Raw genomic sequence first — 57,671 nt, forward strand, 5'->3', positions numbered from 1 at the left:
GCCCGGCGGCAAGATCGACCATCCGCTTCAGCGTGTTGCGCGGCGCCTGCTCGACCGGCTTGTCCTCCATCACGCAATCGCCTGCAACCCAGGCCACGTCCTTCCGCCAGGGAAGCTGAATCACCGTCGAGGCGTCCGGTACGGCGAACAGATCCGGGTGGGCCGGCGTCATGTCGAGCCAGGCGGCGAAGCCTGCGAAGCCCGCGCCCTCTTTCTGCATGCCGGCAATCGCCTGGGCGGGCACCAGCTTGGCGCGCTGGGCGCCGAACAGGTCGGTGAAGGAGATCATGAAATACTTGACCCCCGTCTCTTTCGCGAAAGCCGCGAGATCCTTCGTCATGAAACCTCCAATGTCCCCTGTCATCTCCCTCGGCGCGCGCCGCGTTGACCGCAGCGTCTTTGCCTGTTGTCTAGCCTACAGGCCGGTCTTGCCCGGTATCCAGTCCGTCCCGGCCAGCGGCACCCCCGCCATGGCCGAGGCCTCGATGCTGAGCGCACACAGGTCTTCCGGCTCGAGATTATGCACATGGTTCTTGCCGCAGGCGCGGGCGATGGTCTGCGCCTCCAGCGTCATCACCTTCAGATAATTCGCCAACCGGCGCCCGGCCGCAACCGGGTCGACCCGCTTCATCAGATCCGGGTCCTGGGTGGAAATGCCAGCGGGGTCGCGGCCCTCGTGCCAGTCGTCATAGGCACCGGCTGTCGTGCCGAGGGCGCGGTATTCCTCTTCCCAGCGCGGATCGTTGTCACCGATGGCAACCAGCGCCGCCGTGCCGATGGAAACCGCATCCGCGCCCAGCGCCAGCGCCTTGGCGACATCGGCGCCGTTCCGAACCCCACCGGAAATGACGAGCTGGACCTTGCGGTGCATGCCGAGATCCTGCAGCGCCTGCACGGCGGGCCGGATACAGGCCAGCGTCGGCAGGCCGACATTCTCGATAAAGACTTCCTGGGTCGCCGCCGTGCCGCCCTGCATGCCGTCCAGCACGACCACATCGGCGCCGGACTTCACCGCCAGCGCGGTGTCGTAATAGGGCCGGGCGCCGCCGACCTTCACATAGATCGGCTTTTCCCAGTCGGTGATCTCGCGCAGCTCCTGGATCTTGATCTCCAGATCGTCCGGCCCGGTCCAGTCCGGATGCCGGCAGGCGGAGCGCTGGTCGATGCCCGGCGGCAGGGTGCGCATCGCCGCCACCCGGTCGGAGATCTTCTGGCCGAGCAGCATGCCGCCGCCGCCCGGCTTGGCGCCCTGCCCGACCACCACCTCGATGGCGTCGGCCCGGCGCAGATCCTTCGGGTTCATGCCATAGCGGGACGGCAGGTATTGGTAGACGAGGATCTCGGAATGCCCGCGTTCCTCCTCAGTCATGCCGCCGTCACCGGTGGTGGTGGAGGTCCCGGCGAGCGTCGCGCCGCGCCCCAGCGCTTCCTTGGCCGGACCGGAGAGGGAGCCGAAGCTCATCCCGGCGATTGTGATCGGGATCTTCAGCTCGATCGGCTTCTTCGCATGCCGCGCCCCGAGCACCACGTTAGTGCCGCACGCCTCACGGTATCCTTCCAGCGGATAGCGGGAGATCGAGGCGCCAAGGAACAGCAGATCGTCGAAATGCGGCACCTTGCGCTTCGCACCGGCGCCCCGGATGTCATAGATGCCCGTCGCGGCGGCGCGGCGAATTTCCGACAGGGTGTAATCGTCGAAGGTGGCGGACTGGCGCGGCGTGGTCGGGGGATTTTTGTAGCTCATCTGTCCGGCCTCAATACGCGTCGACATTGTCGATGTTGAAATTGTAGAGCGTGCGGGCGGAGCCGTAACGGGTGAACTCCTCCGGCTTTACGTCCGTGATCCCCGCTTTCGCCAGCAGGTCCGCGAGCAGCGCCAGATGCTTCGGCCGCATCTTCTTCTTCACGCAATCGGCGCCAAGGCTCTTCACCTCGCCACGCACGAAAAGTTTCGCCTCATAGAGCGAGTCGCCCAGCGCATCGCCCGAGTCGCCCAGCACGACGAGGTTTCCGGCCTGGGCCATGAAGGCGGACATGTGCCCGATATTGCCTTTCACGACGATATCGATGCCTTTCATGGAAATACCGCAGCGCGAGGAGGCATTGCCCTCGATCACCAGCAGGCCGCCATGCCCCGTGGCACCGGCATACTGGCTGGCATCCCCCTTCACCACGACGGTGCCGGACATCATGTTCTCCGCCACCCCCGGGCCCACGCTGCCATGCACGGTGACGGTCGCCTCTGCATTCATCCCGGCGCAGTAGTAACCAACGCTGCCGCGCACATCGACGCGCACCGGCGCATCGATCCCCACAGCCACAGCATGGGCGCCGCGCGGATTGATCACCTCGAAACCGGTCTCGTTCGCGCCTGCCCCGACGGCATGCAGTGCCTGGTTCAGGTCCCGCAGCGGAACCGACGCCAGATCAAAGGTCGGCATCGTTCAATGCTCCCAGAAATAGACGGTTGCGGGCTCGGGCTCCCAGACCCGGGCGGTTTCGATGCCCGGCAGGTTGACCAGCGCCCGGTATTCGGACCCGAAGGCGACATACTCGTCCGTCTCGGCCATCACAGCCGGCTTGCAGGCGATCGGATCACGCAGCACGCCGAAGCCGGACTTGGTGCCGACCACGAAGGTGTAGAAGCCATCCAGATCGCTCAACCCGCTTTCCAGCGCCGCGCCCAGATTGCTGCCGGTCGCGAGCTTGTGGGAGAGATACGCGGCGGCAACCTCCGTATCATTCTCGGTCTCGAAACGGAGGCCATTGCGGACCAACTCCCGCCGCAGATTATTGTGGTTGGAGAGCGAGCCGTTATGGACCAGACACTGGTCCGGCCCGGTGGAGAACGGATGCGCGCCGAAGGTGGTCACGGCGGATTCGGTCGCCATCCTGGTGTGTCCGATGCCGTGCGTGCCGCCCATTGCGCCGATCTTGAAGCGTTCCGCCACATCCTTCGGCAGACCGACTTCCTTGTAGATCTCGACACTCTCACCGCTCCCCATCACCGTGACGCCCGGGCGGAGCTCCTTCAAGGCTGTGCGTGTCTCGTCCAGCTTCGCGACATCAACCGCGATAACGGCATGAGTCGCCCGCACCGTCACCGAGACGGCAACGCCCAGCCTCTTAGCAAGCGCAGCCTTGAGGCCCTTGAAGTCCGCGGCCGGATCGGCGGACTGCACCGTGATCTTTCCGGCACCCGCTTCGCTCGGGCCATAGATCGCGATGCCGGCACTGTCCGGACCGCGATCCGTCATGGTGATCAGCATATCCGACAGCAGCGCGCCGAGCCGTGGCTCCAGCGCCTTGTCCTTCAGGAACAATCCAACGATGCCGCACATGGCCGGCAACCCTCCGCGTCAAGTTCTGATGGAGGTTAGCAGCCCACTTTCCGGAACTCAATTACGAAGAATAATAGTTTCCCCTGAGGAATATTTCGTTCAATCCGGCGTGCCGCGCTGGGGATAGGAGATGATCGAGAGATAGCGGATCGGCCGGGTGATCAGCTCTTCCGGCCCGTGCGGCGCATCGGCGTCAAAAAACAGGCTGTCCCCCGGCAGCATCCGGTATGTCTCGTCCCCATGCCGGTACAGCAGCTCGCCCTCCAGCATGTAGATCAGCTCGGTGCCCTGATGCTGGAAGGCCGGGAAGATGTCGGAATCCTCGGTCAGGCTGATCACGTAGGGCTCGACCAGAACGCCGCTGGTATTGCCTTCAAGATAGCCGAGCAGATTGTACTGGTGCCCGGCCCGGGTGCCCCTTCGCTCGACCTGCACCCCCTCGCCCGCTTTCACGAAGACCGCGTTGCGCGGCTCCTCGAACCGCTTGAACAGATCGGTGATCGGCACGCCGAGTGCGCGGGCGACGGCCTGCAGCGTGGTCAGGGACGGAGAGATCGCCCCGTTCTCGATCTTCGACAGCATGCCGATGGAAAGACCGGTGGCTGTGGCAAGATCGGCAACGGTGATGCCGAGCGCCTTGCGGAACTCCCGCACCTCCCGGCCGATCGCCTGCTCCAGATTGTTTTCCTTCGGCTCCTTGACCGCATGCGGGTCCTGGGCCAGTGCAGGCCTGCCGCTGGTGGTCGCCCCTCTGGCGGCCTTTGGCTTTCCGGAAGACATCAGGAATAACGGGCAAGACGGTCGAGCAGGCGGGCGAGAAACGCGTCCGCATCGACATCCAGCATCACGGTCGCGTTCGGCACCCCGTCCCCCGCATCGCGGACGATGCTGCGCCCCGCCTCATCGCCCTCGGTGACGATATCGACACGGCGTGCCTCGCCGGAGAAAAGCTCCGGCCAGAGCAGATAGCCGACCGTCAGCACGTCGTGCAGCGCCGGGTCGTTGTCGGAATCGTAAAAGGTCAGCATCCCGGCCGTCGTATGGCCGACCGTCGTCTCCAGCGCCCGCAATGCCTGGATCCAGTCCGGTTTCGCCCGCACCTGGTGGGTGACGTTCAGGCCGTGCATGACAATCGGCGCCCCGCTCTCGAACACGATGTGGGCGGCGTGCGGGTCGACATGAAAATTGAACTCGGCATGGGGCGTGACGTTGCCCGGACCGGTCGAGCCGCCCATGACCACGATATTCGAAACTTCCTGCGCGAATTCCGGCCGCGCCGCCAGGGCATGCGCGACATTTGTCAGCGGCCCCACCGGCAGCAGCGTGATGCCGCCCGGCGCGGCGGAAATTTCCCGGCGCAGCACGTCGGCGCCATGCCCCGGCGCCAAAGCGGATAAAGCGTCGGGAAGATCACTGCCATCGAGCCCGGTCTTGCCGTGAATCTCGTCCGCCGTCTTCAGCGCCCTGATCAGGGGACGCGGGCAGCCGGCATGGACCGGAACCTCGCCGCGCCCGGCAAGATCGCGGATACGCCGGGCATTGGCCTCCGTCCGGTGCAGCGGCACATTGCCCGCAACCGTGGTGACGGCCTTGATATCGAGCTCTTCCGGGCTGGCGAAGGCGAGCAGCAGGGCCACCGCATCGTCAATTCCCGGATCGCAGTCAATAATGATAGTCTCGCGCTTGGTCATCAGCGGAAGATAGGCGGCGGGGGAAAACTGCGGCAAGCTGTTTTACCGGAACGCCTTGAACCATCGGCAGGGTTCCGCTATTCCCGTCCGCTCAATCGAACAAGGGGGACACCCGTGCAAAAGAGCGAAATCGAAAAAGTTCAGCGCTACCTGCGCCAGACCTTCGGCAACCACGGCATCAGCATCGAAGGCCGTCCGAACAAAGACGATTCGGCCGAAGTCTCCCTGGATGGGGAATTCATCGGCGTCATCTTCAAGGATGATGAAGAAGGCGATGTTTCCTATGATTTCCATATGACTATCCTGGAAATGGACCTCGACTGAGGGGTCCATTCGCGCGAGCGAAAAACTCCACAAAACCGAAACACAGGATGTGTCACTCTGTACCAGAACCTGGAACGGAGAGTGGCACATGCGTCTTGATGACATTGTTACGGTGACCTGCACCGATACGGACAAGACGGAACAGGGCAAGGTGGTCCGTCTCGGACGCGACCGCGCCGACATCATGATCGGCCCGGCGGTGATCCCGTTCCGGATGACAAAACCCGGTTTCTATATCGGCAACCTGCACGGGCTCGAGTTCACCATGAAGGCGGGATGACGGCTCCGTAAGTGCAGCCACCGACTTCGCTCCCGGATCGAAGATTAGGTCCAGAGATCGGCCCGCTGCAGGCGGTGGAACCGCATGCATTACCTATGAGTAGAATTATATTATCCCACAAAAACTCCCCCTAAAGGCGAAATTCACGTGATTTCCGTCATTTATTTAGATAACGTTCGTTCAAATATCGATATTACGTGTAATGAGTCGGCCGGGGCGTTAGAAAAGACGGGTACTTCGAGTATATCTGCCGATCGCAAAAGCGATGAAATCAGGTCGGTTCGTTGAGACGAGAAATGGCGAAGGGGGAGTGCCATGGATCATTCTCGGCATCCGGGAAGAGTGCGCCGTAAAACAGCCGTCATCACCACCTATATTACAGCAGCCACGTTTTTCCTTGCGGGCTGCGTCGATAGTGTTCCCGCCACGCGCGTGCGGGAAGGCGTTCATCCACAGCATATCGACGATATGGTCCGCTTCCGAACCACCTATTACTTCAGGGTGTTCGATGCATGCGAGGTGAATGAAACAAACGACATCGATGCACTATATGATCGTGCCGGCGGCATCTTCCTGCGAAAGAAACGGGACAAGAAGCTCAAGCTCCTGAAGGATTCCCTCTACCGCTTTACGATGACCGGCAAGGCGCCAGCCTATACGTCCAACGTACATTTCGAGGCCGGTACCCTCAAATCCTGGCAGATAGATCCCTTCGGCGCGATCGTCGACTATGACGACCAGAACAAACGTTTCTACTTCAAGTCGCAGTCCGAATCCCGGCAAGAAGCGCGCCTTTCTGAGCTGACTCGATCATTGCGGCAACTAAAGGAACTAAGAGAAGAATTTGCAGACACTGACGAGGCGAAGGAGGTTGTCGACCAGATCATTCTCTCCCGCCTGCGGGACACGGACACAGCGACCTCCGAAAAAGTTCGCCGTTCACTTGTTCAGGACCAGCTTTACCTTCTGGCCATCGAGGCCGAAAAGCTCGTCGGATCGGCTAATGCCGCAGTGAAGAAGGCAAGCACGACCGCCAGTCGAGCGGCGGATCCCGATCTTGGAGACGGGGACACTGCGGCGGTTCAAAAAGCTGCACTCCGGCCAACAGCGGATAAAGAAAAAGAGCTGAATGCCGCTCGAACAGCGGCAAACACACAGCTTGCCAAAATTGCGAAGCCTCTGGGAGCCGCCCTGTCGGAGCTCACCGCTGCGGAAAAATCACTCGCAGCATCCCTTACCCGGGCCGAAGCTGCGGTCGCCGTCTGGAAGACAGAAAGTGCCGCGGCCGGAACGGGAGAGAACAAAATCGGTTTTCTTGCACGCTCCGAAAACACGTTGCGCATGTTCGCGCCATCCGTCTCAACGCACACAAACCCGGGGGACACTCAGCAGCTGACCCTTACGGCAGATAATCCAGAGTTCATATCCGCCACACCGATGGAATACAGGTTGGATCTGTCTGACGAGATCAGCATGCCTCACAAGATCAAACTGCTCCTCAGACAGACTTCCGGCTCGCACCCCCGTCCGGAAACAGAGGTCATGGTTGATATTCCGCCCAACACGGAACCGGCAGACGCAATCAAGAAGATCGAGGACGCCATAAAGAAAGCTGTCGGCGACAAAGCCAAATCGACATTGGACATCGAGGTCATAGAAACCACTGCGAAGAGTTTGACCATCAAGGGCAAGGAACTAAGCGCCCCTTACGAAGTGCAGGTAACGGAATACCGCCATACCTTCTCGATAGGCAAAACAGGCGAAAAAACTCCAGATGAAGACAAGGCTCTGGCGGAGCTAAAGATTTTGGGGCCTCTTGGCCCACAGTCCGTCCAGCTACGACTGGATATTGCCGAGCTGAAACTGCCCGCCAAGCCAGGTACGGAAACAGGTTCGGACGGTACCGCGAGCAAGCCAGCAACCAAGACCATCGAAGTACAACGGACGTTCAGGGGCACCAAAGAACTCGCCGATGCACCGAAAACGGCTCAAGCCCTGCTACCTGCGCTCAACGACTGGTTCAATGACTTGGGATATACCAGCGAGCAGCTTTCAGCCCGCCTAACCAGCGGCTCGGATGGCGTTCTGATTTTGGCGGGAGCGAAATCGATCAACCTGTCTATCCTCGAAGCCAAGCCGCTATACCAAACAAAAGAATCCCGATTATCATCCACGGAGCGCAAGCATAAGATTTTGAACTATACCGTTGAGGCCGCAGGAACAATTGAAGCCGGCGACTCATTCAGCCTCAAGCTTCCGATAAAAACAACAGATAGCAGCAACAAGGAAATATCATACGAAAGCAAAGACCTGCTCCATACAGCCAAGTTCACCGATGATGCACTTACACCGGAATTCGTTATCGCGGAGCTGGTACGGCAGGCATCTGAAATCGATGGCTGGAGCAAGGCTGGAGACGACAAAAAAGCTCTCTTCACATACCAAGTCGATCCGGCGAAGAAGAGCCAACTGAAACTCCGGCTGGATCTCGGCACGAAATGGTCGACCGAACCCGCTCCCGTCGCCGAAAGCAGTGATCGAGGCGGTCCCGCCAACCGCCCGGGACCGGCCCCAAGCGTGACTGTCACGCCAAAAGACTGGGCCGCACAGAAAGGCCTCTCCGGTACAATCACCCTCAACGGTCACTGGGAGAAGGATGACGAGATCAAGATCACCGCCCTCCCGCGGCTTGCAATCGCCGAGGCCACATATGATGCCGGAAACAAAACCAAAACCCTCCCGGTTATTTTTACCGGTCCTTTCGTCGCAAACGACACCATCCGCATTTCCGTCAACGGGTCCGAAAAATCAGTCCCTGTAGTGGCGGGAAGCACTTCCGCAAAGCTTGTCGCGGATGCTGTCAAGACGGCACTCGGCACTCCCCCGGATACGCAGGCAATTACCACAGCAAACGGCTCCTCGGCTGAGGAAGCATTTCTCTACGTCCCCGGGCTAGCGGACGGTCCAGCACCAAAAGTAGAACTTAGGATCGAAGGAGGTGTGGCATACGTGACAAACCCGGCGCGTGCCGTGCTGGCAACCCACAAGATACAGGAACACCCTGAAAACGGGGCCGCGCATCGCGCCAAAGCTGCAAAAGAGCTAGCGGCAAAACTTGCAGAAAGTGCAGACCAAAGCGGAATAAGCATGACCTTCTGGTATTCGGCCGAAGACCAGACGCTCACAGCCAATCTAGCGAACGCGGAAGCACAGAGTGCCGCCATACGATCGGACCTCGCCAATACCCGTTCAGCCCTTGAAAGAGTGAAACAGCTCAAGGCACAGGCAGAGCAACTCTACAGTCTTTCCGAAGAACCAGCGCGGCCCTCGGCGGCTGTTCAAGCCAGCAAACCGGCCGGGGCCGAAGGCTGTTCGGAAAACGCCGAGCTTCGGCGTGGCTTCCAGATCCTTGGTCCAGAAGGTGTTGCAACCTTCAACCAAGACGATCGGCTGATCATGGCGATGTCGTCAAGCGCCCGACCTCTGCTGTCAGCCTTGCAGGATATCTCAGGCCGGGTCCTGAACCAGAAGGCCAGCGAACAGGACCGCCTGCTGCCACTCGCCCGAGAGCGTGTAAGAATCCTCCAGGCTGAAAAACAGATCGCTCCGATTGAAACGCCGGATCAGGCGGCCGGCATGATCCGGGATGTTATCCAGGCTCTGCAAAATCCGGGTACGGGAGCAGCACAATGAAGACTTTGGCCAGAACCCTGACCCCTCGCCGGTTTGCCATGGCGACCATTTTCGCCGTCAGCCTTGCCGGCTGTGACGCAAACAACCGCGCGTTCTTCACCGGCGATGCCTCCATGCGTATCGATGTCGAGGTCTACAAAGGCCCGATTGCACAGGAACCGGATATCCAGTGGGGAAAGCTACACGGATATATCTCCGAAACGGAGCAGAGCCTGGAACAACTCGCAGTCGGAATAAGAGCCCAAATTATTGGCAAAATCTTACCTACTGCCAAATTAGCCACTATGACGAACCCATTCGCCCTAACAGAAAGTGCTAAAAAGAAAGATCAGGCGCGTATCGCACTGATAAAAGATCTACTGAAGCATCTAGTCAAAGAGAATGAGTTAACAGCGACAGAATTTCTGTCTGGAAAATTACCAAAATTTTTTGACCTAAATGTATCATTGGGCACAGCTTGTAAAGATCCGTTCCTTGACCAAACTGCCGATGCGGCAGCCAGATACATGCTGACAGAAAGCAATATTGAAAACAATATATTGCAAAATATTCCATCATCCGAAAAGTTTAGCGCAGACGAAGGACTCCGCGATGTTTTCATACTGAACGGTGTTCTGCGCGATACCTGCCGAATGCATGAAATTGCTTTTGATCTAAAAGAATCTGCTGACGACTGGGGCATCGAGTACAAAAAGCTCACTAAAAGCCTCAACGATTCGACCAGCGATACACCTCTAGAAAACTCAGAAGCATTGACCCGCCGTTCGATAGCCCTTCGGCGACAACTTCGCAGCGTACTTCAACAAGCCGCATCAGATGCGGGACGCTTCAAGGTAAAGTCTGCATTTTGGGCTTTCACCGGAACACTGAACACATCAACCGATAAAAAAATCAGACAAATACCCGTTTCCTTGCAACTTATCGGTGGAGAATATGAGCGCCGCATCACCTCTGCGGCCAACGCGCTCCTGGCACAAATGGACTACGCAGACCGCCGGGAAGTTCCGATCAGCACCTTGCTTGCGGACAGCAATCCGACTGCATTCATAAATCAGATCCTCTGGTATGACGTTGCCGGGACACGCCTGAACAACGACGAACTTTTCTCGGATAGTTACTCACAGGACAGGGTCCGGGCACTGGAAGCGATCTATACAGACGATACCTGGTCGCGCATCAACACCGTCCATGCCAGTGGTGCCGGTGACGTGAGCATGGCCCTGATCAAGGACGAAATCGGTAACTGGAACCTGAAGAATTTCGATCAGGACACGACGCAACTGGTGAGCACCTACAAGGGTGTCGGTCTTGCCGCGCTCAGAACCGCGACAACCCTGATGTCCGGTGGCGCCACAACGGCTGCAAGCAATGTTTCCAACGTACAGAAACTGGTCGGACTTGCGAACCAGGTGGCCTTGGGATCCGGTGGAGCCGGAGCGGCAGCCGGGAATGCGCAGCTTGAGGCGCTGCGGAGCAACCTGATCCGGCAGCTGGAAGATCTGGCACAGGAGGCCGACCGTGACCTTGTCAAACTCGCTGTCGAAGTGGCTGAGCTGAACAGCCGGGCGGAGGACGCCGTCGCAGAACGTGACCGGCTGCGCGCCGAAGCCGCCGAACTGCGACGCGCAGTGGGGGCGGATCTTGCGGCGGGTATCCTCGACACCGATGCGGCAGAAAAAGAGGCTGAGCGGCAAATCGGGCGGGCTGCCTTGAGGCGAGAGCTTGGCAACGAAAAGCTGGCCAGTGATGCCGAAGCCAAGGCCAAGCAGCTGACCGCCCTTGGGCAGAAGATCAAATCCCTGAACAGCGTGACGGAACTTGCCGAGGAACTGGAAGCCCGCGCCGAAAAGACTTTTCGAGCCTATGCAAACTTGCCCGCGCGGATCGAGGGACAGGTCCGTGTCCTGCTCGACAATTACCGCCGTATGGTGGACTCCCTTGAAATTGGCAGCGCCGGAGTGAAGACCGGCATGAACGGGAACGGGGTTCCGGAAGACAGTTCCGTTTCCGGCAGCGCAACCGGCAACCCGACCGGGAGTGCATCGGATGATGACCTGCTGAATGCCTCTTCTTCCGCAATCCTCCAAAAGCTGACGAATGGCGAGCTGGATATCGAATCTCTGCTGCGCGCGAAATATAAGGAAACTCGGGAGAAGGCGCAGGAATCGCGTAAAGGTTTAAGCGATTCATTCGCCAATAAATTTCGGAAGGAGCTCGAAGCAGGGCTGCTTGATGGTAAAGGCGCCATTGCGTCATTGGAGGAAAGCCGCGCAAGTGCGGTCGCAAAGGTGCGCGCTCAGCTCTCCAAGAGGCGATCGGAAGCACTCGACCTTGCCAACAAACTCGAACTGGTCCGTTCCGGTACCAATCTCGGTTTCGGCAAAGCCAATGACCTGCTCAACACACTCGACCGCAAGTCAGCCGCCTTTCTGGTCGAGCTGAAAAAGCGCGATTTCACCCGCAACTTGTCTCCAAATACTTTAAACGCTTTATCAGGGCTCGGGGCTTCCGGTTCCGATTTCCCTGGTCCCTTCAATTTCGAACAACTGTCCCCGGAATTCTTCGGCACATTCACGCATAATTTTTTTCAGCGTTGAGACAATGTAACTATCAATTCTGAAATACCCGTATTTGATTATCGTTGTGTAGCGTACTGACGACGAGCCACCTGTCTATGGACTCACGACCGACGGGATAAAACAATGTGCACGCAGAATGCAGCCCGGCCGGGGGAACGAAGCGCATTTACTTTCTGGCGCAGTCAGAACTCTTAGTCACGCCAGAAAATCAGCCTAGAACAGAGAGAAGTATTCCCTCTCTTCCCATTCCGAAACAGCCTGGGCGTAGCGATCCCATTCCGCCTGTTTGATGTGGCTGTAATACTCCACATAGGAATCGCCCAGTGCTTCCCGGAAGAAGCGGCTTCGCCGGAACAGCCCGATGGCGTGCTCCAGGCTCGACGGCAGTTTATCCGCATCGCTGTCATAGGGCCGTTCGACCGGCGGTGGCGCCGTGAGGCCGCGCTCGATCCCGTCGAGGCCCGCCAGGACCTGCGACGCCATATAGAGATAGGGGTTCGCCGTCGGCTCACCGACCCGGTTCTCCACACGGCTCGCCTTGTCGCCAGGCTTCGCCAGGGCCCGGATCATGGCGCCCTTGTTGTCCCGGCCCCACTGCACGCGGTCGGGCGCCAGCGTGAAAGGCCGGTAGCGCTTGTAGCCGTTTACCGTCGGCGTCGAGAGCAGGCAGCTTTCGGCTGCGTGTTCCAACAAGCCCGCGATCCAGTTGCCGCAGAGCGCCGAGAGGGTTTCCCCCTCTTCCGGCACGAACAGATTTTCGCCGCTCTCCAGATCGACAAGAGACTGATGCAGATGCCAGCCGCTGGCCATCGCGTCCTTGAATTTCGGCCGGCACATGAAAGTCGCGTGCAGCCCGGCGCGGCGGCAGACCTGCTTCACCATGGAGCGGAACAGGATCATGTTGTCCGCATGCGCCATGGCGGGTGCCGGATGGAATGTCACCTCGCACTGGCTCGGCCCGAATTCCGCCTCGAAGGACCGCACCGGCAAACCGAGGGACACCGCGTTACGCCGGACCAGATCGAAGACCTCTTCCAGTTGGTCGTACCGGTCCTCGGTCAGATATTGATAGCCGTGAGAGACCAGCGCGGTCTCCGGAACCGTTTCCGGCTGCCCGGTATCAGCATGGCCGAGCTTCGGATCGGTTACTTCCAGGACATGGAACTCGACCTCGAGACCGGTGATCAGATCGTAGCCCTGCGCGTTCAACCGCTCGACCGCGCGACGCAGAATGCCGCGTGAGCAGACTTCAAGCGGCGCCCCGTCGGTATCCGTCAGATCCGCCTGCATCCAGCCGGAATGCGCGGACCAGGGCAGCACCTTGAAGGTTGCCGGGTCGGGTCGCATCAGCACATCCCCCGCCCCTGTCAGGCGCCCGACCCCAAAGCCTGCGTCTTCCTGCCAGACCGGGAAGACGGTCCGGTGCGAGGTGTCCTTCAGCAGCAGGGTTGAGGTCATGGCGATGCCGGAACGGAAAGCGCTTTCCAGATCCGCCGCCATCACCGTCTTGCCGCGCAAAATCCCATGCTGGTCGGCAAAGGAAATGCGAACGACTTCAAGCCCCTTTTCCGCCACCCGCGCCAGTACGGTGTCAATGGCGGCTTGATCTACATTAGAGTCACTCACGAGAGGGCCGCGTCCCAAGAGCAGGAGGCACGCCGGCCGGCATCCCGGTCGGTCCAGACGGACTCCCATTCATCGGTCGGCCCGATGGCATCGATTGAGATCGGCCCCTGAATGTCTTTCGCGGCAGCTTCGTCGATCACCAGCGGCAGCTCCCCCTCGCCCAGCTTCACGCTCTTGATCGCGGCCCGCAGCATCCGCCTATAGCGGACGATGGCAGCGTCGGAAGAGGCCAGATGTTCCCTTGTGCGATCCTGGATCAGCCCCATGGATTCCACCGCCCACTGGTCATGCACATTGATGTCCAGCCCCATACCCGTATAGGTCAGCGTCTTCTGTTCTTCCGGGTCGTAGCCGTACTCGTTCGACTTGTTGCGGAGCGGCGCATAATCCGGCAGCCGGTGCTCCTTCAGGCGCTGTTCACGCATCTTTTCCTTGTCAACCGGCGCGCCGAAGCTGGTGAACATCGAGTACCAGTAGCAGTGGGTGTCATCCACTGGCACGTGCCACTGGGTGATGGTCATCTCGTTCGACATCGGAATGGTGATGGCGCAGGGGAAAACCTGATTGGTCACCCGGACATGGCGCTGACCATTGCCGAGATCGCGCAGTGCGATGATCCGCAGCCCGTAATCGGTTTCCTCGACCTTCAGTTCCGGATTGTCGAACTCGCGCAGCACCTTGGTCATCGGCATGTCGCTCTGGGCGGCCTTGTCCCGGAACTGCTTGCCGTAGCCGTCCGCCGGATCCTCGTCCTGCAGGAAGCGGTGCAGGAAGGAGGCGTGCGCGGGATCGATGCCGATCTCCAGCGCCTGCAGCCAGTTGCATTCCCACAGTCCCTTGAAGGCGAAGACATGGGTGTCGGGTGCGCGAAAACAGTCCAGCGCCGGGAAGGCCGGCGGCTTACCCGGCCCCATATAGGCCCAGATCACGCCGTTCTTCTCCACCGCCGGATAGCTGGAAATCTTAATCCGTTCATGCATGCGGGAGCCGTCCGGTTCCGCCGGCTGCTCCGTGCATTGTCCTGTCTGGTCGAAATGCCAGCCATGGAAGGAACAGCGGATACCGCCGCCCTCAAGCCGGCCGTAGCAGAGATCGACCCCGCGATGCGGACAGAACCGGCTCATCAGGCCGAGCGTGCTGTCCTCGCGCCGGAATAACACCAGATCCTCACCCATCAGCCGGACCGGAGCGACCGGGCGCGGGCCGTCAAGTTCTACCGCGAGCGCCGCCGGCATCCAGTAATGCCGTAGCAATTGTCCCGCCGGCTGATCGGCACCGACCAGCGTGATTTCGTCGTTCTTCTCCTGGCTCATCATGGCTGGGGATTCCTTCGCGTTTGAACGCTTCGAGCTGGTATCGCTATGTTGGTTTCCTCAGTACTGACGATCCGGGATCTGAATCCTGATCCCGTCCATTTCAGGCGTGAGTTTGATCTGACAAGACAGACGGCTTGTCGAGCGGACTTCGGCAGCCGCGTCCTCCAGCATGACCGTCTCTTCCTCCTCGGCTTCGGGCAAAAGGCTGGAGACCGCGTCGTCGAAATAGACATGACAGGTCGCGCACATGCAGCTTCCGCCGCATTCCGCCTCGATCCCCTCAACGTCATTGAAAACTGCGGCTTGCATGACGGATTCCCCCGTCTCCGCCTCAACGGTCTCGACCGATCCTTCCGGCCGGACGAAATGCACGGTGATCTTGCTTCCCAAAGCACGTCTCTCCTTGCCAACGCTCGTCAACATGGACGAGATCGACATATGATTTGACCGATTATCGAACATTCGGTCTATTATTGATCAAGTTCAAAAATACACCGCAAACCGATGGTGCGGTCAAGACCCGGGAGCTCCATGATCGGCGACAAGGATATCTCGCTCACCTTCATGAAGGGCATGGAAGTGCTTGAAGCGTTTGAGCATGCGGCATCCCCCCTGACGATCCCGGAGCTCTCACGGGCAACCGGCATCAACCGTTCGGTCACGCGGCGGCTTGTCCTGACGCTGGTCCAGCTCGGCTACCTCCTGGAGGCGAAACGGGCCTATACGCCGAGCCCGCGCGTGCTCCGGCTGGCCAGCGGCTATCTGAAGGAGCGGCAACTCGGGCGCACCGTACAGCCGGTGATGGCCTCCTATTCAAAGCGCCTCGGCGATGCGATCTCGCTCGCCGTCAGGGACGGTGTGGACGCAATCTATGTCGCCTATTCCCCCGGCGATCCGGCGCTCATCACCTCCGGCTTCAACATCGGCTCAAGACTGCCTCTGACCGCGACGGCGATTGGTCGCGTATTGCTGGCGTTTGAGGATCCGGCCGAAGTGGACCGCATCCTCGCCGAGCCGTCCGCTGTCTTTACCCCCGCAACCAAAACAGCCCCGGCCGCCATCCTGAAAGATCTTGCGGAGATTCGCGGGCGCGGGTTCGCGCATGTCACGGAGGAATATGAGCCCGGGGTCGCCTCCATCGCGGTTGCCGTCCCGGGACCGGGCAACATCGCCAAAGCCGCCCTTGGCATCGTCGGACCGGCTGCACGTTTCGAGAGGATGGAAACCTGTGTCGAGAAAGCCAAACTGCTCTCGGAATGCGCGGACACGCTGGCGGATTTCGTTTAACGGGATTTCAGACCGGCACGGATCACGGGAGAGCTAGGATGCTGCGGACCGGAGACAGAGCCCCGGCCCGCCGCCCTGAGCCGATCCCAGATGGCCGCAGGTAAATCTATTAGCATCTCGTGACTGACTGTCACTGCAACGCATCAGCCAATAGCGATAGTTTTTGGATGTGTAGTCGAGCACCGAGTCAAATCATACATCAGTATGTTTTGATCAAGCAAGAGTTTAGCCACAGCACTCTCGGCAATCGCGAAAGCCGCCAAAACAAAACCAATTCATCGGGATAAAAAACTAATATTTATAATAAATTTGGCGATATATATGAAGATCAGACCATTTACTGACAACACCAAACAAGAACCTTCAATCGCCTCAACGCGGCAAACACAAACCCTAAGTCACCTTTAACTTAAAAACCAAAAACCGGCTTTCAACACTGCCCAGAAAGCATTTGGCAGTTAATCCTTTAGAGAACTACCCGAACCCGCAGATTTACATTTTTTCGATTTTCCGAAGCACCACCCTGTCCCGCTTTCGATGCTCAAGAACGTCGATGTGCAAGAAGGCGAAAGACGACATTCCCCGTAAGCTTTGATGACAGTCCACGCATAGGTGAAATCGTTATGTGGGGCCCGTTTGCGCGCCCGCATTTGCCTGTCACCGCTTCAATAGCCCTGGACAAAGGCAGAACACACCTCACATTGACTCATTGCAACCAAGAGAAACCGACCGTCCCGACCGGAAATGTTCAGTTGAGCGCCTGTTTTCTTCGCCAACACCTAAAGATCATGCCTGAGGCTCGTCAGCCCGATACCGGTAGCCTCGAACCCGCCATCGACGGCAAGATACTGGCCGTTGATATAACTCGCATTGTCGCTGCAAAGGAAGAAGATGGCATCGGCCAGTTCGGACTCCAGCCCGTAACGGTTCAACGGGATGTTGTTGTGATAGTCGGCGCGGATTTCCGGCGTGTGCACCTTCTTCGCCATCGCCGTATCAACCGGCCCGGGACAGACCGCATTGACCCGGATGCCGATATTGCCGAGTTCGACCGCCTGCTGCTTGGTCAGATGCAGGACCCCGGCCTTGCTGGTGCCGTAGGCGACGCGGAGCGTGCTTGCCCGGAACCCGGAAATGGACGCGATATTCACCACCGCGCCGCCGCCGGTCTTCAGCATGACAGGCGCCGCCGCATTGGTGCAGAGGAACGGGCCATTGAGATTGGTCGCCATGATCTCGGACCATTCCTCGAAGCTGGTCTCCAGCACCGGCTTGAAATTCGCGATCCCGGCATTGTTGACCAGCGCATCGAGACGCCCGAACGCGGTTTCGGTTTCCGCCACCGCGCGCTGCACCTGCTCGGGGTCTGAGACGTCCGCGAAGACCGGCATGGCGCCATTGCGCTGCCCGAGATCTTCCATCGCCCGGGTCAGCGTCTCCCGGTCCCGGTCAAGCAGCGCAACACGCCAGCCTTCGTCCAAAAACTTGCAGGCTGTTGCGAGCCCGATGCCGCGGGCGGCTCCGGTGATGAGGGCGACTTTCGTGGCGGTCATTGATGCTGTCCCGGCTGTTGCGGCAAAGTACGACGTGACTTTGTATCAGGATTATCGCCGCTCGAAAGCATTCCGTCCCACCCCCGTGCAAAGAACGACCGAACCGTATCGTATGCCAGTCGTCGGGAAACACCGCCCATGCACCGGGCAGCGTTCAGGCCGCCGGCTCCGTGAAACATCCAGTTATTTCAGCTTCTTCGAAGATTCGCCAATTTGCTTGCGGAAACCTGCGATTTTCCGATAGCCGGCGGCCACATCTTCCAGTTCTTCCGGTGTGATCAGGTCCTCAATCCGGTCATTCGGGCCTTTCACCCGGGCGGCAGCAATATCGAGCACCTTCTCGGGTCCTGCCCCCCGGTTGCTCAGAACCACCTCCGTGGTTGCCGGACGCCGCTGCGCCTCGTAGGCAAGCAGTCCCGCCGGCCCCGGCTGTTCGGCCAGTCTATCGGCCAGACTCCGGGCATCGATTATCGCCTGGGACGCGCCGTTGGCACCGATCGGATACATCGGGTGGGCGGCATCGCCGAGAAGCGTCACCCGTCCGACCGTCCAGAAAGCAACCGGGTCCCGATCGATCATCGGGAACTCGGTGATCGTCCCGGTCTTCTCCATGAGCCCGGCAACATCCATATCCTCCAGCACGAAGTCCCGGAACGCGTCGATGAATTCCCGCGAACTCTGCCGGGTCCAGTCCGCGTCCTGGATGTGACGGGGCCGGTCGCGGCGAAGTTCGGCAACCCAGTTCGTCAAAGCCCCTCCCGCCCGGCGCGCCTGTTCGCTGATCGGATAGGTGACAAACTTCACGTCGTGATCGCCGGCGATCACCATGGTCCGGCCATCGCCGATGGGAGGTGTGGCCACGGCCCCACGCCACATCATCGTCCCTTCGTAGTGCAACGGTCCTTCATCCGGATGAATTTGCGCCCGAACCGCCGAATGCAGGCCATCCGCTCCGATAAGCACATCGCATTCCACACATTCGCCATCCGTGAAACGGACAGTCACCACGCGTTCATCCTGCTCGAACCGCGCGACGGCTTTGCCGGATACCATCGCGTCGACGCCGAGACGATCCCGCACCTCTTTCAAAAGCAGAGACTGCAACTCACCGCGGTGAATGGAATATTGCGGCGCGGAGAAGCCCGCATCCACATTGCGCGGGTCGGACTGGATCAGATGACCGTATTTCGTGCGATACTCGATACAGCGGGTTCGCACGGCAATTTCGTCCAGCGCATTCGCCAGGCCCAATCCATGCAGGACCGCAGAGGCATGGGGCATCACGTTGATACCAACCCCGAGGGGTCTGATTTCAGCCACCGCCTCGAAAACCCGGACGGGGAACCCGCGCTCATGCAGACAGAGCGCTGCCGTCAGGCCGCCGATACCGGCCCCGGCAATGACAACAGGTGTCATCTCACTTTCCCGCCCAGCTTGTGTTTCTTCAGTCAATCAGTGCCGGGTATTCCGCCGGCACGCAAAGCAGCCTCTACCGCTTGGCCCCGTTTCCAACCAGCGACAGGTCGAACGGCGTCGTCTGGTAGATCTGGTTGATCCAGTTGGCGAACAGCAGGTGGGCATGGCTCCGCCAGTGGTTCTGCGGCGGCTTTTCCGGATCGTCGTCCGGGAAGTAATCATGCGGCAGCGCTGTGCCGAGCCCCCGCTGGCGGTCCCGGAAATACTCGTCACTGAGGGAGTCCGAATCATATTCTATATGATTGAACATGAAGAGCATGCGATGCGCCGGGTCCTCGAGCAGACAGGGACCCATTTCCGCCGACTCCATCAGCATCGTGATGCCGGATTCCGCCGGAACATCATCCGCCCTGACCTCCGTCCAGCGGGACACCGGGATGGAAAAATCATCGGAAAAGCCGCGAAGATACGGTGACGCCGGCGCCATGTTGCGGTGCCGGTAAACGCCGAATGCCTTTTGCGGCAATGCGTGCTTCGGGACGCCATAGAAATGGTAGAGCGCGGCCTGCGCGCCCCAGCAGACCGTAAGACAGGAATGCACATTCGTCCGCGTCCAGTCGAAGATCCGGCACAGTTCCGGCCAGTAGCCGACTTCCTCGAATTCCATCCTCTCAACCGGAGCGCCCGTGATCACAAGCCCGTCGAACTTTTCGTCCTGCACGTCCTCCCACGGCCGATAGAAGGAAATCATGTGCTCTGCCGGGACGTTGCGGGACACGTGATCTGTCATCTTGATCAGGGACAGCTCGACCTGCAGCGGTCCGGCGCCGAGAAGGCGGGCGATCTGGGTTTCCGTGCGGACCTTGTCCGGCATCAGATTCAACAAGCCGATCTTCAACGGCCGCACATCCTGGCGGATGGCATCGGCCTCGCGCATGACCATGACGCCTTCTGCTTCAAGCGCGGCAAAGGCTGGAAGATCGTTCGGAATCTTGATCGGCATGTAAACGTCCCCTGATGTTCCGGCGCATCGAGCAGAGCAGACGTTATGGCGAGACCCGTTTTGTTGCCGGTTCGGCCACATCTTCCAGAAGCGGAGCGCCACCTTGCCCGGGGGGCAGGTTGGCGTTGAGCGTCGGCTCAACTCTTGATGCAGTCTGCTTTTTAAGCGAAGAAGGCGGGAAGAGCCAAGACTTATCTTGTCATACAAATCCGCTCAGAGGGTCCGCCGATCGGCGAGCGGGCCGCAGTCCCGCACGATGTTAAGCCGGTAAAGCACAAAGATCTGTCGGGCCAGATCATGCCCCGGCTCTCTGCCGACAGCTATGAGGGGCTGTTCGACACAAGAAGAAAATATCCGGATTGAAGCGGGTCGCGGTAAGCAGAGGCCCCACTCTGGGTGCAGGTTTCTTTCGACGGCACTGGCACGGAGCGGGAAGCCGCGGCCGTCACGTGGGCGCAGGAATCCGTGCCGGACGGCGCAGCGCAATCACGAGGCCGAGCGTGGCAAACGCCAGTCCCGTCCACTGAACAACGCTCGGCAATTCTCCAAGCACGGGTATGGCAATCATGATTGCCATGGACGGCGCCATGGCCGGAAAGAACGAGGCCCTGCCCGGACCAAGATGATGAACAGCGCGGGCGAAGGCATAGAGAGCGACGACAGCGGATAGAATACCCTGCACGATGACTTGCTCAAGGATGGCCGGGAGCGGCGCCGCGAGCAGGCGCTCCGGCCCCCAGACCAGAAGATAGAACGGCCCGAAGAGAAAGCCGGAGAGACCGGAAACAATGGCCGTCGAGGTCCAAGCCCCGACGCGCCACCGGCGCACCAGAATCGTGAAAGCGGCGAACATCGTGCCTGCGATGGCGAACAGGATATCGCCCTTCCATGCCTCCGACTGCCCCGACAGAATCCCTGGCCCGGCAATCGCCACCAGTCCGGCGACGAGGAGTGCGAGCCCTGTCATTTTTGCCAGGGTGAGCCGTTCTCCGAACAGGATGGCGGCGAAGCAGACACTCGTCAGCGTCATGCCACCGGGCTGGATCACCGCCGCATGCGCCGCCGGCGCAAAATAGAAACCGCTGGCACCGACGACCAGAAAAAGCGGTCCCGCCAGCGCGGCGAGTATCAATGGCTTGAGCCAGCCGAGCTGCCGCAGTTCACCCCGCCCAGGCTGACGCAGCAGGAGCGGGAGCATCAGCACAGCCGCGGGCACATAGCGGAGAAACGCGATATCCACCGCTTCCAGGCCGAGCACAACGCCATGCCGGGACACCACAAGGAAACCGCCCCAGATGACGGCAGCAAGCAGGCCGAAAGCGATGCCGGCACGGGGAGATTCGGCGTCGCCCGCAGGTTTGACGATGGTTGTTGACATGATGCACTCGATGCTCCGGTCATGATCGGATCATGACGTGCCGGGCTCTCGTTGGAAGGGGAGATCGCTGAACGAACAATATCGAAGAGCGCTCCATATAGCGTTGGCACATCCTGAAGCACCAACGCCATTGCCTGCGGCTCATCGAATTCTGATCGGCCGCAGGACGAACCGGCGGTCAGCCCACAGACGAAACGCGCACCGCGTCATCCGGCGGCATCGTCCATGAGCCAGTCCATCGCGGAATCTTCCGTGTCGAAAATCTCGAAACTTCTGCCCTCGATATTCTTGTCTGCCATCAGCACATCATACATGCGCAACAGTGAGCGTTTCGGCCCCGGCTCGACCACAAAAGCCATTCTGTAACGGGCTTGACGCAGCGTCGGCATCTTCTCGACGGCCGCGACGATCATTTGGGCGTCCGGTAGTTGCAGTTCCGAAAGATCCGCTTCCAGAAAATTCCACATAATGCGATTCCACCGCATGATGTCCGGTGGGTCCATCGCCTGGGCCAAGATCATGTCCCCGGTAATCGTGCCGGTCAGTGTCATTTTCACCAGATTGGTGTCTTCAAAATAGCGTCGCACCAATTCGCCGGTTCTAGCGGTAGAAACCATGATCACCATCGTGCCGGATTGTTACGCAGGACGCCCATCATAGCGCGAGACCGCACCTGGAACACCCGCCTTGGAAAACACACCGGATCGGCCTGGCCGGCAGCCGGCAGAATTCGCTGCATGTCAGTTGAAAGCTATCCGTTCCGTCCGCACCTGCTCCGCGAGCCGCTCCGTATCCGCCCTGTGGCAAAGATCGGTGCCCGGTGTCAGCAGAGCGGCCGATCCGGCCGCAACAGCATGGCGGAACGCCGCCTCCAGGCCGTCGCCCGACGCCAGCCGCCAGACCATCACGGCGAGGAAGCTGTCCCCCGCGCCGACCGCGCTGACGGCCTTCACGGGCACCGCATCAGCACGAATTCGAAGATCCCGGGTCACCAGGAACGCGCCCTCTTCTCCCAAGGTCAGCACGATGATCTCGGCACGGCCGGCCAGCACCAATTCGCCAGCCGCGTCCTCCCAGTCGGACCGCCGTTCCAGCGGCGCGCCGGTCAGCCCGCGCAGTTCCTGCAAATTGGGTTTGGCCAGGTAAACGCCGTGGCGCAGTGCGCCGTCGAGGGCCGGCCCCGAACTGTCGACCACAAGCCGGACCTCGCGATCGGCCAGCGCCTTGCCGAGCCGCGCATGAAAATCGTCCGGCACGCCGGGCGGCAGACTGCCGCTCGCGACCACATAATGATGCGGCGATGCATGGGCAGCGACGGCATCGATACAGGCCTGCCACTCCGCCGGTCCGAGGGCTTCACCGGCGAGAACGAAGCGATATTGCGCGCCGCTGCGCGCCTCCGTCACGGAAAAGCTTTCCCGTGTACCGGCGGCAATGTCGATCGCGGTGTTTTCTATTCCCTGCCGCTGCAGCAAATCCTGGAGCAGCCGCCCCGTGATGCCTCCCGCCGGGTAGATCGCCCGGCAGGTACCGCCGAACCGCCGGATCACCCGCGCGACATTGATCCCGCCGCCACCGGGATCGCGATGGGGATCGCGACAGCGGAGCTTGTCGGTCGGCACCACCATGTCGGTCACCGCCGACACATCGACCGCCGGGTTCATGGTCAGAGTCACTATGCCGCCCGTCACCCCGTCACCATCCCGTCTCCCGGTCTGCCCGCTACTGCCCCTTGCCGGTCAGCATAGTGAGGGTGTTGGCGCGGCGGTATCCGGCCGAAACGCCCCTTACTCCCACTCGATGGTCCCCGGAGGCTTTGAGGTGATATCGTAGGTCACCCGGTTGATGCCCTTGCATTCATTGATGATGCGGGTGGAGACCCGGCTGAGGAAGTCGTGGTCGAAATGGTAATAGTCCGCCGTCATGCCGTCGGTCGAGGTGACGGCGCGCAGGGCGCAGGCGAAATCGTAGGTCCGGTGATCGCCCATGACGCCGACGGTACGCACCGGCAGCAGCACCGCGAAGGCCTGCCAGATGGCGTCGTAGAGACCCGCATTGCGGATCTCTTCCAGATAGATCGCGTCGGCCTTGCGCAGGATCTCCAGCTTCTCGCGGGTGATATCGCTGCCGGGAATGCGGATGGCGAGGCCTGGGCCCGGGAACGGATGCCGGCCGACCAGGCTTTCCGGCAGGCCGAGTTCGCGGCCGAGATCACGGACCTCGTCCTTGAACAGCTCGCGCAGCGGCTCGACCAGTTTCAGGTTCATGCGCTCCGGCAGGCCGCCGACATTGTGGTGACTCTTGATGGTGACGCTCGGGCCGCCGGTGAAGGAGACGCTCTCGATCACATCGGGATAGAGCGTACCCTGGGCCAGGAACGCGGCGCCCTCGATCTTGTTCGCTTCTTCCTGGAACACGTCGATGAAGAGCGAGCCGATGGTCTTGCGCTTCTTCTCGGGGTCCGTCTCACCTGCCAGCGCGCCGAGGAACAGGTCGCTCGCATTCTTGTGGATCAGCGGGATGTTGTAATTGTCGCCGAACAGCCGCACGACCTGTTCCGCCTCGCCCTGGCGCAGCATGCCGTGATCGACGAAGACGCAGGTCAGCTGGTCACCGATGGCCTCGTGGATCAGCACGGCGGCGACGGAGCTGTCGACCCCGCCGGACAGGCCGCAGATGACCTTGCCGTCACCGACCTGGTCGCGGATCTGCCGGATCGCCTGGTCCTTGAAGGACGCCATGGTCCAGTCGCCGGCGCAGCCCGCCACCTTGTGCACGAAGTTGGAGAGCAGCGCCGCGCCGTGCGGCGTATGCACCACCTCCGGATGAAACATGGTGGCGTAATAGCGGCGCGCGTCATCGGCGATGACGGCAAAGGGCGCACCTTCGCTCGAGGCGACGACCCGGAAGCCTTCCGGCAGTTCGATCACCCGGTCGCCATGGCTCATCCAGACCTGCTCGCTGGCCCCGATCTCCCAGACCCCGTCGAACAGGATGCAATTGTCCTTCACATCGACGAAGGCGCGGCCGAACTCGCGATGGTCGGAGGTCTCGACCCGTCCGCCGAGCTGGTGGCAAAGGGTCTGCTGGCCATAGCAGATACCCAGCACCGGAAGCCCGGAGTCGAAAACCAGTTGCGGTGCCCGGGGCGTTTCCTCGGCGACCACGGAGGCCGGTCCTCCCGAGAGGATATAGGCCTTGGCCCCGAACGCCGCGATCTTCTCGACCGGTGTGTTGAAGGGCATGATTTCGCAATAGACACCAGCTTCGCGGACACGGCGCGCGATCAACTGTGTGACCTGACTGCCGAAATCGAGAATGAGAATGCGATCGGTCATCGGGCACCATCTGGCTTGGCGGGAATGAAGCGCTGGAAACTACCGGAAGTGCTGCATTGCGGCAAGGCTGGACCTGAGCGACATGGACATGCCGGGCAGGCCTACCCTTCGGCGCGCGCAAGCCGCTCCTGAAGAGCGCGGATATCCGCCCAGCGATAGACCGTCTCTTCCACCTGCGCGCCCATCACCCGACAGTCGATCGGCAGATCGGCGGAGCCGCCAAGCCGCTCGTAGAATGCCACACCACCACGATTCTCGCTCAGCACCGTCAACACAAGGGCGCCGAAGCCTGCAAGACTCAACCCGTCCACGACACGCCCCATCAGGGCCGTCCCGACGCCGAGCCCCTGGAAGCTCGGATCCACATAGAGAACGTAGATCTCGGCAATCTCGCCCGCTTCGTTGCCGGCCGCGGCGATGTCCTGCCGGCGCGGGCCGCCCTGGCAGAAGCCGACAACCTCTCCGTTCCAGTCCGCGACCTGGAAAAGGTCGGTATTCCGGTTCTTGGCAATGGCGTTCGACCACAGGCCGGCTGACCGGACAGCGCGCAGCTCCAGCAAAACCCGGTCAGGAAGAATACCGACATAGGCGTCCTGCCAGGTTTCAACCTGCACTCTGGCAATCGCGGACGCGTCCTTGGACTGGGCAGAGCGTATCCTGATATCTCTCGGATCAGGCATTGGCTTCCTTCCGGCAGACAAACCTCAGCTAATGATAATGAAGAGCCTGCACGGTTCAAGAGATGAAACTGAGGCAGGCTGGTTCATCGTTGCTTTATATGGTTTTTTTGAAAATCCGAAGAATTCGATTCCCGCTCAAAATCACATTTTTTGAGCATCCCAATCCTGTATTGAAAGTTGAGCACTGAAAATATCGAGCTATACATAAAATTGATCCCCAAAACCTGTGCCAAATACTCTTCAGCCAAGCATCACAACCAGTAATCGCATGCTATCGTGATGCTTTGACGAAAGGAGAACCGGCATGAAGCCCTATATCGAGACAGCGCGTTCCTACTACCGTGAAATGATGGCTCTGGTCGTCAGGTCCGGGTACCGGATTTCCATTGAAAGCGACATGCGGCAATGGAAAAGAATCATGCAGACCGCACCGGGAACAGTTGGCGTATCCACCCTGTTCGATCCCGACAAGGCGGATTTCTCACCCGCCGACGCCTTCTGGCTGCGGGTCTCCAACGAACAGGCGGAGACGGTTGCGATAATCTGCGACCGATTGATCGAGACGACCGATTTCGTCAGCTCCGTCGAAGCCACGGGAATGTTCGCAGCACCATTCGATCGTCATCCGATCAGTGCGACACTTTCCGGGAAGATCGGCCATGCCGGAGGCCTCTGGGTTCACCCCAACAGCCGGAAGGTGGGGCTATCATGGGCCCTTCCGCGCATAATCCGGTCGCTCTCCGTGATGCACTGGGGCGTCGACCGGCATTGCGGGATCATTCTCACCGGTCTCGCGGATGCGGGTTTCGGCAGCCATATCTATGGCTTTCCCCGCGGCTGGCTAGCTTTGTCGGGGAATCAGTTCCGGCCGACGGGAAAGGAAGAGAGGCTCTTCGTGATCGATATCGATGCTGCGGAAATCGCGGGGCAGCAATCCGTCGAACTCGACCGTCTCGTGAACCACGGCGCAGAGAACCTGATCGATATCGCGACCATTGGACGAAAGCGGCATGACAAGCCGGCGATAAGCGAACCAGTCTCCGCCGGCGCTCGCATGAACTTCGGATAGTGATATGCGTCCTCGAAATGCGGCATCGGCATAGATTTCAGCAAGGCTGCTCCAGAGCTTCGGCCCGAGATGGGGAACCAGTTCACCGAAAAATCTCGGCCGGTTCCCGCCATCCATCTTGGTGCCGAAGCCGAGTTGCGTGAATTCGAATGTCGCGGGCTGGTCTGAGACGCGCAGGACGTGGATGTAGGGCAGAACGTCCGGTGCACGGCGGGAAATCTCGTTAAAGGAGATCCCCTGCAGACTCGGCAGGCCAAACTTCCCCGTGCGCGCCAGCACGGTAAAGACTTCGGCAAGCTGATTATCGGTTCCGAGGCGGAAATCAAGCTTGTCGTAGGTGAGGACCACGGCAGGCTCATCCCCCCGGATCACCTCAAGATGCATTTCACTCGTCATCCGACGACGACCGCCATGCAGAGTCCTGCGCTCTGGAACAAGGGAAGAATCGTTACATCGGCAATAGTGTCGGCGCTGACGCAGTAGCGTCTCGCGCCGTCTTCCCGGCCAAGAACTTCGCTTTCAATAATTCTTGCTATCACGCTCGCGGCATTGCGCGTTACGGCTCCTCCTGACCGGACAAGCCTGACCTCATCACCGACGAGCTGAAACAGCATGTTCGACGGTCCGCATAGCGCATGATCCGAGGAGATGATGTCCAGGACGTTCTCATATTCGCCCATGCGCGCAATCTGACAATATGCACTCAATGCAACCAGAGCCGGCGGCGGAATCTCTTCCGCGAAATCTATCTCCCGCCAATGCTGCAGCTGAATCGGATCGCCAATGACGTGCAATTGCTGCATCCCCTCAACACCGTCCAGTCGGGCAATGTCCACAACCCGCCGATACTATATGGCGACCTTCCGGAATGAGTCCAGCATGGGACGCAGGCGAGGGTGATCAGGGCAGGTCGGAAGGCAGGCAACGGAGTCGCCTGGCCTCACTCCTCCGGACGACGTTCCAGAATCTGGACGAAGAAGCCATCCGTCCCGTGCTTGTGCGGGTAGAGCCGAAGCGCGGATCCCTCTCCCGGGCAGGCTCCACCGCCAAGCGGGCTCACCGTTTCGGCCCAGACCGCCGCAATATCAAGGGTCCGGAACTCGCCGTCCCGCGCTTCGAGGAACGCGTCGACAATGGCTTCATTCTCTTCCCGCAGCATCGAGCAGGTCACATAGGCAAGCCGTCCGCCCGGTTTGACCAGCCGCGCCGCCCGCTGCAGGATCACGGCCTGCACGCCGTTCAGTTCCGCCAGATCCGTCTCGGTGTAGCGCCAGCGTGCATCCGGGTTGCGCCGCCATGTGCCGGTTCCCAGACAGGGCGCATCGACCATGACCCGGTCGAACTTGCCGGCGAGCCGCTTCACCCTCCGGTCGCTGCCTTCGGCAAGAACATGCCTTTCGATATTGTGCAGACCGGCACGGCGGGTGCGGACGCCGCAACGGTCCAGCCGGCCCTCTGACGTATCGAGCGCCAGCACACGGCCCTTGTTTTCCATCAGCCCGCCAAGCACAAGGCTCTTGCCACCGGCGCCGGCGCAATAGTCGGCTACCTGCATGCCCGGCGCCGTCCCGAGCAGCAGCGCGGCGATCTGCGCGCCCTCGTCCTGAACTTCGATCAGGCCTTCCTTGAACAGCTTCAGCCCGTCGATCGGCTTGCGGTCCGCCGAGCGCAGACCAAAGGGCGACAGAGGCGTCGGCACGCACTCGATATCCTGCTTGAACAACGCCTCCCGGACGGAGTCCCGGTCCGCCTTGTGCAACGGGTTGATCCGCAGGTCGAAGGGCGCCTCGGTCCCCATGGCGGCAAGAGCGGCCTCCCGCTCGTCGCCCAGCACCGGTTCAAGCCGGCGATAGACCCAGTCGGGCGTCTCCAGACGCACGGCAGCCGGCATGTCCGGAGCGCTGTTGAGCATCTGCCCCTTCAGCTTCGACAGCAGACGCAGTTCCAGCTCGTCCATCACGTAGGGTGCATGCTGCTCGCCGGAAAACAGTTCCGTAATGGCTGCCGTCGTCAATTCGTCGACAAGAACCAGATCGGCGAGAACCCGCATGCGCGCGGTCGGATGTTCGGAAACCCCGGTCCGGCCGAGATGCCAGTCGACGCGCGACCGCCGCCGCAGCAGTCCATACACCCGATCACGGACCGCATGACGGTCCTTCGAGCCGGCATAACGCCGTTGCCGGAAATAGCCTTCAAGAACACGGTCGACCGGACGCGGATCGGCGTCGGCTTCTTCCATGATCTCGATTGCGGCAAGGAGACGGGCCGCTGGGGTCATAATGTTGCTTTCGTTAGCCGACTGCTGGCCGGACTTGCTTACATGCTCGGACGGTAATTGGGGGCCTCGCGGGTAATGGTCACGTCATGAACGTGGCTTTCCCGAAGGCCGGCGGTGCTGATTTTCAGGAACTTGCAGTTCCTCTGCATCTCGCTCAGCGTAGCATTACCAGTATAGCCCATCGCGGCCCGGAGCCCACCGATCAGTTGATGAACGACGGCGGAAACCGGCCCCTTGTACGGCACCTGACCCTCGATCCCTTCCGGAACCAGTTTCAGATTGTCGGACACCTCTTCCTGGAAATAGCGATCGGCCGAGCCGCGCGCCATGGCACCAAGAGAGCCCATGCCGCGGTAGGCTTTATAGGAACGGCCCTGGTAAAGATAGACCTCTCCCGGGCTTTCGTCGGTCCCGGCGAAGAGCGAACCAATCATGGCGCAGTCCGCACCGGCCGCGATCGCCTTGGCCAGATCGCCGGAATATTTGATGCCGCCGTCGGAAATCACAGGCACTCCGGCCTTGCGGCAGGCTTCGAGCGCTCCAGTGATGGCGGTGAGCTGCGGCACACCGACGCCCGCAACCATGCGCGTGGTGCAGATCGAGCCCGGGCCGATACCGACCTTGACCGCGTCGGCGCCGGCATCGATCAGGGCCTGCGCTCCGTCTCGCGTGGCGACGTTGCCGGCAATGATCTGGACCTTGTTGCTGAGATTGCGGATCTCGTCGACGGAGGCCAGGACGCCCTGGCTGTGGCCGTGCGCTGTATCGACCACGACGATGTCGACCTCGGCATCGATCAGGGCCTCGGCCCGGGCGACGCCGTCCTTGCCGGTGCCAGTCGCTGCAGCCACCCGAAGACGGCCCTGCTCGTCCTTGCAGGCATTCGGATGGGTCTGTGCCTTGTCCATGTCCTTGACGGTAATCAGGCCGATGCACTTGTGATCGCCATCCACCACCAGCAGCTTTTCGATCCGGTGCTTGTGCAGCAGCGCCCGCGCCTCTTCCGGCGTGACATCCTCGCGTACCGTGATCACCCGCTTGGTCATCAGATCCTTGACCGGCTGGCTCATGTCGGTTGCGAAGCGCACGTCTCGGTGGGTCAGGATACCGACCAGCTTGCCGGTCCGGGGCTTGACCACCGGAATGCCACTGATCTTGAAGCGGGCCATTACCGCCATGGCGTCGGCAAGGCTCTGCTCCGGCGCAATGGTCACCGGGTTCACCACCATGCCGGCTTCGAATTTCTTCACGGTCCGGACTTCATTCGCCTGGGTCGCCGCGTCCATATTCTTGTGGATGACACCAAGGCCGCCAAGCTGGGCCATGCCGATGGCGAGGCCGCTTTCGGTAACTGTATCCATGGCGGCGGAGATCACCGGGATCCCGAGACGGATCGATCGGGTCAGTTGTGTGGACGTATCGACCTGTGTCGGGAGAACCGTCGAAAGAGCCGGTTCAAGAAGGACGTCGTCGAAGGTCAAAGCTTCGCGGATATCCATGGTGCCTCCGTTTGCTGCGGTGGCACGGCGCTATAACACCGGCTCTGCCACCTGCCAAGCACGAAGTGCCGACAGCTGGATGACGTTTCCGCAAAGCTGCCATGCAGGGCAGCCCGCAATGCCCTATCCGACAGCCTGCACCAGCCGGGATGCAAGGGCATCCAGCCCTTTCTGGCCAGCCTCGTCCGCCAGATTACCGTCGGTATCAAAAGCACTGCTTGCGCCCGGCACGGTCACGAACCCCTGAACCGGGACGCAACCGAGCTCGCACAGGCAATCCCGCAACCGCGGCACAACGCGCACGCCACCGAGTCGGCCCGGAGACGCCGCCATCACGGCCACATGTTTGGACATCAGGACATTGCCCGGCCCGCCATCCTTGGTCGGACGGGATACCCAGCTGAAGGTGTTGACCAGAAGCGGCGGCACGAAACCGTTATATTCCGGCGTCGCGATCATCAGCCCGTCATGCTCGGAAATGAGCTTCTTCAGGGCGAGGATATTCTCGGGCACGCCATGCGCCGCTTCGTCGTCACCGTGATAAATCGGCGCCGGATAATCATTGAGGTCGATCAGCGTCGCCTCGCCGCCAGCCTTGCGCACGGCAGCCGCTCCAGCCGCCGCCAGTTTCTTGTTCAGGGACTCCGCGCGCGCACTGCCCGCAAAAACGAGGATCTTCGAATGGCTCATGTGATGAATTCCGTAAAGGAGAGGCATGAGGAGCTTTAAACTGGGGCAACCGGCGTCCCGGACAAGATACCGCCCTAAAGATCCTTGCTGAGATAGTAGCGGCTGTTACCCGTCGGATAGTCCAGAGTCCCGAAAATGCGGAAACCGAGCGCCTCGTAGAAAGACCGGGCCTGGAAGTCATAGGTGTCGAGCGCAATCTTTGCCGCGCCAAGCCGGCCCCCTTCTTCTGCAATCGCCTCGACGATGGTCCGGCCCCAACCGGAGCCGCGCAGATCCTCGTCAAGCCAGAGCGTGGATACCTCGATCACGCCGAGATTGAAGCGCGCGCCGGCACCGCCCCTGATCGCTCCGACCGGATCCCGGAGTTCGACTGTGAAATACCGGCTGCTCCAGCCGGACCGCTCCTTGTTGAAGGCGACCAGACGCCTGTCGATCTCGTCGAGACCGGCAGTCAGCCCCTCCGCAATGCTAAGAGTCAGTTTCGCCGTCATCACCATCTTCGTCAGCGACGGGGCTGGCAGCTGCCGCCCCCCTGAACCCGGTACAAACCACATAGGCCTCTGGCGATTCCGGCCGGCTGGCTGCCGGTTTGGCATGCCGGACGACCCTGAAGGCCAGCTTCATCCGCCGCAGCATTTCATTCTCGCTGCCACCCTTGAAAACCTTGGCAACAAAACTGCCGCCTTCGGCCAGGACCTCGACCGCGAACTCGAACGCCGCCTCGCAGAGCGCCGCCGTCCGGATATGGTCCGTCGGCGCGTGGCCCGTGGTCGCGGCCGCCATGTCGCTCAGCACCACATCGACCTTGTCCGGCATGCGCTCACGCAGTGCGGCGAGCCCCTCATCCGTCATGAAGTCAGCCTGGAACAGATCCGCGCCCGGCACGGGCTCCATTTCCAGCAGGTCGATACCGATGACGGTGCCTTTGCCCTTGCTGGCTCCGACGCTTTCCACAGCGATCTGGGTCCAGCCACCGGGCGCCGCGCCAAGATCGACAATTGTCTGGCCCGACTTCAGGAAATGGAACTTCTCGTCCAGCTGCTGCAGCTTGAACGCCGCACGGGAACGAAAGCCGAGCTTCTGCGCCTCGACCACGTAGGGATCGTTCAGCTGCCGGCGCAGCCAACGCTGGGATGAGGGTTTATGCCGGCGCGCATTCTTGAGCTCGACGCTGGTCATCCGGGACCCAGGGCCTCGCCCGCCGCGCCGTCCGCCGCGAGAGGTTGTCATGGCCGCTTAAGTGCGCCGGAAGCGGTCGCCCCGTCAAGCCGTCCGGCCGGTCACCCGGTCGAAACCCTTTGCAGAAGATCAACCAGAATGCCTTCACGGAGCCCCCTGTCGGCAACCCGAAGCCTGCCCACGGGCCAGCGCTCGCAGATACCCTGCAAAATGGCGCAACCGGCGACCACAAGGTCCGCCCGTTCCGAGCCGATGCACGGCATTGCTGCACGTTCGTGAAAACCGACAGACGCCAGATGCTCGGAGATCTCCTCCATCTGCGAGAAATCGAGATAGGTGCCGTCGACCCGGTTCCGCTCGTAACGGCGCAGTTTCATGTGCAGGCCGGCAAGGGTCGTGACCGTCCCCGATGTCCCGACCATCTGCACCTGTCCGCTGCGGATTGCGGCGCCAATCTCGAAACGGGATTCGAATGCATCGAGTGCGGTGCGGGATTCCTCGACCATCTGGCGGTAGGTCGCGCGATCAAACCGGTCGCCGCCATATCGCTCCGCCAGGGTAACGACCCCGAATGGCAGCGAGATCGTGTCGAGCGCTCCATTGCCGTTCCGCTCGGTTTCATGGTTCTGAGCACGGTGCCAGACAAGTTCGGTACTGCCGCCGCCGATATCGAAGACCAACGCGTTCGGGATGTCCGGATTGAACAGGGGCAAACATCCGGCGAGGGCCAGCGCTGCCTCCTCGTCAGTGGAGATGATCTCGATCTCGAGATCCGTTTCCGAGCGCACCCGCTCCAGGAAAACGTCGCAATTATGCGCCTTGCGGCACGCCTCCGTCGCCACGATCCGGGACAGGGTGACATTGCGCTTCGCCATCTTCCGGGAGCATATTCTCAGCGCCTGGAGGGTCCGGTCCATGGCGTCGGCAGAGAGCTCCCGACGGGTCTGCAGGCCCTGGCCGAGCCGGACGATGCGGGAAAAGGCATCGATGACGCGAAATCCCGCGCCGTGCGGGACGGCGATCAGGAGCCGGCAGTTGTTCGTGCCCAAATCCACGGCCGCCAGAACCGGCGGACGGTCTGGGTGTTTGCGTGCGCGGACGGTATCGTTCGACGATTTCGGAATCTCGCGCCTCAAAGGCGGCCGCGGCCGCTCCAGGCGTCCATTTTCCCGATCACCCTCCGTCGAACGTCCTCCCCGCCGTGTCGATAGCGAACGGCCGGTGGACATATATTACTCATCAAAAAATTCCGCCTCCGGCGTCCGGAAGCTGTTTCGCCAAACAGTGTAATAGGATTGTCTCAAATTTGATACAGCACGACGCGCAGTCAGCGGATTTTGTCTTCGCCGTTATATCCGGCAGAACCTGGGCTGCCGGTCCGCTAGACCGGATCCGGCTCCTTGCGGGCAACCTTGTCTTCAACCCAGGCGTAGGTTTTCTCGAGCCCCGACCGCAATGCCGCACTGGGCGCCCAGCCGAGTTCTGCCCGGATCAGATCATTGTCCGAGTTACGCCCCCGCACCCCGAGGGGCCCGGGAACATGGCGTTTCGTCAGGGTCTTGCCGGCAATCTCGCAAACCATGTCGACCAGCCCGTTGATGCTGACCATCTCGTCCGAGCCGATATTCACCGGCCCAGGAAAGCCGGACCGGGTCAAGCGCAAGATCCCTTCCAGACATTCATCGACATAGAGGAACGACCGGGTCTGTTCCCCGTCCCCCCAGATTTCGATCTCGCCGCCGTCGGGCGCCTCGGCGACCTTCCGGCAGATCGCTGCAGGGGCCTTTTCCCGGCCATCGTTCCAGGACCCTTCCGGGCCGAATATATTGTGGAACCGGGCGATCCGGCATTCCAGCCCGTGATTGCGCTGGTAAGCAAGATAGAGCCGCTCGCTGAACAGCTTCTCCCAGCCATATTCGCTGTCCGGATTGGCCGGATAGGCGCTGTCCTCCCGGCAGTTCGGGTTGCTTTGGTCCAGCTGGTTCTCCTGCGGATACATGCAGGCGGAGGAGGAATAGAACACCCGCTTGATACCGTGCCTGTTGCAGATATCAACGACATTCAGGTTGATCGACGCCGAATTGTGCATGACGTCGGCATCGTGGTCTCCAGTGAAGATGTAGCCGGCCCCGCCCATATCGGCAGCAAGCTGATAGACCTCGTCGAAGGTCCGGTCGATGACGGCCCGGACATTGCCCGGCTCACGCAGATCCGACACCACGAAGTCATCGGCATCGGTCCGGGCATAGCGCGGATGCTTGAGGTCCACGCCCCGGACCCAGCTTCCCTCCGCACGAAGACGGCGGACCAGATGGCTGCCGATAAAGCCGCCCGCCCCGAGCACGAGAACCTGTTTCATACGGCGATAACCTCTCTCGGAAAATCAGAAAACGCAGCACACGGCCGCGTCAAAGAACCATTCAGAAGGCGGATGCTATGGCGATAAAGTGTAGAAAGTATGACTGCCCATGCAAGCCACTGTCGCGGTGTTTCTCGCACTTTCCGGATCCGCCTGAAACGGATCTCAAAAAAGACGATTTTGGCGCTTGCCTTCCGCAAGCAAGCTCGCTAATTTCCGCCCCCTACCGCGAACGCACTTGGTGCGCCGGTCCCGTTGGGGGATAGTTTAACGGTAGAACTACGGACTCTGACTCCGTCAGTCCTGGTTCGAATCCAGGTCCCCCAGCCATTCTTTCGCAATCAAGGATGACCTCTTGGCGCGCCCCTTTCGGGTAGGCCTCCAAGAAACAGCTGCCCTGGAACCCCGGGCAATCGGCCCTGCCTGTCTTGTCGTCAAACCGAAGGTGATCCGAGAGGACACGACATGACCACGCCGCTCCCAAGGTAACTCTAGAGCGTGGTTGGCCGCCTCGGCCATCCCCACCAGTCGCGCACCGCAGCGCCCATGACCCGGGCGAGGTCGTCGCCGCGCAGCCACGGCAGCTCCTCGGTGAACAGGGTGACGCACTGCCGCCAGGAGCAGGGCATCTTGGAAATGTCCGTGCCCCAGAACATGCGGTCCGGCCCGAAGGCGTCGAAGATCTGCCGGAGATAGGGCTGCATGGCCGGGAATGGATAGGCTTCACTGGAATAGCCCGGCGCGCCGGTCACCTTGACAGCGACATTCGGCAGTGCGGCGAGCTTCAGGAGCTCCGGCATATGGGTCATGGCGGCGGCATCCTTGAGCGTCGTGTTGCCGCCTTTGCCACCCAGATGATCGATACAGAGGCGCAAGCCCGGATGACGTGCCGCGACCTCTCCCAGCACATCGAACGACCCTGTCGCGAGCGTGGTCACGGGAATATCGAACCGTTCCGCCGCCTGCCAGAACCAGCCCAGTTCGCCGTCATGCAGGAGCCGGCGATCCTCGCCTTCGAGGAACATGCAGCGCAGGCCGAGCATGCCGGTCTGTGTGCGCCAATGTTCCATGGCCGCGCGGCTCTCCTCCGGCCGGGTGAGGTCGACGGTGCCGATGATGGCGAAGCGCCCCGGATAGGTCCTCACGGCATTCATCGCAAGCTCGGTCGAGCCCGGATCCCAGGACGGCGGATGGATCACGGCGGCGTCGACGCCGCCCTCGTCCATCAGCGCGATCGCCTCGGCGGCGGCAAAGGACGTGATCTGCCAGTGCGCCGCGTTGCTCGGCAGGCCGGTGTGCCAGATGTGAATTTGCGCGTCGACGATTTCCATGTTTCCTGCCCGCTGCTGCTTTTTTTGCGCAGCATATCGCGCCCGGTTTCAGGCGATAAGCAAGCCGGACGGAAAGAAATCACATCCGATATGGGGACATTGCGCCCCGCAGGGCCGTGTCTAGGTCTCGCCCCGATGGATCGGATCGACCCATTTCACCGCCTCCGGCTTCTCCACCGGCTCGATCTCCAGATTGACCACGACATTCTCGTTGTCGCTGCGCACCAGAACGCAGTCGAGCGGCTCGTCCGTTGAGGCGTTGATCTCCTGGTGCGGCACATAGGGCGGCACGAAGATAAAGTCGCCGGGACCGGCCTCGGCGACGAATTCGAGATTGTTGCCCCAGCGCATCCGGGCGCGGCCGCTGACGACGTAGATCACGCTCTCGAGCGCGCCGTGATGGTGCGCGCCGGTCTTCGCGTTCGGGTGGATCTGGACAGTCCCGGCCCAGAGCTTCTTGGCTCCGGCCCGCGCGGTGGTAATCGCCGCCGCACGGTTCATGCCAGGGGTCTGGGCGGTGTTGGCATCCAGACTGTCGCCGGGGATGACCTGAACCCCCTGGGTCTTCCAGTCGATCTCGCCATCGTGCAAGTGTTCGTGCCCGTGCTCGCTCACGCCAAAATCTCCCTTGCCTGTCTTACTTGCCGGAACCGAACACGGCCGTCAGGGCATTGTCGATGGCGCCCGTGATCTGGTCGATGTCCGACTTGCTGGCGATCAGCGCCGGCGACAGGCAGAGCGTGTTGTTGAAGCCCGGCAGCGACCGGTTGGTGACGCCGATGAGCACGCCCTCGGCATTGCAGTGACCGACCACGGCCTGGGCCTTGATTTCGTCCACCGGCTGCTTGGTATCCCGGTCCGCGACCAGCTCGGCGCCCCAGAAGAGCCCCTTGCCGCGCACGTCGCCGATCACCCGGTGCTTGTCCATCAGGGCAAGCAGGTTCTGCTCCAGACGCGCGCCCATCGCGGTCGTGTTCTCGAGCAGTTTCTCGTCCTCGATGATGCGCATGTTCTCGAGCGCCGCAGCCGGGCCGGAGGTACAGCCGCCGAAGGTCGAGATATCGCGGAAATAGCTCATCGGGTCGGACGCGTCGGCCTTGAAGAGATCGAAGACCGCTTCGGTGGTCACGGTGCAGGAGATCGCCGCATAGCCCGAGGCAACGCCCTTCGCCATGGTCACGATGTCCGGCTTGATGCCGTAATGCTGGTAGCCGAACCATTCGCCGGTGCGGCCGACGCCGCAGACCACTTCGTCGAGGATCAGCAGGATGCCGTACTTGGTGCAGATCTCCTGGACCCGCTCCCAATAGCCTTCCGGCGGGGTGATCACGCCGCCACCGGCGGTGATGGTTTCAAGGCAGAGGCCGCCGACCGTGTCCGGACCCTCGCGCAGGATCACGTCCTCGATCGCGTCGGCGGCGCGTTCGCCGTAATTTTCGACCGCGCCATACTGGTTACGGTATTCGAGGCAATGCGGCACTTCCACGAAGCCCGGCGTAAACGGGCCGTAATGGGCCTGGCGCTCCGGCTGACCGGCAGCCGAGAGGGTGGTGATGGTGGTGCCGTGATAGTCCCGCTCCCGATAGAGGATCTTGGACTTCTTGCCGCCATGGTGCAGTGCGGAGATCTGGCGCACCATCTTGAAGGCCTTCTCATTCGCTTCCGAGCCGGAGTTCGAATAATAGACGCGGGTCATGCCCGGCATCTTGGAGATAAGCTGCTCGGAGAAGCGCGCGGCCGGAACGGAGCCGAGGGCGCCGGCGAAATAGTTCATCTTCACGAGCTGATCGCGCACCGCATTGGCGATGCTTTCGCGGCCATAGCCCACATTCACCGTCCAGACGCCACCGGACACGGCATCGAGATGCTCCTTGCCGGTGATATCCCAGACGCGCATCCCCTTGCCTTCGACAATGATCTTCGGATCATTGGTCTCGAACGCCTTGTGCTGCATCAGATGATGCCAGACATGCGCCTTGTCGGACGCGACGACATCGGAAAGGTCGTTTTCAAACTGCATACTGCTCACGGCGCGCTGTCTCCCGGATCAAATCGCGATACCCAAGCCATCACCGGCTTCTCCGGCACCAGAATGGCACAGGATATTCGCAAATTATAAGGCCAGATCACGATTACAGATAAGGCCAACCAAGTGCAACCGGTTCACTGGGTCCTGGCGGCGCCGGTCACGCGTACCCGCCCGATCCGGTTGCTGGCCGTCTGGTGGATCAGCAGGGATTGACCGTCCCGGCTGACGCGCATGTGCCGCAGGATACCGGCATACAGGCCTCCGGAGGAAATCGGCCAGCTCTGGAACCTCTCGCTTGCCGGGTCGAAGCGCACCAGCATGTCCGGGCGGACGCCGGACTCGTTGTACCAGACCGCACCGTCGAACCAGGCGATGGCATAGGGATGGGATGCGGGGCCGCTCGGCGATGGCCATTCGCGGATTTCCGCCGTTTCCGGATCATAGACCCCAAGCCGTCCGAGGCCGGAATTCACCCACCAGATCCGCCCGTCCGGCGCGATATCGAGCCGGCGCACCGTCGTGCCCCGCTCCGGCAACCTTATCTCGGTAACCGCCATGGTGGCCGGATCCAGCTTCAGCAGACAGTTGGACCCATTGCAGGCAACCCAGACGTCCCCGTTGGCCGCGATCTTCACGCCGTAGGGTTTGGAGCCCGGGGACGGTGCCGTCACCAGCCTCGTCTCACCGGTCGCCGGGTCGAGCCGGCCGATCATGTTGCTCTGCTGCAGACTGAACCAGAGCATGCCGTCGGCGTCGAACACATGGGTGTGGGGATCGCGGGCGGCCGGGTCCGGCATGCTGAATTCGGTGACCTCGCCGGAGGCCGGATCGAGGCGGCCCATCGTGGCGTTCTTGTTGCCGGTGTACCAGAGCGCGCCGTCCGGGCCGACCTCGACCGAATGGGGTTTGGCGCCGGCAGGCAGATCATATTCGGTCATGGCGCCGGTGGCTGGATCGAGCCGGCCCAGAATGTCCGCCCACTGTCCGGCCCACCAGATCGCGCCGTCGGGTCCCTCGACAGGATCCCGTGCCCGCTGCCCCAGGGTCGGCACCTGCCATTCCTCGAAGGAAAGCGTGAGAGTACCGGGAGCCGGTGTCGCCCGCCTGTTGCCGCTCGGCGGAAAGGCGGCGGCGAGATAATCGAGGATGCCCGCCTGCATCTCCGGGTCGCCGGAAAGATCCACCATCGTCCCGGTGAGTGCGTCCCAGTGCGCCCGCGTGTAGCCGGTGCTGCGCTGGATATCCCGAACATTGTGGCAGCCCGTGCAAACCGCCTCGACCTGGTCCCGGCCGTTCCCTTCCGGGAGCATCTCGGCGCTGGCCGGACTTTGCATCCCTATCTGGGAAACGGCACCGCAAACCAAAGCAAACATGAACCTGCGCATCGGAACACCCCCACCGTCATTGCCGGGTTGGCCGGCAATTCTACGATAGGACGCAGCCCCCAACAATCAGATGTCATTGGCCCCGGACGCACGATTGCGTGCGCAGGTTCAGGCGGAGTTTCGACCCTTTGCGGGCCTTAGTCGACCCACGGCGCCTTCGGCTTGGTCACGCCCTTGCGGTGTGCCTTCTTGGCACCGGGACCGGCCTTGGGCTTGCCGGGTCTGGCAGGTTTTCCCGGTTTGCCGTCCGCGGTCCTCGGTTTTCCGGACCTGCTGTCCGCGGCTGCGGATTTCGGCTTGTCGAACTTGGTTTTGCCCGGTTTTGGCTTGCTCGATTTGGCCCCAGCCTTGACGGCGCCCTCTTTCGGCTTCTTCGGTTTCCTGGGCTTGCGATCCAGAACTGCGACCGCATCCGTCCCTGGAGCCGATGCTGGCGCCGGGCTTGGCGCGGTATCGACGGGCTGCGTGACAATGTCCCGTGCCGGCCGGGCCTGGCCCTCGCCCATGTCACGCCGGCGCGTCTGCGGACGATCGCCCTGGCCGGTCTCGCTGCCGGCGGGACGCGGCGCCCGCTGGGTGCGCGGTGCCGGGGCCGACTCCGCTCTGGCAGGACGGGGCGCGCGTGGCGCGCGGGGTGCCGGTGCCCCCGACGTCTCCGCTGACGGAGCGCCGGCCATCCGGTCGACCGTTATGCTCTTCTCGACCTTGCGGCTCGGACCGACCGCCGCCAGGAACTTGTCGACCGCCTTCGGGTGCAGCTCGACATGGGTCTCGGTCTCCTGGATCTTGATCGCCCCCACGTCGGACTTGGTGATGTCTCCGGTTCGACACAGCATCGGCAGCAGCCAGCGCGCTTCGGCCTTGTGGTTCCGACCGACCGAAAGACGAATCCAGACACCGTCCTCGAAATCGTTCCGGCGCTTGCGGGACTCGTCCCGCGGGCCGCGGTCCCCGCGATCGCCGCGCTCACCACGGTCGCTGCGCTCGTAGCGCTCGCCGCCGGAGGGATCGTTCATCAGCTCTTCGGGCGCGGCAAGACCGGCCATCCGCTTGCGCAGGAAGGCGATGGCCACGGCCTCGGCAGTGTGCCGGGCCAGAAGCTCCACCGCGAAGGTGCGCTCTTCCTCGGTGGTATCGCCGCTCAGATCCGCATCCTCGAGGATCCGCTGACGGTCCAGCGCCAGGATCTCGTCGGCCGAGGGCGGCTTGCCCCAGGTCGCCTTGATATTCGCGCTCGCCAGCAGACGCTCGGTCTGGCGCCGGCGCGAATAGGGCACGATCAGGGTGGAGACGCCCTTGCGCCCCGCCCGTCCGGTGCGCCCGCTCCGGTGCAGCAGCGATTCGGAATTCTTCGGCAGGTCGGCGTGGATCACCAGTTCCAGGTTCGGCAGGTCAATGCCGCGCGCCGCGACGTCGGTGGCGACACAGACCTGGGCCCGGCCATCCCGCAGCGCCTGCAGGGCATGGGTGCGCGCGCTCTGGCTGAGCTCGCCGGACAGCGCCACCACCGAGATTCCCCTATTGGTGAAGCGGCTGGTCAGATGGTTCACCGTGGCACGGGTGCTGCAGAAGACGATGCTGGTGGCCGAATTCGAGTGCCGCAGCACGTTGATGATGGCGTTTTCCCGGTCGTTCGGGGCGCAGGCCAGGGCCCGGTATTCGATATCGACATGCTGGTTCTTCTCGCCGGCCGTGCTGATCCGCACCGCGTCGCGCTGGTAGCGCTTGGCAAGCCCGGCAATGGTCCGCGGCACTGTGGCCGAGAACATCAGGGTGCGGCGGGTTTCCGGCGCGGCCTTCAGAATGAATTCCAGATCTTCCCGGAAGCCGAGATCGAGCATCTCGTCCGCCTCGTCCAGCACGATCACCTTCATGCGCGACATGTCGAGGGAGCGGCGCTCGATATGATCCCGCAGACGACCGGGCGTGCCGACCACGATATGCGCGCCGCGATCCAGCGCCATGCGCTCGGTCCGCATATCCATGCCGCCGACGCAGGAGACCACCGAGGCACCGGTGAATTCATAGAGCCACTCAAGCTCCCGCTTTACCTGCAGGGCCAGCTCGCGGGTCGGGGCCACGGCCAGGGCAATCGGGGACGGTGTGCGGACAAAGTGATCCGCACCGTCGAGCAGGGTCGGGGCCATGGCCAGCCCGAAGGCCACGGTCTTGCCCGAGCCGGTCTGGGCCGAAACCAGGGCGTCAGCGTCGCGCACCTCAGGGGCCAGCACCGCTTCCTGGACCGGGGTCAGCGCCTCATATCCACGCTTCGCCAATGCCTTACCGAGCGCGGGGACAACGCCTTCGAATTCAGTCATGTCATGTCTTTCGGAGTGCCTGCGATCGACCGTTCGGGAAACCTGTTTCCCCCGGTGGGATCAGCAGCGCGGCGCCTTACGCGCGTGAAATCAAATTAAAGTGGCGCGCACCATAGGCGCGAATGGGGCAAATGTACAGCGCTGCAGTGCACAAAAGCTTGCCCCCGCGCCAATTCTTCTCTCTTGAGCAGTTCCGGCGCGGGAACTGGTTCGATGGCCCAGAGTCGGCGATGTTACTTGCTGATGGACATCAGCCGCGAATCCGCTCGGCGATGGCAAGGATACGATGCATGTCCCGCAGGACCGGTTTCTCGATGAGCTTGCCGTCGATCACGACCAGACCGGTATCCGCTTCCTCGAACGTCCTCACCACGCGCCGGGCATGGGCGATGACCTCTTCGGAGGGCGTGAACACCTCGTTCAGCGCCGGGATCTGTTTCGGGTGGATCGAGCCCTTGCCGCTGAATCCGAGATCGCGGGCCAGTTCGGCCTCCCGGCGCATGCCGTCCGGATCCTGCAGGTCGAGATAGGGCACGTCGATCACATCGAGCCCGGCGCCCGCTGCCGCATGCACGACCCGGGAGCGGGCATAGAGCAGAGGCTCCCAGGCATTCCTGCAGCGCAGCTCCGCCGCCATGTCGACGCCGCCGAAAAACAGCGCGTCGATCCGCGGGCTGGATCGGGCGATTTCATGGACAGCTTCAAGTCCGGCATTGGTTTCGATGATGACGTGCAGACGCGTGTCGTGGCCGCGCTCGGTGAGCAGGGTGTCGAGCCAGGCGATTTCGTCCGGTGTCCGCACCTTTGGCAGCATCAGCGCCGGCGGCGGCGTGTCGGTTGCCAGCACCGCCTGCACATCCGCCAGGCCGAATGCCTCGCGCAGGCAATTGATGCGGACGATCCGCTCGACCCCGTCATCGGCTTGCGGTTCGGCGAACAGGGCCATCGCATTGCGGCGCGCCGCGTCCTTGTCTTTCGGGGCGATGCCATCCTCCAGTTCGACGCAGACAATGTCCGTGCCGCAGGCAAGGGCCTTCGGAAACATGTCCGGCTTCAGCCCCGGCGAAAAAATGAAACTGCGGCGCGGTCGGAGGATGCGGTCGGTTTTCATGAGCGGGTACGGTTTCTGGCTGGGGTGAGAAAAGGGCAGAACGTCCGGCATATCATTGCCCCTTATGCATTGTACGATTCAAGGCCAGAGGGCACACTGAAACCTGATTTCAGAGGATATCAGAACGTGGTTTCAAGCGAAGAGATGCAGCCCGCAGGCGACACCGGCGGGATCAAGCTCAATCTGGGATGCGGCAAGGTGATCCGGAAGGGCTGGGTGAACCACGACATCATGCCCGGCCCCGGCGTCGACCTGATCTACGATCTCGAGTCGTGCGGAATCGAGCCCTTTCCCCTGCCGGACGATTCGGTCGAGGAAATCCACGCATCGCACCTGATCGAGCATATCGACCGCGTCCTTCCCTTCATGCAGGAGATGTGGCGGATTGCCAGGAAGGACTGCCGTTTCGAGCTCAGGGTGCCGTTCGGCGCAACCGACATGGCCTGGGCCGACCCGACCCACAAGCGGCCTTACTTCATTCGCAGCTTCGACTACTTCCAGCAGCCATTCTATAATTTCGCGGATTACGGCTATCGTGGAGACTGGGGAACAGATCAGGTGACATTCCTGATCCCCAAGAGCGTGGCGGGCACGAATACGGCGGAAGAGCTGATGCACCGCATCAACACCGAACGAAACCTGGTGGCGGAGATGGTGGTCAACCTGATCGCGCACAAGCCGATGCGGCCGAATGACCGCGCGCTGATAACATTGCCAAATGTCAATCTGAACCTGGTTTGAGCGCAGCAGGCTCGGAAAGTAAGGACAAGAAATGCACCGCGTTGGAATCATCCCGTTCGATATCAGAGATGACCTTGTCGCCATTCTCTTCGTGACATCGCAGACGCGCGGCAGATGGATCCTGCCGAAGGGAAAGCGAAAGAAGGGCGAGGGTCACGTGGACGCCTGCCTCCGTGAGGGTTTCGAGGAGGCCGGTATCAGGGGCGTCGTCCTGGAAGACTTTCCCATGACGCATGTGGTGACCAAGCAGACCGACACCGGCAAGCTCGAGATCCCGGTCACCTATTTCCCGCTGCTGGTTACGGAACAGGCTGACGACTGGCCGGAGAGGGCGACCCGCCAGCGGCACTGGGCGCTATTGGAAGACGCGCCGCGCGTCGCCTACCGTGAGGATTTCCACCTTGTACTTGAGCAGTTCGAGTCTCTCGGGCGCTGGATCAGAGAAGTTGCAAGAGAGCATAAACCGCAGCCGCAAGAAGAGCTGACGCCGGCACAGTAATGACCCAGGCCGCCGCGATCGACAGCACGAAGCGGCGCCGGACCAACCGTCGCACCGACTTGTAGGCGCGGCTGTTGAAGGCCTCTTCGGCCGTATCGTTCAGTTTGTGTCCCGGACGGACCCGCCGCTTGTTCGGGTTTTCCAGGAATTCGCGCAGGAAACCGACGCCGAACACCGCGCCGACCGCGATGTGGGTCGAGCTGACCGGGAGTCCGAGCGTGGTTGCAATCAGCACCGTGACGGCTGCGGAGAGCGCAACACAGTACGACCTGGGCGAATTCAGCCGGGTTATCTTTTCACCAACGACGGAAATGAGCTTCGGCCCGAACAGGCCGAGCCCGAATGCGATGCCGAAAGCCCCGATCGCCATGACCCAGATCGGGATCGTCACCTTGCTTGTGATCCCCGCCCCCTCGCCGACCGTCGAGACGATGGCGGCGAGCGGCCCCACCGCATTGGCTACGTCATTCGCCCCGTGCGCGAAAGACAGCAACGCCGCGCCGGCGATCAACGGCAGATCGAACAGGGAATTGACGTCCTTCCTCGTCCCCTCCAGGGACAGCACCCGGCGACCGATATAGGGCCGGGACAGGAGGTACGCGCCGAGGAAAGCAAGAAGCGAATAAATCACGACCTCAATCGTGGATGGATGCCAGATTTTCTTCAGGCCCTTCATCGCCATGTAGGCCGCAAAGGCGGCCGCCATCAGGCCAATCAAAACCGGAACCCAGGTTTTCGCCGCCGTCAGGCGGTCATCGACATTGAGAATCTTCTTCTTGATCACGAACAGGATCGCCGCCGCGAACAAGGCCCCGAACACCGGAGAGATCACCCAGCTCGCAGCAATCGCGGCCATGGTCGACCAGTTCACCAGGCTGAATCCGGCCGCCGCGATCCCCGCCCCCAGCACACCGCCGACAATTGAATGGGTCGTCGATACCGGTGCGCTCAGAATGGTGGCGAAATTGATCCAGAGCGCGGCAGCGAACAGGGCGCTCAGCATCAGGTCACGGAATTCGCCGACGCTGATATCGTCACCGGGCGAAATGATCCCTTTGGAGACGGTCTTCACCACATCACCGCCCGCCAGCAGGGCGCCGGCACTCTCGCACACAGCCGCGATCAGGATCGCGCTCATGACCGTCAGCACCTTGCCGCCGACCGCCGGGCCCATATTGTTGGCGACATCGTTGGCGCCGATATTGAGCGCCATGTAGCCGCCGACAATCGCCGCGACGACCACAATCAGCCAGTCTTCCCCAAGAGTGTACTGCGTGCTTGCAACATACAGTCCGACCAGGGCCAGGAATATGACGGACAATCCCAGCGGGACGGTCACCCCCTTGAGGTCGAGAAACCGGGATTGAAAATAGCTGAACCGGCGCAGATCGTTGACGTACCGGTTTTCGGTTTTCCTGGGAGTCGAAGCCACTGAAATGCCTGCCTATGCGTCTGTCAAAGCATGATCGCGGATCGTCACGCCTGCTGGCCCTGGATGGCCAACGGCCATCCACTCAGTGACGCTCGAGTCGGCGCTGACCTAGCAGAGATGGCCATGTAGCACCACCGAAATGCTCAAGAGCTCCTTTCATATGATGGTGCATAGTCCAGTCTCGATGTTCATATGAACAAATCAGCGACAGTGACAACTCATGACACTTCGTTATCAGTTTCGAAACGTTTTTGACTGAATATCCGGAAATGCAAGCTTCACGCGCCGACCGACTGATTCACGAACAAAGACCTGTCATGATGAGCTCCAAGGTGGACGAGGCCCTGGCGTACTGGGACCGAATTGGCGGCACCACCCGGACGCCTGCGCGCGCCGAATTCGACCCCTGTGATATCCCGCACCTCCTGCCGCATGTCATCTTCATGAGCGTCATCGACGGCGGCAGGGATTTCCGTTTCAGAGTCATTGGCGAGGTTGCCCGGTCTTTCTTCTTCCAGAACTACACCGGGCACTTGATCGGAGAGCTTCCCCATGTCGATCCGGACGGCCCGATCCTGAAAAACTTGCGGGAAGCGATCCGAACCGGTCGCCCGGTTCGCCGTCCCGTCGAATATGTCGGGCCATTGAAGAATTTCAGAAAGCTCGACGAGGTTGTCTTGCCCTTGTCGGGTGAAAGCGGGGCCGTCACGCACCTGCTGACGATCCTCGATCTGGCAGATGACCGGATATTCTGACGCGCATTTTCACACCCGTCAGCGCGCCGCCGGGCCGAAGACCATCGCACCGATAAAATCGGTTCACGCACTCTCCGTCGTCCGACAAGTGTAAAAGCTCCGCCTCTTTCAGGTAGCAGTGACCTGAGTCGGGCGGGCCAATGCGGCCGGATCGACATGTTTGTCGTATTCCTCCCCGGTCAGCAGTTCGAGCGCGATCGCCGCTTCCCGCGGAGTCGTCCCCTCCGCAAGCGCCTTCTTGGTAATTGTCGCGACGGCGTCATAGCCAAGCACGGGATTGAGTGCCGTTGCCGGCAGAATGGATCCCGCAACATTGGCGGCTGTCTGGCGTTCATTGACAGCGATACCGGCGATGAACCGATTGGCGAAGGTCTCCATTGCCCCGGACAGCAGCCGGATGGATTGCAGCAGGTTATAGACGATTACCGGCTTCGCTACGTTCAGCTCGAAATTGCCTGACGCGCCGGCCATCGTGATTGTTGCGTGATTACCGACGACCTGGAAGGCGACCTGCAGCACCACTTCGGCAACAGTCGGGTTCGCCTTGCCCGGCATGATCGACGACGACAGACCATCCGGCGGCAGGGTGAACTCGCCGAGTCCGCAGCGGGGACCCGAGCCGAGAAAGCGCAGATCATTGGCCATCTTGATGAGCGAGACGGCAAGCGTGTTCAGAATGCCGGAGAGAGCCACCAGTTCGTCATGCGCCGCCATGCTCTCGAACTTGCTCGGCGCAGGGGCGAAAGACAGGCCGGACAGGCGGCTCAACTCCTCGCAGAAGGCCTTGTCGAACCCCGCCGGCGCGTTCAGGCCTGTACCGATCGCCGTGCCGCCCTGCGGCACCACCCCGAGGCGGGGCATGGCGGCGTCGAGCCTCTCGATGCTTGCCGTCACCTGCCGGGCAAAAGTGTCGAACCCCTGCCCCACCGTCATCGGTACAGCATCCATCAGGTGCGTGCGGCCGATCTTGACGATGTCCGAGAAGGCCCCCGCCCTGTCGGCGCAGGCATCACCCAGCGTGACCAGCGCCGGACGCAGGTCCCGGGTGAGTTCCCCCAGAACAGCGATATGCATCATCGTCGGGAAGCTGTCATTCGAGGATTGCGAGCGGTTGACGTGATCGTTCGGATGGACAGGCGACCGGGTGCCCAATGGCTCACCCAGCAGCTCGTTGGCCCGGTTGGCGATGACCTCGTTCACATTCATGTTGGTCTGCGTGCCGGACCCGGTCTGCCAGATCGGCAGCGGGAAATGATCGTCGAACCTGCCGTCCCAGACCTCCCGCGCGGCACGCTCGATGGCGTCGGCCAGCCTGGGCTCAATGGCGCCGACGGCGAGGTTCGCCCGCACCGCCGCGAGTTTCTGCAGCCCGGCCGCATGGACCAGGCTGGGCGGTGTCGCTTCCGGGCCCGGCTCACCGAATACTTCCATGGCGCGCCGAGTCTGCCCGCCATAATACATGTCCTCCGGGATCTTGACCGCCCCGAATGCATCAAATTCCTCTCGCACGACCGTTACCCCTCTCACAAATTGTCGCCTTACCAGACAAGAGCATAACGCCTGACAGGGCTGCATGTTTCATGTCGTGCCTCCCCGCGCCCCGATCAACCTGACAGGGCCGGTGATTGCGGGATGCAGCCGGAAAGGCTCGGCGCCGGAAGAGACTTGAGCTAATCTCAAGGAATGGCTCCGCAGAATCCCCGCCTTCCACCCTTTCGCGCGCTCCTCGCATTTCGGGCTGCGGCCACACATGACCGGCTCGCCGAAGCCGCCGACGCGCTCGGCGTTACGGAGTCGGCGGTCAGCCATCAGATCCGGCAACTGGAGACACTGCTGCGGGCGCAACTGTTCGACCGTACCAGCCGCCGCCTTGTGCTGACCGAAACCGGCGCGCGCTATCTCGCCCGGATCGACCCGGCGATCCGGGAACTGGAAGCTGCCACGGAAGCCGTGCTTCCCGCCAGTGACCGGACCAGCGTCCGCCTCACCCTGCCGACCTCGATGGCCGCCACCTGGCTGCTGCCGCGCCTCGGTACTTTCGAGGCGGCGAACCCGGACCTCGACATCCAGCTTGTCCCGACGACACGGGTTGTCGATCTCGACCGCGACCAGGTCGACATTGCCATCCGATACGGTCGGGGGAACTGGCCGAATCTCGACAAGACATTCCTGTTCGACGACAATGCGACGCCTGTCGCCGCGCCGGGATTCGTGCCCGAGGAAGCGGCAGATATCGGCGATATCCTCGCCCGGTCCCGGCTGATCGTCATTCGCAGCATTCCGGACGAATGGCAGGAATGGGCCCGTGCCCGTGGCCTCCCGTCGCCGGACCTGAGCGGCGCACTGGAACTCGATGCGATTGAACAGGGATTGCAGGTCGCCGAAGCCGGGCACGGCATCGCCATAGGACGGACGCCTTACATCGAGGAGCGCCTGGCCCGCGGCACCCTGGTCACGCCGTTCGGCGCCACCGGGCCATCCGGTGCCGCCTTCTATCTCTGCCTTCCGGCCGGTCGCCCCCCGCCGGCCCGTACATTGCGGGTGAAACGCTGGCTGCTGGAGCAGGCCGCAGCCAGCCGGACAACGCCCGAAACAGACAACACATAACCTCCACGACTTGAATTTTTCTCAAGTATTCTTGAAAACTTCTCTTTTGCGCTCCGCCCTGTCGGGGCCTACCTGAAGAGCCATCGCAACAGGCAGGGATCTGCCGGCAATGAGGAGGCGAAAGATGGCCAGGAACGCATTGAGCGGACTCGATACCGAACACATGAAAGCTGCCGCGGACGTGGCGGCGCCACTGACCTTTATCGTGCCACAGACGGAAAAGCCTGCGCTCTACAGTGCGGCCTATACCGGCGGCGTCCCGGATTTCGGCTTTGCCGTCGAGGATCATGATGTCCTGGTGGCGGATATGCGGCCCCACGGCGCTACCTTCACTCTGGACCGGGAAGGTTTCGCGCTGCGGACGGTACCGACGCAGGTGGCGGATCTGTATGACGACGGAGCCGTCGAAGCGGATTATTTCGACGAGGTGCGCAACCTGCTCACGCAGGAACTCGGCGCCAGCCACGTTGCCGTGTTCGATGCGACCCGCCGTTCGGACGGCGGCACCGGCGCCAGCAACAAGGACGGTAATCGCGGCCCGGCATCGCGCATCCATGTGGACTACACGGCAAAGAGCGGCCCGCAACGGGCAAAGGACGTGCTTGGTGCCAAGGAGTTCGATCGCCTGCTGAATTCCGGTGCACGCATCGTACAGGTCAATGTCTGGCGGCCGATCCGCGGCCCGGTGCAGCGCTCTCCGCTGGCGCTCGCGGATGCGACCAGCATTGCGCCGGCGACCATGGTCGCCACGGACCAGGTCTTTCCCGACCGGGTCGGCGAGATCTATCACCTGTCCTACGACAAGGATCAGCGCTGGTACTATGTCCCGGAAATGACAAGGGACGAGGTCCTGCTGATCAAGGGCTGGGACAGTCTCGAGGACGGTCGCGCGCAGTTCACCCCTCACAGTGCCTTCCCCCTGCCCTCGCAGACCGACGCAACGCCGGCCCGGGAGAGCATCGAGGTCCGCACATTCGTGGTGATAGAATAAGCTAGTTGTGTGGCGCGTGCAGCTCCGGCAACGCACGCGTCACCGTCTGCCTCCCGGCCTTGAAAACAAACATCGGCTGCGCCAGTTCGGCCACGACCATGGCGGGATCAGTGCTGTCGACCACGACGAGATCGGCAGTCTTGCCGACCTCGATTCCGTAATCCGTCAGATTCATCAGCGCGGCGGACCGAGTCGAGATCATGGTCAGGCACTCGGCCAGCAGGTCCGTCTGCCCGATCTGCGCGATATTGGCGTAGAGATTGGCCATCCGGATCAGCGAGCAGTCGCCAAAGGGCGTGAACGGGTTCAGCACGTTGTTTGTGGAGAGCGAGCAATTGACCCCGTGCCCGAGCATGCGATGCAAAGGCGCCACGCCGCGCGGGACGGAATGGTCATGGTCCCGGTGCATCAGGAAGAGATCCGTCGACGGCAGCACCGTGACCGCGACCCCCGCCCCGGCAAGCCTTCGGGCCAGTAAATCGAAACTCTCCGGCGGCAGGGCGGCAAACTTGGTGACATGGCCGATGGCGACCCGGCCGCCCCAGCCATATTCATCCGCCTTGCGCGCAACATAATCGGCATCAAGCTCCGTCGGGTCGGCGGCAAGATCGAGATGCATGTCGATATCGACATCGAAGTCACGGGCAAGCTCGAAGACCCGGTCGATCTGCCCGTGCGGATCGCTGTCGGTATAGGGCGCGGCGCCGATACAGCCGGCACCGCTCTTCAGAGCCGCAACCATCAGCTCTTCGGTCCCGGGATTATTCAGCATGCCTTCCTGCGGAAACACACAGATCTCAACGTCTATAGCCCAGGCGAAGTCGGCAATCGCCTGCTTCACGCCCTCGAACCCGCGCAGTCCAATCACCGGATCGACTTCCACGTGCGTGCGCATCCGGGTGGTACCGTTCACGACGCATTTGCGGAGCGTCCGGGTCGCCCGTTCGCACACATCCTCTTCGGTGAAGCCCGATTTCAGCCGGGCGACTTCGCTTATCGCCTCCGCAAGATCACCTTTCTCGGAGGAGCAACGGTGCAGGATGCATGATTTGTCGAGATGCATGTGCGTCTCGACGAAACCCGGCAGCAGCAGACGCCCCTCGAGATCAAAGGTGCGGTCACCGTCAGGCAGATCGCCCCCGATTGCGGCAATCTTTCCGCCGTCGACACCGATATCGAGCATATGGCCCGGATCCGCCGCGAGGCGGACATTGCGGAGCGTAAGATTCACGAAAAAGCTCTCCCACCTCTGAAGCAGACCATTCTGCCGCACGTGTCGCCCTGTTCTGCAAGCCGGACAATCCCGCATGCCACGGTATCGCCTCTCCGGGCGAAATTGAATGCGGCAACCTCTATCGGCGTAGCGCCATTCAATCTATAGAAAACCCATAGTTTTTTGGAGGCGCGCTTGACGTCCTTCCAGGTTTCTTCGCACAATCCAACGTCGTGTCTGAGCGGCAATCCGATTTATGCTCTGGGGGGCCGAATGACGAGATTTTTGAGCGGACTTGCCGTGCTGCTCCTGCTGACTGGCGGCGCTGCGGCACAGGGGACCGGCGCGGCAATCGGCACCATCAAGGTGGCTGATGGCGACGCGTCGGTACAGCGTAACGGCTCCGTGACGCCGGCCAGTGAAGGACTGGACGTGCAGCGCGAGGATACGCTTCTGACCGGCCCGAGTGGTGCTCTCGGTGTCACGCTGAATGACGGGACCCTGATCTCCCTCGGGCCGAATTCCCGCTTCGAGCTGGCGGAATTCGAATTCGCCCCTCAGCGCAACAGCTTCAGTTTCTTCGGAAAAATTCTGGAAGGCACGATGGTCTATCAATCCGGCCGAATCGGCCATATCGCGCCGGAGAAGACCCGTATCGAGACACCGCTCTCGGTGATCGCCGTCCGCGGAACCCGCTTCGCGGTCCGTGTTCCGTCCGGCGCGGGGAACTAGGGCCATGATCATGCAAAACCGATATCCCGCGCCCATCGGCAAACTGCGCTCCCTATTCGTGGCGACGCTTCTTGCCCTGTCGGTCAGTGCCTGCGCGATCGGCCCCTATGACACAAAAGAGCTGGCAGGCCTGACGCCGCCGGATTCGCAATTCCTGCAGGGTCTCAGCAACGAATATGTAGCGCTCGGGGATCTGGAGCGGGACGAGTACGACTGGCCCGATACTGCCAGATTCTATGATCGCGCCATCCGGGCCGGCAAAGGCGAAATGGTTGAACCCGAAGCCCTGGAGAAGAGAGATCTTGAAGCAGCGGGCCGGCAGGAACTGAAACAAGCCCGGGACAGGCTGACAGAGCTCTTCAACGCCGGCGCCCGGTCCATTGCAGGTCCGGGCAGCGCCCGGGCCCAAGCCGGTTTTGACTGCTGGATGCAGGAGCTGGAGGAAGGCCACCAGCCGGACGACATCGCCAATTGCCGGGCAATGTTCCTGGCGGCGCTCTCCGATGTGGAAGCCTCCGTCAATGGCGCTCTTGTTGTTCTGTTGCCGGAAGATGACGGCAAGCTCGGCGTGATCCGGGTGGAAAACCAGCAGGGCTCCGTCGTCCTGGACACCGTCCGCGCGAGCGCCCTTGTGGGCCGGGCCGATACGGCTCCGTTGGCGTCCGGCACCTTTGCCGAGGATGACGTCTGGGTGGTCTTCGGCGCAGCGATCGCTGCCGGCCCGGTCCCGCCGGTGACATTCATGCTCTATTTCGAACAGGGCACCAATGTCCTGACCCCGGAGTCCCAGGTCCTGCTCGAAAAGGTGCTGGAAACCATCCGCCAGCGCAATTTGCCGCAGGTGGAGGTTTCAGGCCATACGGACCGCTCCGGATCGACGGCATATAACGATCGTCTCGCTCTTGATCGCGCCGGCATTGTCGGGCAGGAAATCCTGAATCTCGGGGTTCCGGAAAACGTGCTGACGGTAGAATCTTTCGGCGAGCGGGCGCCTGTCGTTCCCACTGCCGACGGAGTTTCCGAACCGCGCAACCGGCGCGTCGAGATTGTTATCCGCTAGCATCCCTTCGTCCCCACCCGCCCGACGCCCGGCAATTCTGGTTCACGCACGCCTTACATGGCGATAGGGTTCCGGCGTGACCGGGGCAGACGAACAGCAGATTATTCGCGCAAGGACCGCCAGGACAGTGCACATCGACGGCGTCCCCGCATGGGGCATGAATGGAAGGCAGTAAACGCAGCATTGTCGGCCTCGCAGCGCCTGAGGAGCGAAGCGATTTTCCCTGGCTCGACGGCCCGGAAGACGGACAGCTGCGCGGTCTGGTGCGCCAGAGCCGCCTGATCGCCGGCACCTTGGTTCTCCTGCTTGTCCTGTTGCGTGTCTTTGACGTCACACCAGTGCAGATCCTCAGGCTCTGGGGTTTCGATCTGATGATTCAGACACGATCGGCCGCACCGGAACCCTCGCCTGTGGTCATTGTCGACATCGATGACGAGAGCCTCGCCCGTCTCGGACAATGGCCGTGGCCAAGGCTGCATTATGTGGAACTCGTTGACCGCCTGCGCGATGCCGGGGCAACAATGATTGTCTTCAATATCCTGTTCTCGGAACCGGACCGCATGTCGCCGGAAGTTCTGGCGACAACAGTCCCGGGTCTAAGCCCCGAACTGCGCCGGCGGCTGCTGGATCTTGGCAGCTCTGATGTCGCTCTTGCAGCCGCAATGCAGACCATTCCCACGGTCACCGCGGCCGTTGCCGGCACATCCGGTCATGCCGCAGCACCCTCTCAGCCCCGCTCCGGACGGTTCGCGGTCCGCGGCAAACCGGACATCGGCGCGCTTCCCCGCATTTCCGGCGTGGTCGAGAGCGTCGCGCCCATCGTCGCGGCCGGCGTCGGAGAAGGCCTCGTAAACCTGCTGCCGGAGCCCGATAGCATGGCACGGCGTGTTCCAGCGGTGTTCGGTGCAGCCGACATGATCGTGCCCGGACTTGCGCTCGAAGCCGCACGGGTCTCTCTCGGTCAATCAAGCATGCTGCTTGAAGTTCCCAACATGCTCGGCATGTCCGGGGTGTCCATCGGCCCGCTGTTCGTGCCGACCGACCCAATGGGCAGGATCTGGATCGATACCGCCTCGCCCGACCGGATAACGACGCTGGCGGCACATGATGTGGTGCGGAATGCTGTATCGGCCGACCGGATTGCCGGGCACATCGCAATCGTCGGGACATCGGCCTCTGGTGTCGGAGACCAGGTTCGCACAGGCGCTGGCGCGACCATATCCGGCCTGCATTTTCAGGCCCTTGCTTTGGACACAGTCATCACCGGCCGGGCGCCCATACGCAACGGCACATTCGCGATGATGGAAATCCTCATTACCGCCACGCTCGCACTTTTACTGATCTGGCTTCTGCCGCGCGCGCCACTGACCTGGAAGCCGCTGTCGGCTGCCGCCATCGCCGCTTTGCTCGCCGCCAGCTCACTGGCCGGCTACAACGCCGGTGGTATCCTGATCGACGCGAGCTTCCCCATCGTTGCCGTCCTGCTGCTGACCGGTAATTTTGCGATTTCCGACGTTCGGACCGAGATCTTCCTGCGCCGGCGCAATGAAGCGACATTGAAGCGGCATGACGCCTATATCCGCGAAGTCGTGGACGCCAGTTTCGACGCCATCGTGACCATTGGTGAAGACGCCATCGTGCGCACGGCGAACCGGGCCGCCGGACAGATTTTTGGCGTGCCTGCCGCGGACCTCGTCGGAGCTTCGATCGCCGGCCGCCTGTCCGGCGACTGGGCCCGGGGATTAGCGGCCGCTCCAGCCGATGTGCTCAGGTATACGGCGGCCGAACCCTCGACAGTCGAAACGGAGATTTTCGATGCGGAAACCCGCATTCTCCGACCGACAGAGATCACGCTTGCCGAGTCAATGGCGGGGCAGGACCGTGTCTTCGTCCTCGTCCTGCGGGATATCAGTGACCGCAAGGCGGCCGAAGAGTCTGCCGCACGCTCGGCGCAGCGCCTGCGTGACGCCATCGACGCGATCTCCGACGGCTTTGCCCTGTTTTCCCCGGAGCGCCGCCTGATTCTCTGCAACGATCATTATCGTACGATGCTCGGAACCGCTGCGGACGCCGCCGTCGCAGGCGCGTCTTATGAAACATTGCTGATCTGCTATGCGGAGAGCCGGGGTGCGCCCGCCGCCGCGCAAGGCAGCGCCGGATCCTGGATCGAAGAGCGCGTGGCCCGGTTCGCGTGCGAAAGCGATCCTTATGAACTGGCGACGCATGACGGCCAGTGGTTCCGGGCCGACGAGCGCCGCACCGCCGACGGTGGCATGGTCTGCGTCTATTCGGATATTACCGAGCTGAAGCAGCGCGAGATCGAACTGCAGGCGGCGAAGGAGCTGGCGGAAACCGCGAGTCTCGCCAAGTCGGAATTCCTGGCGAATATGAGCCACGAGCTGCGGACGCCACTCAATGCCATCATCGGCTTTGCCGACATGATGCGAGGTCAGCCGTTCGGTCCCCTCGGAAGCGACCGGTATGTCGCCTATGCCAGCGATATCTCGGACAGCGGGTCGCGCCTCCTGAGAATGATCGAGCAGATCCTCGAATTCGCCCGTCTGGAAAAACTTCAGTCCCAGATCGAGGACAGCGAAACCAGCATCCCGGAGATCGTGAACGCGGCGGTCACCGATCTGACTCCCGCGGCGCAGGACCGGTCAATTTCGATAGAGCGGAACGTCTCCGACCGGCTGCCGGCCCTGCGCGCCGATCCGCAGATGCTCTACCAGATCCTCCAGAACCTGCTGACCAACGCCGTGAAATTCTCTTCAACAGGATCGTCGGTGAGCGTGCGGGCGGCGATCGACGACGACCGGCGGATCGTTCTCTCGGTCACGGATCAGGGGATCGGTATCCCGGCAGAGCTGATGCAGGACATCACGCAGCCTTTCTGGCAGCGCCCGGATGCCATGACCAGTTCCCGCGACGGTGTCGGCCTCGGCCTTGCCATCGTCAACGCGCATGTCGAGGCCCACGAGGCCCGGATGACGGTGGAGAGCACGCCAGGCAGCGGCACCATCGTGACTGTGACCTTCCCGGCATACCGGACGGTTTGAGCGCGGCGTCAGGCCTGAGCCGGACGGCCCTCGACCTCGGCGGAGGACGGTGCGGAATCCGGATCGATGGCCCGGAGCCGGTATGCCGCGGCCTTCGGCGCCCAGTCCGTCCAGAGAACACCGAGATCCTTCAGCGGATCGGTCGAGAAATCGACGCGCAGATCCGCATCCATCAACCCTTCCGCGCCTAAAACCTTCAATGCAGCCGATTGCAGCGGCTCCCGTTCGCTGCCGGCAGCCTCGCCCGCCAGCATGCCCGCCTGGAGACGGTCCTCGAGCGATCCGGACGCCTGTTCAAAGGCCCTGATCATTTCCGGCAGGACATCGGCAGAGCCGAGGAAATTGCCGAGCGCGAGACTGTTGGCCCCCTCCAGTCCGCCGCAATGATCAAGGCAGGATGCGCCGGTGTGATGCAACGGCGTGCCTTCCGCGGTCAGAATGCCGAGCTGGCGCCAGTGCGGGGACGTTGCCGCCTCCCGCATGGCGGCGAGCGTTTCCGCGGCGTCCTGTGTCCGCTGCCAGGCCGTGATCCCGACCGCGTGCAGGCGCGGATCCGTGCGTGCCTGGGAAAACACGACACAGCCGTCTGCGATGGCGCCCACCCGGGCCCCGACGCAGACGGACGAGGTGGCGACGGTGAACCCGATACGGCCGGTTTGCGAGCAACGCCCTGCGAGTGAAAAGGTCATTCCGTCACCTCGATGCCGGTTTGCGCGGTAATCGGCCCATAATGCTCAATCCGGCGATGCCGGGCAAAATCGAAGACGGACCGGCGGATATAGGCGCCCAGATCAAGATCGCAATTATAGGCGATCACTTCATCCTCCTCGGAGACCGCGCGGGCCACGACCTCGCCGGTCGGTGCCACGATGGCGGAGCCGCCGATCATCGCGAAACCGTCCTCGGCGCCGCATTTCGCCGCCGCCATGACCCAGGCTCCGTTCTGATAGGCCGCCGATTCCAGGCTGAGCCGGTTGTGGAACTCACGCAGATGCGCCGGTTCCGGATGATGGATATTCCGGGTCGGCGTGTTGTAGCCGAGCATGAAGACCTCGGCCCCGCGCAATGCCATCACGCGGAAGGTTTCCGGCCAGCGCCGGTCGTTGCAGATGCACATGCCGAAACGGCCGGACGGAGTCTTGAAGGCCGGAAAACCGAGATCGCCGACTTCGAAATAACGCTTCTCGAGATGCTCGAATTCAAGATCGCCGATCGGGTCCTTCGTGCCAGGCAGATGAATCTTGCGGTACTTGCCGAGGATCGCGCCATCGGGGCCGACCAGGACGGAGGTGTTGAAGCGCCGGGTCTGGCCGCCCTCCTCGGTCTTTTCCGCATAACCGAGATAGAAGCCCACGCCGAGTGCCCTGGCTTCCTCGAACAGCGGCAGCATCGCCGGGGACGGCAGCCCTTCCTCGAAGAAGACATCGTACTCTTCCGGACTGTCATAAATGTAGCGCGGGAAGAACGTGGTCAGGGCCAGTTCGGGAAAGGTCACCCAGCGGGCGCCGCGGGAATGGGCCTCGCGCAGCATTTCTATCAGGCGTGCCACCACCTGGGCCTTTGTGTCCCGCAAGTGGACAGGGCCCATCTGAGCAACGGCGAATACTTCTTTCCGACTCATACGAGCCCTCCTCTGCGTCTCCGGGATACGAAGTGCTAGACGAGCGAAGTATCACCGTGAAATAAATTTAAGCCCCCTTTAAATAAGGTGAGATTATTGAAATGATCAATGCACGCCAGCTCGAGGTTCTTTGCACCGTCATAGAGGTCGGCACAACGGCGCGGGCCGCGGACCTGCTGAATGTCAGTCAACCGGCAGTCAGCAACAT

Annotated in this window: 52 protein-coding genes, 1 tRNA gene and 1 riboswitch (2 of these 54 running past the window's edge); of the genes, 15 read left to right on the forward strand and 38 right to left on the reverse strand. The window is 61.8% G+C overall.

Annotated features, from left to right (window positions below; translation table 11 throughout):
• The 6 genes from glnT to RH950_RS18790 form a co-directional block, all read right to left on the reverse strand.
• Window positions 1–340, reverse strand: the 5' portion of a protein-coding gene (gene glnT / locus RH950_RS18765; protein WP_350059277.1) for a type III glutamate--ammonia ligase. The gene continues 968 nt to the left of window position 1, outside the view; 340 of the gene's 1,308 nt are visible here — the first part of the coding sequence; it begins with the start codon at window positions 338–340; the stop codon falls past the left edge of the window.
• A gap of 75 nt (window positions 341–415) precedes the next feature.
• Window positions 416–1,744, reverse strand: a complete 1,329-nt coding sequence (locus RH950_RS18770) for an FMN-binding glutamate synthase family protein (RefSeq protein WP_350059278.1) — start codon at window positions 1,742–1,744, stop codon at window positions 416–418.
• Between the two features lie 10 nt (window positions 1,745–1,754).
• Window positions 1,755–2,441: a protein GlxC gene (locus tag RH950_RS18775; protein WP_350059279.1), complete on the reverse strand. Its 687-nt coding sequence runs from the start codon at window positions 2,439–2,441 to the stop codon at window positions 1,755–1,757.
• 3 nt (window positions 2,442–2,444) lie between these two features.
• Window positions 2,445–3,341 carry a class II glutamine amidotransferase gene (locus tag RH950_RS18780; protein ID WP_350059280.1) on the reverse strand — a complete coding sequence of 299 codons (897 nt, stop codon included), beginning with the start codon at window positions 3,339–3,341 and terminating at the stop codon, window positions 2,445–2,447.
• A gap of 99 nt (window positions 3,342–3,440) precedes the next feature.
• Complete coding sequence (locus RH950_RS18785; protein ID WP_350059281.1) at window positions 3,441–4,121, reverse strand: helix-turn-helix domain-containing protein; 681 nt, start codon at window positions 4,119–4,121, stop codon at window positions 3,441–3,443.
• Window positions 4,121–5,068, reverse strand: a complete 948-nt coding sequence (locus tag RH950_RS18790; protein ID WP_350059282.1) for a nucleoside hydrolase — start codon at window positions 5,066–5,068, stop codon at window positions 4,121–4,123. The genes RH950_RS18785 and RH950_RS18790 overlap by 1 nt, the downstream gene beginning before the upstream one ends.
• A 78-nt stretch (window positions 5,069–5,146) precedes the next feature.
• Here RH950_RS18790 and RH950_RS18795 point away from each other — a divergent pair, with 78 nt between their 5' ends.
• The 4 genes from RH950_RS18795 to RH950_RS18810 all read left to right on the forward strand — a co-directional run bounded on the left by RH950_RS18795 (window position 5,147) and on the right by RH950_RS18810 (window position 11,926).
• Complete coding sequence (locus RH950_RS18795) at window positions 5,147–5,356, forward strand: DUF3126 family protein (protein WP_028465617.1); 210 nt, start codon at window positions 5,147–5,149, stop codon at window positions 5,354–5,356.
• An 88-nt stretch (window positions 5,357–5,444) separates the two neighbouring features.
• Window positions 5,445–5,636, forward strand: coding sequence for a hypothetical protein (locus tag RH950_RS18800; RefSeq protein WP_350059283.1), 192 nt, complete (start codon window positions 5,445–5,447; stop codon window positions 5,634–5,636).
• 315 nt (window positions 5,637–5,951) lie between these two features.
• Window positions 5,952–9,329: a hypothetical protein gene (locus RH950_RS18805; protein WP_350059284.1), complete on the forward strand. Its 3,378-nt coding sequence runs from the start codon at window positions 5,952–5,954 to the stop codon at window positions 9,327–9,329.
• Window positions 9,326–11,926, forward strand: coding sequence for a DNA repair protein RecN (locus tag RH950_RS18810; protein WP_350059285.1), 2,601 nt, complete (start codon window positions 9,326–9,328; stop codon window positions 11,924–11,926). Before RH950_RS18805 ends, RH950_RS18810 begins: the two co-directional genes overlap by 4 nt.
• Window positions 11,927–12,121: 195 nt before the next feature.
• On the opposite strand, the gene RH950_RS18815 is transcribed toward RH950_RS18810, so the two are convergent.
• Genes RH950_RS18815 through RH950_RS18825 form a run of 3 tightly spaced genes read right to left on the reverse strand, consistent with a single transcriptional unit; the run spans window position 12,122 to window position 15,240 of the window.
• Window positions 12,122–13,534, reverse strand: a complete 1,413-nt coding sequence (locus tag RH950_RS18815) for a glutamine synthetase family protein (RefSeq protein ID WP_350059286.1) — start codon at window positions 13,532–13,534, stop codon at window positions 12,122–12,124.
• On the reverse strand, window positions 13,531–14,850 hold the full coding sequence (locus RH950_RS18820; RefSeq protein WP_350059287.1) for a Rieske 2Fe-2S domain-containing protein: 1,320 nt from the start codon (window positions 14,848–14,850) through the stop codon (window positions 13,531–13,533). The genes RH950_RS18815 and RH950_RS18820 overlap by 4 nt, the downstream gene beginning before the upstream one ends.
• 57 nt (window positions 14,851–14,907) lie before the next feature.
• Entirely contained in the window at window positions 14,908–15,240 is a 333-nt protein-coding gene (locus tag RH950_RS18825) for a 2Fe-2S iron-sulfur cluster-binding protein (RefSeq protein ID WP_350059288.1), read from the reverse strand.
• 141 nt (window positions 15,241–15,381) lie between these two features.
• Here RH950_RS18825 and RH950_RS18830 point away from each other — a divergent pair, with 141 nt between their 5' ends.
• Entirely contained in the window at window positions 15,382–16,137 is a 756-nt protein-coding gene (locus RH950_RS18830; protein ID WP_350059289.1) for an IclR family transcriptional regulator, read from the forward strand.
• Between the two features lie 779 nt (window positions 16,138–16,916).
• On the opposite strand, the gene RH950_RS18835 is transcribed toward RH950_RS18830, so the two are convergent.
• From RH950_RS18835 to RH950_RS18920, 18 genes are all read right to left on the reverse strand, one after another.
• Entirely contained in the window at window positions 16,917–17,690 is a 774-nt protein-coding gene (locus RH950_RS18835; RefSeq protein ID WP_350059290.1) for an SDR family NAD(P)-dependent oxidoreductase, read from the reverse strand.
• A gap of 183 nt (window positions 17,691–17,873) precedes the next feature.
• Complete coding sequence (locus RH950_RS18840; protein ID WP_350059291.1) at window positions 17,874–19,106, reverse strand: flavin-dependent oxidoreductase; 1,233 nt, start codon at window positions 19,104–19,106, stop codon at window positions 17,874–17,876.
• 73 nt (window positions 19,107–19,179) lie between these two features.
• Window positions 19,180–20,109 (reverse strand): homoserine O-acetyltransferase MetA, encoded by a 930-nt coding sequence (gene metA, locus RH950_RS18845; protein WP_350059292.1) that lies wholly within the window; start codon window positions 20,107–20,109, stop codon window positions 19,180–19,182.
• A gap of 49 nt (window positions 20,110–20,158) precedes the next feature.
• A riboswitch (SAM-I-IV-variant riboswitch) is annotated at window positions 20,159–20,265 on the reverse strand.
• A 289-nt stretch (window positions 20,266–20,554) separates the two neighbouring features.
• On the reverse strand, window positions 20,555–21,487 hold the full coding sequence (locus tag RH950_RS18850) for a DMT family transporter (protein WP_350059293.1): 933 nt from the start codon (window positions 21,485–21,487) through the stop codon (window positions 20,555–20,557).
• Between the two features lie 206 nt (window positions 21,488–21,693).
• The gene (locus RH950_RS18855; protein WP_350059294.1) at window positions 21,694–22,113 is read right to left on the reverse strand and encodes a hypothetical protein; all 420 of its coding nucleotides are present in this window, start codon (window positions 22,111–22,113) and stop codon (window positions 21,694–21,696) included.
• A gap of 114 nt (window positions 22,114–22,227) precedes the next feature.
• Entirely contained in the window at window positions 22,228–23,178 is a 951-nt protein-coding gene (locus RH950_RS18860; protein ID WP_350059295.1) for a 1-phosphofructokinase family hexose kinase, read from the reverse strand.
• 96 nt (window positions 23,179–23,274) lie between these two features.
• Window positions 23,275–24,825, reverse strand: coding sequence for a glutamine-hydrolyzing GMP synthase (gene guaA, locus RH950_RS18865; protein ID WP_350059296.1), 1,551 nt, complete (start codon window positions 24,823–24,825; stop codon window positions 23,275–23,277).
• A 101-nt stretch (window positions 24,826–24,926) separates the two neighbouring features.
• Window positions 24,927–25,505 carry a GNAT family N-acetyltransferase gene (locus tag RH950_RS18870; protein ID WP_350059297.1) on the reverse strand — a complete coding sequence of 193 codons (579 nt, stop codon included), beginning with the start codon at window positions 25,503–25,505 and terminating at the stop codon, window positions 24,927–24,929.
• A gap of 481 nt (window positions 25,506–25,986) precedes the next feature.
• Entirely contained in the window at window positions 25,987–26,166 is a 180-nt protein-coding gene (locus RH950_RS18875; RefSeq protein WP_350059298.1) for a hypothetical protein, read from the reverse strand.
• A 180-nt stretch (window positions 26,167–26,346) separates the two neighbouring features.
• Window positions 26,347–26,970, reverse strand: coding sequence for a PAS domain-containing protein (locus RH950_RS18880; protein WP_350059299.1), 624 nt, complete (start codon window positions 26,968–26,970; stop codon window positions 26,347–26,349).
• Entirely contained in the window at window positions 26,967–27,377 is a 411-nt protein-coding gene (locus RH950_RS18885; protein WP_350059300.1) for a hypothetical protein, read from the reverse strand. The genes RH950_RS18880 and RH950_RS18885 overlap by 4 nt, the downstream gene beginning before the upstream one ends.
• A gap of 137 nt (window positions 27,378–27,514) precedes the next feature.
• The gene (locus RH950_RS18890; RefSeq protein ID WP_350059301.1) at window positions 27,515–28,852 is read right to left on the reverse strand and encodes an RsmB/NOP family class I SAM-dependent RNA methyltransferase; all 1,338 of its coding nucleotides are present in this window, start codon (window positions 28,850–28,852) and stop codon (window positions 27,515–27,517) included.
• A 38-nt stretch (window positions 28,853–28,890) separates the two neighbouring features.
• On the reverse strand, window positions 28,891–30,351 hold the full coding sequence (gene guaB / locus RH950_RS18895) for an IMP dehydrogenase (RefSeq protein WP_350059302.1): 1,461 nt from the start codon (window positions 30,349–30,351) through the stop codon (window positions 28,891–28,893).
• A 123-nt stretch (window positions 30,352–30,474) separates the two neighbouring features.
• Window positions 30,475–31,041 carry an NADPH-dependent FMN reductase gene (locus RH950_RS18900; protein WP_350059303.1) on the reverse strand — a complete coding sequence of 189 codons (567 nt, stop codon included), beginning with the start codon at window positions 31,039–31,041 and terminating at the stop codon, window positions 30,475–30,477.
• A gap of 74 nt (window positions 31,042–31,115) precedes the next feature.
• The gene (locus RH950_RS18905; protein WP_350059304.1) at window positions 31,116–31,532 is read right to left on the reverse strand and encodes a GNAT family N-acetyltransferase; all 417 of its coding nucleotides are present in this window, start codon (window positions 31,530–31,532) and stop codon (window positions 31,116–31,118) included.
• Window positions 31,510–32,220 carry an RlmE family RNA methyltransferase gene (locus RH950_RS18910; protein WP_350059305.1) on the reverse strand — a complete coding sequence of 237 codons (711 nt, stop codon included), beginning with the start codon at window positions 32,218–32,220 and terminating at the stop codon, window positions 31,510–31,512. Before RH950_RS18910 ends, RH950_RS18905 begins: the two co-directional genes overlap by 23 nt.
• A gap of 101 nt (window positions 32,221–32,321) precedes the next feature.
• A complete protein-coding gene (locus tag RH950_RS18915; RefSeq protein ID WP_350059306.1) occupies window positions 32,322–33,275 on the reverse strand; it encodes a Ppx/GppA phosphatase family protein in 954 nt (317 codons plus the stop codon).
• 326 nt (window positions 33,276–33,601) lie between these two features.
• Complete coding sequence (locus RH950_RS18920) at window positions 33,602–34,579, reverse strand: NAD-dependent epimerase/dehydratase family protein (protein ID WP_350059307.1); 978 nt, start codon at window positions 34,577–34,579, stop codon at window positions 33,602–33,604.
• Window positions 34,580–34,835: 256 nt separating this feature from the next.
• Here RH950_RS18920 and RH950_RS18925 point away from each other — a divergent pair.
• Window positions 34,836–34,909, forward strand: a tRNA-Gln gene (locus tag RH950_RS18925).
• 161 nt (window positions 34,910–35,070) lie between these two features.
• Here the strand turns inward: RH950_RS18925 and RH950_RS18930 are convergent.
• The 6 genes from RH950_RS18930 to RH950_RS18955 all read right to left on the reverse strand — a co-directional run bounded on the left by RH950_RS18930 (window position 35,071) and on the right by RH950_RS18955 (window position 42,753).
• Window positions 35,071–35,910 carry an amidohydrolase family protein gene (locus RH950_RS18930; protein WP_350059308.1) on the reverse strand — a complete coding sequence of 280 codons (840 nt, stop codon included), beginning with the start codon at window positions 35,908–35,910 and terminating at the stop codon, window positions 35,071–35,073.
• A 120-nt stretch (window positions 35,911–36,030) separates the two neighbouring features.
• Window positions 36,031–36,525, reverse strand: a complete 495-nt coding sequence (locus RH950_RS18935; RefSeq protein ID WP_350059309.1) for a cupin domain-containing protein — start codon at window positions 36,523–36,525, stop codon at window positions 36,031–36,033.
• A gap of 22 nt (window positions 36,526–36,547) precedes the next feature.
• The gene (locus RH950_RS18940; RefSeq protein WP_350059709.1) at window positions 36,548–37,930 is read right to left on the reverse strand and encodes an aminotransferase family protein; all 1,383 of its coding nucleotides are present in this window, start codon (window positions 37,928–37,930) and stop codon (window positions 36,548–36,550) included.
• Between the two features lie 143 nt (window positions 37,931–38,073).
• A complete protein-coding gene (locus RH950_RS18945) occupies window positions 38,074–39,273 on the reverse strand; it encodes a Vgb family protein (RefSeq protein ID WP_350059310.1) in 1,200 nt (399 codons plus the stop codon).
• Window positions 39,274–39,461: 188 nt separating this feature from the next.
• The gene (locus tag RH950_RS18950; protein WP_350059311.1) at window positions 39,462–41,642 is read right to left on the reverse strand and encodes a DEAD/DEAH box helicase; all 2,181 of its coding nucleotides are present in this window, start codon (window positions 41,640–41,642) and stop codon (window positions 39,462–39,464) included.
• Window positions 41,643–41,892: 250 nt separating this feature from the next.
• On the reverse strand, window positions 41,893–42,753 hold the full coding sequence (locus tag RH950_RS18955; RefSeq protein WP_350059312.1) for an HpcH/HpaI aldolase/citrate lyase family protein: 861 nt from the start codon (window positions 42,751–42,753) through the stop codon (window positions 41,893–41,895).
• A 126-nt stretch (window positions 42,754–42,879) separates the two neighbouring features.
• Between RH950_RS18955 and RH950_RS18960 the strand changes: the two genes are divergently transcribed.
• On the forward strand, window positions 42,880–43,494 hold the full coding sequence (locus RH950_RS18960) for a class I SAM-dependent methyltransferase (RefSeq protein WP_350059313.1): 615 nt from the start codon (window positions 42,880–42,882) through the stop codon (window positions 43,492–43,494).
• A 31-nt stretch (window positions 43,495–43,525) separates the two neighbouring features.
• Window positions 43,526–43,993, forward strand: a complete 468-nt coding sequence (locus tag RH950_RS18965) for an NUDIX hydrolase (RefSeq protein ID WP_350059314.1) — start codon at window positions 43,526–43,528, stop codon at window positions 43,991–43,993.
• On the opposite strand, the gene RH950_RS18970 is transcribed toward RH950_RS18965, so the two are convergent.
• Window positions 43,932–45,425 carry an inorganic phosphate transporter gene (locus tag RH950_RS18970; RefSeq protein ID WP_350059315.1) on the reverse strand — a complete coding sequence of 498 codons (1,494 nt, stop codon included), beginning with the start codon at window positions 45,423–45,425 and terminating at the stop codon, window positions 43,932–43,934. The two genes, RH950_RS18965 and RH950_RS18970, sit on opposite strands and share 62 nt — an antisense overlap.
• 317 nt (window positions 45,426–45,742) lie before the next feature.
• Between RH950_RS18970 and RH950_RS18975 the strand changes: the two genes are divergently transcribed.
• Window positions 45,743–46,180, forward strand: a complete 438-nt coding sequence (locus RH950_RS18975; RefSeq protein ID WP_350059316.1) for a PAS domain-containing protein — start codon at window positions 45,743–45,745, stop codon at window positions 46,178–46,180.
• Window positions 46,181–46,288: 108 nt separating this feature from the next.
• Here the strand turns inward: RH950_RS18975 and RH950_RS18980 are convergent, their stop codons facing one another.
• Window positions 46,289–47,689 carry a class II fumarate hydratase gene (locus tag RH950_RS18980; RefSeq protein WP_350059317.1) on the reverse strand — a complete coding sequence of 467 codons (1,401 nt, stop codon included), beginning with the start codon at window positions 47,687–47,689 and terminating at the stop codon, window positions 46,289–46,291.
• 174 nt (window positions 47,690–47,863) lie between these two features.
• On the opposite strand from RH950_RS18980, the gene RH950_RS18985 reads away from it, so the two are divergent.
• Window positions 47,864–48,787, forward strand: coding sequence for a LysR substrate-binding domain-containing protein (locus RH950_RS18985; protein ID WP_350059318.1), 924 nt, complete (start codon window positions 47,864–47,866; stop codon window positions 48,785–48,787).
• A 124-nt stretch (window positions 48,788–48,911) separates the two neighbouring features.
• Window positions 48,912–49,778, forward strand: a complete 867-nt coding sequence (locus tag RH950_RS18990) for a CmcJ/NvfI family oxidoreductase (RefSeq protein ID WP_350059319.1) — start codon at window positions 48,912–48,914, stop codon at window positions 49,776–49,778.
• A gap of 1 nt (window position 49,779) precedes the next feature.
• Here the strand turns inward: RH950_RS18990 and RH950_RS18995 are convergent, their stop codons facing one another.
• Window positions 49,780–51,009 carry an amidohydrolase family protein gene (locus RH950_RS18995; protein WP_350059320.1) on the reverse strand — a complete coding sequence of 410 codons (1,230 nt, stop codon included), beginning with the start codon at window positions 51,007–51,009 and terminating at the stop codon, window positions 49,780–49,782.
• Window positions 51,010–51,264: 255 nt separating this feature from the next.
• Here RH950_RS18995 and RH950_RS19000 point away from each other — a divergent pair, with 255 nt between their 5' ends.
• The 3 genes from RH950_RS19000 (at window position 51,265) to RH950_RS19010 (ending at window position 55,842) form a co-directional block, all read left to right on the forward strand.
• Window positions 51,265–51,723 (forward strand): FecR family protein, encoded by a 459-nt coding sequence (locus tag RH950_RS19000; RefSeq protein ID WP_350059321.1) that lies wholly within the window; start codon window positions 51,265–51,267, stop codon window positions 51,721–51,723.
• Window positions 51,724–51,727: 4 nt separating this feature from the next.
• Window positions 51,728–52,783, forward strand: a complete 1,056-nt coding sequence (locus RH950_RS19005; protein ID WP_350059322.1) for an OmpA family protein — start codon at window positions 51,728–51,730, stop codon at window positions 52,781–52,783.
• A 161-nt stretch (window positions 52,784–52,944) separates the two neighbouring features.
• Complete coding sequence (locus tag RH950_RS19010; protein ID WP_350059323.1) at window positions 52,945–55,842, forward strand: CHASE2 domain-containing protein; 2,898 nt, start codon at window positions 52,945–52,947, stop codon at window positions 55,840–55,842.
• 8 nt (window positions 55,843–55,850) lie between these two features.
• Here the strand turns inward: RH950_RS19010 and RH950_RS19015 are convergent, their stop codons facing one another.
• Complete coding sequence (locus RH950_RS19015) at window positions 55,851–56,531, reverse strand: DUF1028 domain-containing protein (RefSeq protein ID WP_350059324.1); 681 nt, start codon at window positions 56,529–56,531, stop codon at window positions 55,851–55,853.
• Window positions 56,528–57,463, reverse strand: a complete 936-nt coding sequence (locus RH950_RS19020) for an N-carbamoyl-D-amino-acid hydrolase (protein ID WP_350059325.1) — start codon at window positions 57,461–57,463, stop codon at window positions 56,528–56,530. Before RH950_RS19020 ends, RH950_RS19015 begins: the two co-directional genes overlap by 4 nt.
• Window positions 57,464–57,564: 101 nt before the next feature.
• Here RH950_RS19020 and RH950_RS19025 point away from each other — a divergent pair, with 101 nt between their 5' ends.
• Window positions 57,565–57,671 carry the 5' end (the start) of a LysR family transcriptional regulator gene (locus RH950_RS19025; RefSeq protein WP_350059326.1) on the forward strand. It continues 814 nt past the right edge of the window, so only the first 107 of its 921 coding nucleotides appear in the window; its start codon is at window positions 57,565–57,567; the stop codon falls past the right edge of the window.

It is taken from the genome of Nisaea sp., from assembly GCF_040217065.1.
GTDB lineage: Bacteria > Pseudomonadota > Alphaproteobacteria > Thalassobaculales > Thalassobaculaceae > Nisaea.

What these genes read in the sequence shown, in the direction of transcription:
- RH950_RS18810 (WP_350059285.1), top strand. Translation starts at nt 9,326, where the DNA reads ATGAAGACTTTGGCCAGAACCCTGACCCCTCGCCGGTTTGCCATGGCG.
- guaA (WP_350059296.1), bottom strand. Translation starts at nt 24,825, where the DNA reads ATGACCGATCGCATTCTCATTCTCGATTTCGGCAGTCAGGTCACACAG.
- RH950_RS19015 (WP_350059324.1), bottom strand. Translation starts at nt 56,531, where the DNA reads ATGACCTTTTCACTCGCAGGGCGTTGCTCGCAAACCGGCCGTATCGGG.
- guaB (WP_350059302.1), bottom strand. Translation starts at nt 30,351, where the DNA reads ATGGATATCCGCGAAGCTTTGACCTTCGACGACGTCCTTCTTGAACCG.
- RH950_RS19000 (WP_350059321.1), top strand. Translation starts at nt 51,265, where the DNA reads ATGACGAGATTTTTGAGCGGACTTGCCGTGCTGCTCCTGCTGACTGGC.
- RH950_RS18985 (WP_350059318.1), top strand. Translation starts at nt 47,864, where the DNA reads ATGGCTCCGCAGAATCCCCGCCTTCCACCCTTTCGCGCGCTCCTCGCA.
- RH950_RS18990 (WP_350059319.1), top strand. Translation starts at nt 48,912, where the DNA reads ATGGCCAGGAACGCATTGAGCGGACTCGATACCGAACACATGAAAGCT.
- RH950_RS18930 (WP_350059308.1), bottom strand. Translation starts at nt 35,910, where the DNA reads ATGGAAATCGTCGACGCGCAAATTCACATCTGGCACACCGGCCTGCCG.
- RH950_RS18880 (WP_350059299.1), bottom strand. Translation starts at nt 26,970, where the DNA reads ATGACGAGTGAAATGCATCTTGAGGTGATCCGGGGGGATGAGCCTGCC.
- metA (WP_350059292.1), bottom strand. Translation starts at nt 20,109, where the DNA reads ATGCCGATCAAGATTCCGAACGATCTTCCAGCCTTTGCCGCGCTTGAA.
- RH950_RS18920 (WP_350059307.1), bottom strand. Translation starts at nt 34,579, where the DNA reads ATGAAACAGGTTCTCGTGCTCGGGGCGGGCGGCTTTATCGGCAGCCAT.
- RH950_RS18850 (WP_350059293.1), bottom strand. Translation starts at nt 21,487, where the DNA reads ATGTCAACAACCATCGTCAAACCTGCGGGCGACGCCGAATCTCCCCGT.
- RH950_RS18945 (WP_350059310.1), bottom strand. Translation starts at nt 39,273, where the DNA reads ATGCAAAGTCCGGCCAGCGCCGAGATGCTCCCGGAAGGGAACGGCCGG.
- RH950_RS18820 (WP_350059287.1), bottom strand. Translation starts at nt 14,850, where the DNA reads ATGATGAGCCAGGAGAAGAACGACGAAATCACGCTGGTCGGTGCCGAT.
- RH950_RS18950 (WP_350059311.1), bottom strand. Translation starts at nt 41,642, where the DNA reads ATGACTGAATTCGAAGGCGTTGTCCCCGCGCTCGGTAAGGCATTGGCG.
- RH950_RS18870 (WP_350059297.1), bottom strand. Translation starts at nt 25,505, where the DNA reads ATGCCTGATCCGAGAGATATCAGGATACGCTCTGCCCAGTCCAAGGAC.
- RH950_RS18940 (WP_350059709.1), bottom strand. Translation starts at nt 37,930, where the DNA reads ATGCAGTTTGAAAACGACCTTTCCGATGTCGTCGCGTCCGACAAGGCG.
- RH950_RS18890 (WP_350059301.1), bottom strand. Translation starts at nt 28,852, where the DNA reads ATGACCCCAGCGGCCCGTCTCCTTGCCGCAATCGAGATCATGGAAGAA.
- RH950_RS18955 (WP_350059312.1), bottom strand. Translation starts at nt 42,753, where the DNA reads ATGAAAACCGACCGCATCCTCCGACCGCGCCGCAGTTTCATTTTTTCG.
- RH950_RS19010 (WP_350059323.1), top strand. Translation starts at nt 52,945, where the DNA reads ATGGAAGGCAGTAAACGCAGCATTGTCGGCCTCGCAGCGCCTGAGGAG.
- RH950_RS18885 (WP_350059300.1), bottom strand. Translation starts at nt 27,377, where the DNA reads ATGCAGCAATTGCACGTCATTGGCGATCCGATTCAGCTGCAGCATTGG.
- RH950_RS18965 (WP_350059314.1), top strand. Translation starts at nt 43,526, where the DNA reads ATGCACCGCGTTGGAATCATCCCGTTCGATATCAGAGATGACCTTGTC.
- RH950_RS18900 (WP_350059303.1), bottom strand. Translation starts at nt 31,041, where the DNA reads ATGAGCCATTCGAAGATCCTCGTTTTTGCGGGCAGTGCGCGCGCGGAG.
- RH950_RS18830 (WP_350059289.1), top strand. Translation starts at nt 15,382, where the DNA reads ATGATCGGCGACAAGGATATCTCGCTCACCTTCATGAAGGGCATGGAA.
- RH950_RS18785 (WP_350059281.1), bottom strand. Translation starts at nt 4,121, where the DNA reads ATGTCTTCCGGAAAGCCAAAGGCCGCCAGAGGGGCGACCACCAGCGGC.
- RH950_RS18910 (WP_350059305.1), bottom strand. Translation starts at nt 32,220, where the DNA reads ATGACCAGCGTCGAGCTCAAGAATGCGCGCCGGCATAAACCCTCATCC.
- RH950_RS19005 (WP_350059322.1), top strand. Translation starts at nt 51,728, where the DNA reads ATGATCATGCAAAACCGATATCCCGCGCCCATCGGCAAACTGCGCTCC.
- RH950_RS18855 (WP_350059294.1), bottom strand. Translation starts at nt 22,113, where the DNA reads ATGGTGATCATGGTTTCTACCGCTAGAACCGGCGAATTGGTGCGACGC.
- RH950_RS18770 (WP_350059278.1), bottom strand. Translation starts at nt 1,744, where the DNA reads ATGAGCTACAAAAATCCCCCGACCACGCCGCGCCAGTCCGCCACCTTC.
- RH950_RS19020 (WP_350059325.1), bottom strand. Translation starts at nt 57,463, where the DNA reads ATGAGTCGGAAAGAAGTATTCGCCGTTGCTCAGATGGGCCCTGTCCAC.
- RH950_RS18975 (WP_350059316.1), top strand. Translation starts at nt 45,743, where the DNA reads ATGATGAGCTCCAAGGTGGACGAGGCCCTGGCGTACTGGGACCGAATT.
- RH950_RS18805 (WP_350059284.1), top strand. Translation starts at nt 5,952, where the DNA reads ATGGATCATTCTCGGCATCCGGGAAGAGTGCGCCGTAAAACAGCCGTC.
- RH950_RS18835 (WP_350059290.1), bottom strand. Translation starts at nt 17,690, where the DNA reads ATGACCGCCACGAAAGTCGCCCTCATCACCGGAGCCGCCCGCGGCATC.
- RH950_RS18780 (WP_350059280.1), bottom strand. Translation starts at nt 3,341, where the DNA reads ATGTGCGGCATCGTTGGATTGTTCCTGAAGGACAAGGCGCTGGAGCCA.
- RH950_RS18875 (WP_350059298.1), bottom strand. Translation starts at nt 26,166, where the DNA reads ATGGCCGATCTTCCCGGAAAGTGTCGCACTGATCGGATGACGATCGAA.
- RH950_RS18800 (WP_350059283.1), top strand. Translation starts at nt 5,445, where the DNA reads ATGCGTCTTGATGACATTGTTACGGTGACCTGCACCGATACGGACAAG.
- RH950_RS18840 (WP_350059291.1), bottom strand. Translation starts at nt 19,106, where the DNA reads ATGACACCTGTTGTCATTGCCGGGGCCGGTATCGGCGGCCTGACGGCA.
- RH950_RS18905 (WP_350059304.1), bottom strand. Translation starts at nt 31,532, where the DNA reads ATGACGGCGAAACTGACTCTTAGCATTGCGGAGGGGCTGACTGCCGGT.
- RH950_RS18775 (WP_350059279.1), bottom strand. Translation starts at nt 2,441, where the DNA reads ATGCCGACCTTTGATCTGGCGTCGGTTCCGCTGCGGGACCTGAACCAG.